This window comes from Zoogloea dura (genome assembly GCF_012927165.1).
In the GTDB taxonomy this organism is placed as follows: Bacteria; Pseudomonadota; Gammaproteobacteria; order Burkholderiales; family Rhodocyclaceae; genus Zoogloea; species Zoogloea dura.
Genome location: NZ_JABBGA010000009.1, coordinates 113376 through 170415, shown reverse-complemented (window position 1 = coordinate 170415; position 57040 = coordinate 113376). Strand labels below are relative to the sequence as shown.

Annotated in this window: 50 protein-coding genes (2 of these 50 only partly in view); 40 read left to right on the top strand and 10 right to left on the bottom strand. The window is 67.0% G+C overall.

Annotated features, from left to right (window positions below):
• Nucleotides 1–809: the 3' portion of a 4-oxalomesaconate tautomerase gene (locus HHL15_RS13255; protein ID WP_169146254.1), read on the top strand. The gene continues 274 nt to the left of window position 1, outside the view; 809 of the gene's 1083 nt are visible here — the last part of the coding sequence; the start codon falls outside the window, past its left edge; it ends in the stop codon at nt 807–809.
• 99 nt (nt 810–908) lie between these two features.
• Nucleotides 909–2282 (top strand): MFS transporter, encoded by a 1374-nt coding sequence (locus HHL15_RS13250; RefSeq protein ID WP_169146253.1) that lies wholly within the window; start codon nt 909–911, stop codon nt 2280–2282.
• Nucleotides 2283–2357: 75 nt separating this feature from the next.
• Here HHL15_RS13250 and HHL15_RS13245 read toward each other — a convergent pair whose 3' ends face one another.
• From HHL15_RS13245 to HHL15_RS13235, 3 genes are all read right to left on the bottom strand, one after another.
• A complete protein-coding gene (locus tag HHL15_RS13245) occupies nt 2358–2915 on the bottom strand; it encodes an antibiotic biosynthesis monooxygenase (protein WP_169146252.1) in 558 nt (185 codons plus the stop codon).
• Between the two features lie 64 nt (nt 2916–2979).
• Nucleotides 2980–3864, bottom strand: a complete 885-nt coding sequence (locus HHL15_RS13240; RefSeq protein ID WP_169146251.1) for a helix-turn-helix domain-containing protein — start codon at nt 3862–3864, stop codon at nt 2980–2982.
• 129 nt (nt 3865–3993) lie between these two features.
• On the bottom strand, nt 3994–5190 hold the full coding sequence (locus HHL15_RS13235) for a 4-hydroxybenzoate 3-monooxygenase (protein ID WP_169146250.1): 1197 nt from the start codon (nt 5188–5190) through the stop codon (nt 3994–3996).
• 285 nt (nt 5191–5475) lie between these two features.
• Between HHL15_RS13235 and HHL15_RS13230 the strand changes: the two genes are divergently transcribed.
• From HHL15_RS13230 to HHL15_RS13190, 9 genes are all read left to right on the top strand, one after another.
• Nucleotides 5476–6504: an amidohydrolase family protein gene (locus HHL15_RS13230; RefSeq protein ID WP_169146249.1), complete on the top strand. Its 1029-nt coding sequence runs from the start codon at nt 5476–5478 to the stop codon at nt 6502–6504.
• 41 nt (nt 6505–6545) lie between these two features.
• Entirely contained in the window at nt 6546–7241 is a 696-nt protein-coding gene (gene ligK, locus HHL15_RS13225; protein ID WP_169146248.1) for a 4-carboxy-4-hydroxy-2-oxoadipate aldolase/oxaloacetate decarboxylase, read from the top strand.
• Between the two features lie 12 nt (nt 7242–7253).
• Nucleotides 7254–8171 carry an amidohydrolase family protein gene (locus HHL15_RS13220; RefSeq protein WP_169146247.1) on the top strand — a complete coding sequence of 306 codons (918 nt, stop codon included), beginning with the start codon at nt 7254–7256 and terminating at the stop codon, nt 8169–8171.
• Between the two features lie 53 nt (nt 8172–8224).
• Nucleotides 8225–8656 (top strand): protocatechuate 4,5-dioxygenase subunit alpha, encoded by a 432-nt coding sequence (gene ligA, locus HHL15_RS13215; protein WP_169146246.1) that lies wholly within the window; start codon nt 8225–8227, stop codon nt 8654–8656.
• Between the two features lie 2 nt (nt 8657–8658).
• Entirely contained in the window at nt 8659–9513 is an 855-nt protein-coding gene (locus tag HHL15_RS13210; protein ID WP_169146245.1) for a class III extradiol dioxygenase subunit beta, read from the top strand.
• Nucleotides 9514–10485: a Gfo/Idh/MocA family oxidoreductase gene (locus tag HHL15_RS13205; protein WP_169146244.1), complete on the top strand. Its 972-nt coding sequence runs from the start codon at nt 9514–9516 to the stop codon at nt 10483–10485.
• Nucleotides 10486–10624: 139 nt separating this feature from the next.
• A complete protein-coding gene (locus HHL15_RS13200) occupies nt 10625–11611 on the top strand; it encodes an aldo/keto reductase (protein ID WP_169146243.1) in 987 nt (328 codons plus the stop codon).
• Nucleotides 11612–11636: 25 nt separating this feature from the next.
• Nucleotides 11637–12593: an AEC family transporter gene (locus HHL15_RS13195; RefSeq protein ID WP_169146242.1), complete on the top strand. Its 957-nt coding sequence runs from the start codon at nt 11637–11639 to the stop codon at nt 12591–12593.
• Between the two features lie 22 nt (nt 12594–12615).
• Complete coding sequence (locus tag HHL15_RS13190) at nt 12616–13935, top strand: MFS transporter (RefSeq protein ID WP_169146241.1); 1320 nt, start codon at nt 12616–12618, stop codon at nt 13933–13935.
• An 8-nt stretch (nt 13936–13943) separates the two neighbouring features.
• On the opposite strand, the gene HHL15_RS13185 is transcribed toward HHL15_RS13190, so the two are convergent.
• Complete coding sequence (locus HHL15_RS13185) at nt 13944–14861, bottom strand: LysR family transcriptional regulator (protein WP_169146240.1); 918 nt, start codon at nt 14859–14861, stop codon at nt 13944–13946.
• A gap of 147 nt (nt 14862–15008) precedes the next feature.
• On the opposite strand from HHL15_RS13185, the gene HHL15_RS13180 reads away from it, so the two are divergent.
• The 3 genes from HHL15_RS13180 (at nt 15009) to HHL15_RS13170 (ending at nt 17266) form a co-directional block, all read left to right on the top strand.
• Nucleotides 15009–15362, top strand: a complete 354-nt coding sequence (locus HHL15_RS13180) for a protocatechuate 4,5-dioxygenase subunit alpha (RefSeq protein WP_169146239.1) — start codon at nt 15009–15011, stop codon at nt 15360–15362.
• Nucleotides 15363–15365: 3 nt separating this feature from the next.
• Nucleotides 15366–16217 carry a class III extradiol dioxygenase family protein gene (locus tag HHL15_RS13175; protein WP_169146238.1) on the top strand — a complete coding sequence of 284 codons (852 nt, stop codon included), beginning with the start codon at nt 15366–15368 and terminating at the stop codon, nt 16215–16217.
• 188 nt (nt 16218–16405) lie between these two features.
• Nucleotides 16406–17266 (top strand): VOC family protein, encoded by an 861-nt coding sequence (locus HHL15_RS13170; RefSeq protein ID WP_169146237.1) that lies wholly within the window; start codon nt 16406–16408, stop codon nt 17264–17266.
• 1025 nt (nt 17267–18291) lie between these two features.
• Here HHL15_RS13170 and HHL15_RS13165 read toward each other — a convergent pair.
• Nucleotides 18292–19470, bottom strand: a complete 1179-nt coding sequence (locus HHL15_RS13165) for a porin (protein ID WP_169146236.1) — start codon at nt 19468–19470, stop codon at nt 18292–18294.
• A 566-nt stretch (nt 19471–20036) separates the two neighbouring features.
• Between HHL15_RS13165 and HHL15_RS13160 the strand changes: the two genes are divergently transcribed.
• The 8 genes from HHL15_RS13160 to aroQ all read left to right on the top strand — a co-directional run bounded on the left by HHL15_RS13160 (nt 20037) and on the right by aroQ (nt 26108).
• Entirely contained in the window at nt 20037–20609 is a 573-nt protein-coding gene (locus tag HHL15_RS13160) for a TRAP transporter small permease (protein ID WP_169146235.1), read from the top strand.
• 18 nt (nt 20610–20627) lie between these two features.
• Nucleotides 20628–21905, top strand: a complete 1278-nt coding sequence (locus HHL15_RS13155; RefSeq protein WP_169146234.1) for a TRAP transporter large permease subunit — start codon at nt 20628–20630, stop codon at nt 21903–21905.
• Between the two features lie 81 nt (nt 21906–21986).
• Nucleotides 21987–22997, top strand: coding sequence for a TRAP transporter substrate-binding protein (locus tag HHL15_RS13150; RefSeq protein ID WP_169146233.1), 1011 nt, complete (start codon nt 21987–21989; stop codon nt 22995–22997).
• 43 nt (nt 22998–23040) lie between these two features.
• Nucleotides 23041–23781, top strand: a complete 741-nt coding sequence (locus HHL15_RS13145; RefSeq protein ID WP_169146232.1) for a TerC family protein — start codon at nt 23041–23043, stop codon at nt 23779–23781.
• 13 nt (nt 23782–23794) lie between these two features.
• A complete protein-coding gene (locus HHL15_RS13140; protein WP_169146231.1) occupies nt 23795–24223 on the top strand; it encodes a universal stress protein in 429 nt (142 codons plus the stop codon).
• Nucleotides 24224–24366: 143 nt separating this feature from the next.
• Complete coding sequence (locus HHL15_RS13135; protein ID WP_169146230.1) at nt 24367–24789, top strand: universal stress protein; 423 nt, start codon at nt 24367–24369, stop codon at nt 24787–24789.
• A 38-nt stretch (nt 24790–24827) separates the two neighbouring features.
• Complete coding sequence (locus HHL15_RS13130; RefSeq protein ID WP_169146229.1) at nt 24828–25661, top strand: shikimate dehydrogenase family protein; 834 nt, start codon at nt 24828–24830, stop codon at nt 25659–25661.
• Between the two features lie 12 nt (nt 25662–25673).
• The gene (gene aroQ, locus HHL15_RS13125; RefSeq protein ID WP_169146228.1) at nt 25674–26108 is read left to right on the top strand and encodes a type II 3-dehydroquinate dehydratase; all 435 of its coding nucleotides are present in this window, start codon (nt 25674–25676) and stop codon (nt 26106–26108) included.
• A 254-nt stretch (nt 26109–26362) separates the two neighbouring features.
• Here aroQ and HHL15_RS13120 read toward each other — a convergent pair whose 3' ends face one another.
• Nucleotides 26363–27133: an IclR family transcriptional regulator domain-containing protein gene (locus HHL15_RS13120; RefSeq protein ID WP_169146227.1), complete on the bottom strand. Its 771-nt coding sequence runs from the start codon at nt 27131–27133 to the stop codon at nt 26363–26365.
• A gap of 204 nt (nt 27134–27337) precedes the next feature.
• On the opposite strand from HHL15_RS13120, the gene HHL15_RS13115 reads away from it, so the two are divergent.
• From HHL15_RS13115 to HHL15_RS13080, 8 genes are all read left to right on the top strand, one after another.
• Complete coding sequence (locus tag HHL15_RS13115; protein WP_169146226.1) at nt 27338–29239, top strand: bifunctional sugar phosphate isomerase/epimerase/4-hydroxyphenylpyruvate dioxygenase family protein; 1902 nt, start codon at nt 27338–27340, stop codon at nt 29237–29239.
• Nucleotides 29240–29312: 73 nt separating this feature from the next.
• Nucleotides 29313–30536 carry an MFS transporter gene (locus HHL15_RS13110; protein ID WP_235943383.1) on the top strand — a complete coding sequence of 408 codons (1224 nt, stop codon included), beginning with the start codon at nt 29313–29315 and terminating at the stop codon, nt 30534–30536.
• Nucleotides 30537–30864: 328 nt separating this feature from the next.
• Entirely contained in the window at nt 30865–31896 is a 1032-nt protein-coding gene (locus tag HHL15_RS13105) for a DctP family TRAP transporter solute-binding subunit (RefSeq protein WP_169146225.1), read from the top strand.
• Between the two features lie 181 nt (nt 31897–32077).
• Nucleotides 32078–32587 (top strand): hypothetical protein, encoded by a 510-nt coding sequence (locus tag HHL15_RS13100; protein ID WP_169146224.1) that lies wholly within the window; start codon nt 32078–32080, stop codon nt 32585–32587.
• Nucleotides 32580–33248, top strand: a complete 669-nt coding sequence (locus tag HHL15_RS13095) for a PspA/IM30 family protein (RefSeq protein WP_169146223.1) — start codon at nt 32580–32582, stop codon at nt 33246–33248. Before HHL15_RS13100 ends, HHL15_RS13095 begins: the two co-directional genes overlap by 8 nt.
• Nucleotides 33245–33874, top strand: coding sequence for a YqiJ family protein (locus HHL15_RS13090; RefSeq protein ID WP_169146222.1), 630 nt, complete (start codon nt 33245–33247; stop codon nt 33872–33874). Before HHL15_RS13095 ends, HHL15_RS13090 begins: the two co-directional genes overlap by 4 nt.
• Before the next feature lie 55 nt (nt 33875–33929).
• On the top strand, nt 33930–35651 hold the full coding sequence (locus HHL15_RS13085) for a flotillin family protein (protein WP_169146221.1): 1722 nt from the start codon (nt 33930–33932) through the stop codon (nt 35649–35651).
• A 332-nt stretch (nt 35652–35983) separates the two neighbouring features.
• Nucleotides 35984–37012, top strand: a complete 1029-nt coding sequence (locus tag HHL15_RS13080; RefSeq protein ID WP_169146220.1) for a type I glyceraldehyde-3-phosphate dehydrogenase — start codon at nt 35984–35986, stop codon at nt 37010–37012.
• Between the two features lie 41 nt (nt 37013–37053).
• On the opposite strand, the gene HHL15_RS13075 is transcribed toward HHL15_RS13080, so the two are convergent.
• Together HHL15_RS13075 and HHL15_RS13070 are read right to left on the bottom strand one after the other, a co-directional pair.
• On the bottom strand, nt 37054–39084 hold the full coding sequence (locus tag HHL15_RS13075) for an NADPH-dependent 2,4-dienoyl-CoA reductase (RefSeq protein ID WP_169146219.1): 2031 nt from the start codon (nt 39082–39084) through the stop codon (nt 37054–37056).
• An 85-nt stretch (nt 39085–39169) separates the two neighbouring features.
• Nucleotides 39170–40576, bottom strand: a complete 1407-nt coding sequence (locus HHL15_RS13070; RefSeq protein WP_169146218.1) for an MFS transporter — start codon at nt 40574–40576, stop codon at nt 39170–39172.
• A 156-nt stretch (nt 40577–40732) separates the two neighbouring features.
• Here HHL15_RS13070 and HHL15_RS13065 point away from each other — a divergent pair, with 156 nt between their 5' ends.
• Nucleotides 40733–41674: a LysR family transcriptional regulator gene (locus tag HHL15_RS13065; RefSeq protein ID WP_169146217.1), complete on the top strand. Its 942-nt coding sequence runs from the start codon at nt 40733–40735 to the stop codon at nt 41672–41674.
• A gap of 14 nt (nt 41675–41688) precedes the next feature.
• Here HHL15_RS13065 and HHL15_RS13060 read toward each other — a convergent pair whose 3' ends face one another.
• Complete coding sequence (locus HHL15_RS13060; protein ID WP_169146216.1) at nt 41689–42852, bottom strand: Do family serine endopeptidase; 1164 nt, start codon at nt 42850–42852, stop codon at nt 41689–41691.
• 68 nt (nt 42853–42920) lie between these two features.
• On the opposite strand from HHL15_RS13060, the gene HHL15_RS13055 reads away from it, so the two are divergent.
• Nucleotides 42921–43667, top strand: coding sequence for a Nif3-like dinuclear metal center hexameric protein (locus HHL15_RS13055; protein ID WP_169146215.1), 747 nt, complete (start codon nt 42921–42923; stop codon nt 43665–43667).
• Nucleotides 43668–43680: 13 nt separating this feature from the next.
• Here HHL15_RS13055 and HHL15_RS13050 read toward each other — a convergent pair whose 3' ends face one another.
• Entirely contained in the window at nt 43681–45450 is a 1770-nt protein-coding gene (locus HHL15_RS13050) for a type IV pilus assembly protein FimV (RefSeq protein WP_169146214.1), read from the bottom strand.
• 351 nt (nt 45451–45801) lie between these two features.
• Between HHL15_RS13050 and HHL15_RS13045 the strand changes: the two genes are divergently transcribed.
• From HHL15_RS13045 to recC, 8 genes are all read left to right on the top strand, one after another.
• Nucleotides 45802–46353, top strand: coding sequence for a DUF2889 domain-containing protein (locus tag HHL15_RS13045; RefSeq protein WP_169146213.1), 552 nt, complete (start codon nt 45802–45804; stop codon nt 46351–46353).
• A 301-nt stretch (nt 46354–46654) separates the two neighbouring features.
• Complete coding sequence (gene sucC, locus HHL15_RS13040) at nt 46655–47815, top strand: ADP-forming succinate--CoA ligase subunit beta (protein ID WP_169146212.1); 1161 nt, start codon at nt 46655–46657, stop codon at nt 47813–47815.
• A gap of 11 nt (nt 47816–47826) precedes the next feature.
• On the top strand, nt 47827–48720 hold the full coding sequence (gene sucD, locus HHL15_RS13035) for a succinate--CoA ligase subunit alpha (protein WP_169146211.1): 894 nt from the start codon (nt 47827–47829) through the stop codon (nt 48718–48720).
• 262 nt (nt 48721–48982) lie between these two features.
• On the top strand, nt 48983–49723 hold the full coding sequence (locus tag HHL15_RS13030; protein WP_169146210.1) for a PP2C family protein-serine/threonine phosphatase: 741 nt from the start codon (nt 48983–48985) through the stop codon (nt 49721–49723).
• Nucleotides 49724–49747: 24 nt separating this feature from the next.
• Nucleotides 49748–50425 carry an FHA domain-containing protein gene (locus HHL15_RS13025; protein ID WP_169146209.1) on the top strand — a complete coding sequence of 226 codons (678 nt, stop codon included), beginning with the start codon at nt 49748–49750 and terminating at the stop codon, nt 50423–50425.
• Between the two features lie 148 nt (nt 50426–50573).
• Complete coding sequence (locus HHL15_RS13020; RefSeq protein ID WP_169146208.1) at nt 50574–51344, top strand: 3',5'-cyclic-nucleotide phosphodiesterase; 771 nt, start codon at nt 50574–50576, stop codon at nt 51342–51344.
• Between the two features lie 91 nt (nt 51345–51435).
• Nucleotides 51436–53796, top strand: a complete 2361-nt coding sequence (locus HHL15_RS13015; RefSeq protein ID WP_169146207.1) for a GspE/PulE family protein — start codon at nt 51436–51438, stop codon at nt 53794–53796.
• Between the two features lie 113 nt (nt 53797–53909).
• Nucleotides 53910–57040, top strand: partial view of an exodeoxyribonuclease V subunit gamma gene (recC, locus tag HHL15_RS13010; RefSeq protein WP_328825037.1) — the 5' portion only. It continues 385 nt past the right edge of the window; only the first 3131 of its 3516 coding nucleotides appear in the window; its start codon is at nt 53910–53912; the stop codon falls past the right edge of the window.

Genomic DNA, 57040 nt, shown 5'->3' with positions numbered 1-57040 from the left:
CCAACTGCGGCAACATGCTGGCCGCGGTGGTGCCCTTTGCCCTGGAGTCCGGCCTGCTCGAGGCCCGTGGCGAGACCAGCACCTTCCGCGTGCTGACCCTCAATACCGACATGCAGTGCGACATCACCGTGGCCACCCCCGGCGGCCGGGTGGAGTACGAGGGGGAGGCGCGCATCGACGGCGTGCCCGGGAGTTCATCGCCGATCACCATCAACTTCCTGGATACCGCCGGGTCGGTGTGTTCCGGCCTGCTGCCCACCGGCAAGGTCCGTGACCTGATCGACGGGCTGGAGGTGAGCTGCATCGACAACGGCATGCCGCTGGTCATCCTGCGGGCCGCCGATGTGGGCCGCACGGGCTACGAGAGCGTGGCCGAGATGAACGCCGACACCGAACTGAAGGATCGCCTGGAGCGCCTGCGCATCGCCTGCGGCCACGCCATGGGCCTGGGCGACGTGACCCAGCGCAACTATCCCAAGATGACCCTGGTGGCACCGCCCCGCGATGGCGGCAGCCTCACCACCCGCAGCTTCATTCCCCATGTCTGCCACGACGCCATCGGCGTGCTGGCAGCGGTCACCGTGGCCACCGCCTGCGTGCTGGATGGCTCGGTGACGGAAGGCATCGCCCGCGTTCCGGGCGGTGCCGTCAGATCCGTTTCCGTCGAACACCCCACCGGGGAGTTTTCGGTGGAGCTGGAACTCGACTCCGCCAACCCGCAAAACGTCACCCGCGCAGCCTTGCTGCGCACGGCCCGCCTGATCATGCGGGGCGAGGTCATGGTGCCGTCGGCGGTGTGGAAGGGTTGAGCAGGCAAAAAAAGCCTGAACGCCGCAAGGCGCAACAATAAAACCCATAAATAATCCGCGAATGGCTGCGCCCCTGCGGGCGTGGCAAGGAGACAAACAATGACCCGCAACCAGGACGTGGACGTCCAGCAGTTCCTCGACCAGCACCCGTTTTCCGGCTTCCAGTGGCTGGTCTTCGGGCTGTGTTTCTTCATCGTGCTGCTGGACGGTTTCGACACCGCCGCCATCGGCTACATCGCGCCCTCGCTGATCAAGGAGTGGGGTGTGTCCAAGCCGGCCCTGGCGCCGGTGCTCAGCGCGGCGCTGTTCGGCCTGGCCGCCGGCGCCCTGTCGGCCGGTCCGCTGGCCGACCGCTTCGGCCGCAAGCGCCTGCTGGTCGCCTCGGTGCTGCTGTTCGGTGTGGCCTGCCTGGCCTCGTCCTTCGCCTCAAGCCTGACCGAGCTGACCGTGCTGCGCTTCATCACCGGCATCGGCCTGGGCGCGGCGATGCCCAACGCGGTGACGCTGATGAGCGAGTACTGCCCCGGTGCGCGGCGCGCCACCCTCACCAACGCCATGTTCTGCGGCTTTCCGCTGGGGGCCTCCCTGGGCGGCTTCCTGGCGGCCTGGATGATCCCCCAGTGGGGCTGGCGCAGCGTGCTGCTGCTGGGCGGCATCGCCCCGCTGGTGCTCACCGTGGCGCTGCTCTTCCTGCTGCCGGAGTCGGTGCGCTACATGGTGGCCAAGGGCTTCCCGGTGGAGCGCATCCGGGCGGTGCTGGCGCGTATCGGTGCCTCGGCGGCCAATGCCGGGCGCTTCGTGCTGAGCGAGCAGTCGGCCGCCGGGTCGGCCGGCAGCGGCGTGGGGGTGGTGCTGTCGCGGGCCTACGTGGTCGGCTCGGTGTCCCTGTGGGTGGCCTATTTCATGGGCCTGGTGATCTTCTATGCGCTGATCAACTGGATGCCGGTGCTGTTCAAGGATGCCGGCCTGGCGCCCCGCGATGCGACCCTGATCTCGGCCCTGTTCCCGCTGGGCGGCGTCGGCGCCATCCTGTTCGGCTGGCTGATGGACCGCTTCAACGCCAACCGGGTGATCGCCATCGGTTACGCCCTCACCGCGCTGGCGATCTTCGCCATCGGCCAGGTGGTCGGCAACGTGGGCCTGCTGGTGGCCGTGGTGTTCGGCGCAGGGGCGATCATGAACACCGCCCAGTCGTCGATGCCGGCCCTGGCGGCGGCCTTCTACCCGACCCGCGGACGGGCCACCGGGGTGGCCTGGATGCTCGGCATCGGCCGCTTCGGCGGGATCGCCGGTTCTTTCCTGGTGGCCCAGCTGTCGGCCATGCAGATGCGCTTCGACCAGATCTTCACGGTGGTCGCCATCCCGGCCTTCATCGCCGTGGCGGCCCTGCTGGTCAAGCAGGCGGTGCACCCGGAGAAGGCTGGCAATGGAGGCAATGGACGCGGCAAGGCCACGGAGGTGGCGGCCCACTGAGGCGGTGACAGGCTTGATCGGAGCTGCCTGACAAAGAGCCCGGAGAGATCCGGGCTCTTTGTCATTGAATCATCATCAAGTACGTGTGAGCCAGCCCTTGAACCGGCCGACCAGGCGGGGCATGACCAGCCAGGTCATCATCAGCACGGCAAGCCCGGTGATGATCGCGGTGCGGACCAGGAAGGGCAGGGCGCCCAGCAGCGGCGCGACAAAGAAGAGCAGCAGTGACACCGTCGGGAAGATCCCCAGCCAGGTCAGCGCGGCCATCTTCCAGCGCACCGGAGGCTGGTTGCCGGGTGCCGCAGGCAGCGCAAACCAGGCTTCCAGGCCGGTCAACAAGCGGTAGTCGGGGTCGCCGTCGGCCACCGTGCTGAGGCGCTCGTGCCATTGCTGGCGGGCTTCGGAGGCGTCCCAGCGGTCGAGGTCGGCCTGGGAGGCGAAGCGCATGACGACCTGGTAGACCTCATCGGGCCCCTGGGGCGGGATCAGGTCGGCGCCGAGAAAGCCGGGGAACTTGCCGGTCTCGGCGAACATGCCGCGCACCACGGCCTCGTAGGCGGATTCGCAGCCGGGCTTGGCCTTGCGTTTGGCGATGCGGCTGATGGGGGAGGCGGCAGTCGGGCTTGCGCTCATGTGGGGTGTCTCGGTAAGGGCAGCGGCCGCATTGTCGCCCAATCGGCGGCCGCTGGGCAGGGCCTCACTCCCCCTGGCTGTGCCGGTACAGGGACGGGCTGAGCCCGGTGCGGCGCTTGATGAAGCGGCAGAAGTAGGCCGGGTCGTCGAAGCCCAGGCCGGCGGCTACCGCGGTGACCGGCTCGGTGGTGTACAGGAGCTGGCGGCAGGCCTCGCGGGTGACCCGCTCGTGGATCATGTCGAGGGCGGTGAGCCCGCACTGTTCCCGGGTCAGGCGGTTCAGGCGCGGGCTGCTCATGCCCAGCTGGGCAGCGTAGCGGGCCACCGGCCAGTGCTCGGTATGGTGGGCCTCGACCAGCAGGGCGAAGCGGGTGAACAGCGCCTGGTGGCCGGATGCCCGCGGGTTGGCGGCCTCGTCGCGGACCAGGGCCTGGGACAGGTGCCACAGGATCGCCTGGCTGAGCCAGTGCAGGACGGGGGAGCCGCCGAGGCCGGGGGTCAGGAAGCTGGCGGTGAGCTCCTCGAAGAGCGTCCCGAGGCGGGTTGCCGTGCTGTCGTCCCGGGCCAGGGGCAGCACCACCGGGGCGCTGAAGAGCGTCCGCAGGGCATCCCCGGTGCGGGCCAGGTCGCCGTCGAGCAGGCCGTGGCCGCCCAGGGTCAGGACCCAGCCGCGGGTCTCCGGGGAGAAGCTGAAGCCATGCACGGTGCCGGGCGGAATGGCCACCGCGACGGGGCCGTCGGCCTCGCGCCGGCCGGTGTCGAGGGTGATGCGGGCGTGGCCGTCGGCGATCCACACGATCTGGTAGATCCCTTTGTGGATGTGCGGCTGGATCTCCCAGTCGAGGCCGCGGCTGCGCGACGAGATGTCCTCGATGTGGAACAGCTCCGGCGCGCTCTGCGCCGGGTCGCCGTAGAGGCTGAAGTTGGGAATGGACATCGACATGGACATTGCGGCACTCCGGCTGGCCGGCCACGGCGGAGAGCCGCGCGGCAAGGCAGTGTGCCTCTCGCCGCGCGGCGCCGGAAGCGCCCAGGTCACATAGCTGCTAGCGCATTCCTGTATGGCTCGGCTGCTGGATCAGACCGACTCGATGCCCTCGAAGGGCAGGCCCACGTAGTTTTCGGCCAGGGACATGGCGGCGGCGCGGGAGCTCACCACGTAGTCCAGCTGGGCGCGGCGGAAGCGGCGGGTGATGCTGTCCTCGCCCTCGAAGTCGTGGAGCATCTGGGTCATCCACCAGGAGAAGTGCTCGCCACGCCAGATCCGCTTGAGGGCCTGAGTGGCGTAGGCGTCGAGGCCGGCTTCGCTGTCCTGCCGGTAGTAGGTGGTGATGGCGCGGCTCAGCAGCACCACGTCGCCGGCCGCCAGGTTGAGGCCCTTGGCGCCGGTGGGGGGCACGATGTGGGCCGAGTCGCCGGCCAGGAACAGGCGGCCGTGGCGCAGGGTCTCGCAGATGAAGCTGCGCATGGCGATGATGCCCTTCTGGAAGATCCGTCCTTCCTTCACCTGCCAGCCGTCGCCGTTGGCCAGGCGGGCCTGGAATTCGGCCCAGATCCGGTCGTCGGACCAGTTGTCCACGTGGTCGTTGGGGTCGCACTGGAAGTACATGCGCTGCACCGTCTGGCTGCGCGTGCTGAGCAGCACAAAGCCGCGTTCGCTCTGGGCGTAGATCAGCTCGTCGCTGGACGGCGGCGCTTCGCACAGGATGCCGAACCAGCCGCAGGGGTAGGCCTTGAGGTGCTCCTGGCGCAGGGCCTGCGGGATGGCCTGGCGGGACGGGCCGTGAAAGCCGTCGCAGCCGCCGATGAAGTCGCAGCGCAGCTCGTGGGCGGCGCCATCCTTCTCGTAGCGGATCGACGGCGTGGCGCTGGTCACGTCATGCAGGCTGACTGCAGTCACGCCGAACTCGATGCTGATGCCAGCCGCCAGCACCGCCGCCACCAGATCCTTGATGACCTCGTGCTGCGGATACACCGTGATGGTCTTGCCGCCGGTCAGCTCCGGCAGGTCGATGCGGTGGCGGCGGCCGCCGAAGGCCAGCTCGATGCCTTCGTGGACAAAGCCCTCCCGGTCCATCCGTGCGCCCACGCCCAGCTGGCGCAGCAGTTCGGCGGTGGGGTGCTCCAGCACGCCGGCCTTGATGGTGGCTTCGATGTCTTCGCGGCTGCGCTGCTCCAGCACCGCGCTGGCGATGCCCTTGCGCTGCAGCAGCAGGGCCAGCAGCAGGCCGGCCGGGCCAGCGCCGATGATGCCCACCTGGGTTGTCGTCTTCATGATCGTGTCTCCGTGTCTTATTGGGGGATCGGTTCCGGGCCCCATTCCGGGCGCCGCCGGAACCGTGTGGCAAGACTAAGGACAGGGCGGAGCAGCGTGAATGGACGAAAAGGCAGGCGGACTTGGACTTTTTGAACGTCTTGCCGGAAGAGGGCCTGGCGGTGTCCGTTATCGCAAGTTGCGATATCTGCTAGTGCGCCAGCTTGCTATTGAATGAACCGGGGCGCACCGACAATGGCACCCATACCTCAACGCATACCCACCCCGCCCCAGGAGAGCCAGACCATGATCATCGACATCCACGGCCACTACACGACGGCACCGAAGGCGCTGGAGGCGTGGCGCAACCGCCAGATCGCCGGCATCAAGGACCCGTCGGCGATGCCGAAGGTCTCGGAGCTGAAGATCAGCGACGACGAGCTGCGCGAGACCATCGAGAGCAACCAGCTGCGCCTGATGAAGGAGCGGGGCTCCGACCTCACCATCTTCTCGCCACGGGCCAGCTTCATGGCCCACCACATCGGCGACTTCAATGTCAGCGCCACCTGGGCGGCCATCTGCAATGAGCTGTGCTACCGGGTCAGCCAGCTCTTCCCCGACAACTTCATCGGCGCCGCCATGTTGCCGCAGAGCCCGGGCGTCGATCCGGCCAGCTGCATCCCCGAGCTGGTCAAGTGCGTCGAGGAATACGGCAACGTCGGCATCAACCTCAACCCGGACCCGTCCGGCGGCCACTGGACCAGCCCACCGCTGTCCGACCGCCACTGGTACCCCCTCTACGAGAAGATGGTGGAGTACGACATCCCGGCCATGGTGCACGTGTCCACCAGCTGCAACTGCGCCTTCCACACCACCGGCGCCCACTACCTGAATGCGGACACCACCGCCTTCATGCAGTGCCTCACCTCCGACCTGTTCAAGGACTTCCCGACCCTCAGGTTCGTGATCCCCCACGGTGGCGGTGCGGTGCCCTACCACTGGGGCCGCTTCCGCGGGCTGGCCCAGGAGCTGAAGAAACCGCTGCTCACGGAGCATCTGCTGGGCAACATCTTCTTCGACACCTGCGTCTATCACCAGCCCGGCATCGACCTGCTGACCAAGGTGATCCCGGTGGACAACATCCTGTTCGCCTCGGAAATGATCGGCGCCGTGCGCGGCATCGACCCGGAGACGGGCCACTACTACGACGACACCAAGCGCTACATCGAAGGCACCCTGAACCTCTCCGCCGAGGAGCGCTTCAAGGTGTACGAAGGCAATGCCCGCCGCGTCTATCCGCGCCTCGACAGTGCGCTGAAGGCCAAGGGCCTCTGATTGCCCCGCATCGATTCACACAGAAAACCAGGAGACTCCAGATGACCCTCCCCATGAACACCCTCGGCGTCGTCAAGCGCCACATCGAGCGCGCCGACCCGGCTGCCGTTGCAAAGCTGTCGCGCTTCGGCGTGGCCACCATCCACGAAGCGATGGGCCGCGTCGGCCTGATGAAGCCGAACATCCGCCCGATCCACACCGGCGCCCACCTGTGTGGCCCCGCCGTCACCGTGCTGATGCAGCCGGGCGACAACTGGATGCTGCACGTGGCCGCCGAGCAGATCCAGCCGGGCGACGTGGTGGTGGCGGCGTGCACCGCCGACAGCACCGACGGCTTCTTCGGCGACCTGCTGGCCACCTCCTACCAGTCCCGCGGTGCCCGGGGCCTGGTCATCGACGGCGGCGTGCGCGACGTCAAGGACCTCACCGCCATGGGCTTTCCGGTGTTCAGCCGGGCCATCCATGCCAAGGGCTGCACCCGCGCCACCCTGGGCTCGGTGAATGTGCCGGTGGTGTGTGCCGGTGCGGTGGTCAACCCGGGTGATGTGGTGATCGCAGACGACGACGGCGTGGTGGTGGTGCCCGCCGCCATCGCCCAGCAGGTGGCCGATGCCGCCGAGGCCCGCGAGAACAACGAGACCGCCAAGCGCGCCCGCTTCGCCGCCGGCGAGCTGGGCCTGGACATGTACTCGCTGCGCGAGCCCCTCGCGAAAGCGGGCCTGAAGTACATCGACTAAGGCGGGACAGACATGGAATTCACCAAGACCCCCGGCTGGCTCGACTGGTTCTCCGGCCCGTCCAAGCCCCGCTTCCAGCTGCCCGCCGGCGCTGTCGATGCCCACTGCCACGTGTTCGGCCCGGGGGCAGAGTTTCCCTTCGCCCCGGAGCGCAAATACACCCCGTGCGATGCCTCCAAGCACCAGCTCTTCGCCCTGCGCGACCACCTGGGTTTCGAGCGCAACGTGATCGTGCAGGCCACCTGCCACGGCGCTGACAACCGGGCCCTGGTGGATGCGCTGCAGAGCTCCGGCGGCAAGGCCCGCGGCGTGGCCACGGTGAAGCGCAGCATCACCAACCAGGAACTGCACGACCTCCATGCCGCCGGCGTGCGCGGGGTGCGCTTCAACTTCGTCAAGCGCCTGGTGGACTTCACCCCCAAGGATGAGCTGATGGAGATCGCCGCCCGCATCGCCCCCCTGGGCTGGCACGTGGTGATCTACTTCGAGGCGGTGGACCTGCCGGAGCTGTGGGACTTCTTCACCGCGCTGCCGACCACCGTGGTGGTGGACCACATGGGCCGCCCGGACGTGAGCAAGCCCGTCGATGGGCCGGAGTTCGAGCTCTTCCTCAAGTTCATGCGCGAGCACGGCAACGTGTGGAGCAAGGTGAGCTGCCCCGAGCGCCTGTCCGTCACCGGCCCCCGGGCCCTCGATGGGGAACGGAGCGCCTACCGGGACGTGGTGCCCTTCGCCCGCCGCGTTGTCGAGGCGTTCCCCGACCGCGTGCTGTGGGGCACCGACTGGCCGCACCCCAACCTCAAGGACCACATGCCCGACGACGGCCTGCTGGTGGATTTCATCCCCCACGTGGCGCCCACCGCCGAGCTGCAGCAGAAGCTGCTTGTGGACAACCCCAAGCGACTTTACTGGCCCGAAGAATCACAATGACCGTCCCACCGGGGGCCCCACGCAGGGCCCGCGGGGAAGGCAGGAGACACAACATGGCGCTCGACAAGCCCTACAAGGACGTACCCGGCACGACCATCTTCGACGCGGATCAGTCGCGCAAGGGTTACCACCTCAACCAGTTCTGCATGTCGCTGATGAAGGCCGACAACCGCGCCCGCTTCAAGGCGGACGAGCGGGCCTACCTGGACGAATGGCTGATGACCGAGGATCAGAAGCAGGCCGTGCTGGCCCGTGACCTGAACCGCTGCATCGCCCTGGGCGGCAACATCTATTTCCTGGCCAAGATCGGCGCCACCGACGGCAAGAGCTTCCAGCAGATGGCCGGCAGCATGACCGGCATGAGCGAAGAGCAATACCGCGACATGATGATCAAGGGGGGCCGCTCCGTCGAAGGCAACCGCTACATCGGCGAGGACGGCGACGCCCAGGCCCATCATCAACCGCAAGGCGGCAAGAAGGACTGACCATGGCCAAGATCACCGCATCCGTTTACACCTCCCACGTGCCGGCCATCGGCGCCGCCATCGACACCGGCAAGACCACCGACCCCTACTGGGTGCCGCTCTTCAAGGGCTACGAGCCGTCCAGGAGCTGGATGGAAGCCAGCAAGCCGGACGTCATCTTCCTGGTCTACAACGACCACGCCACGGCCTTCAGCCTGGAGATGATCCCGACCTTCGCGATCGGCTGCGCGGCCGAGTTCAAGCCCGCCGACGAAGGCTACGGCCCGCGCCCGGTGCCCACCGTCATCGGCCACCCGGAACTGGCCTCGCACATTGCCCAGTCGGTGATCCAGGACGACTTCGACCTGACCATCGTCAACAAGATGGACGTGGACCACGGCCTCACCGTGCCCCTCAACCTGCTGTGCGGCAGCCCCGACGCCTGGCCCTGCCCGGTGATCCCCTTCGCGGTCAACGTGGTCCAGTACCCGGTGCCCTCGGGCCGGCGCTGCTACAACCTGGGCAAGGCCATCCGCAAGGCCATCGAATCCTATGACGAAGCCCTCAAGGTGCAGATCTGGGGCACCGGCGGCATGAGCCACCAGCTGCAGGGCCCGCGCGCCGGCCTGATCAACCGCGAATGGGACAACGCCTGGCTCGACACCCTGATCGCCGATCCGGAAGCCGCGGCGGCCGTGCCGCACATCGACTACGTGCGCGAAGCCGGCTCCGAAGGCATCGAGCTGGTCATGTGGCTGATCGCCCGCGGCGCCATGGACGACGTGGCCGGCGGCCCGGCTCCCAAGCTCGCCCATCGTTTCTACCATGTGCCCGCCTCCAACACCGGCGTGGGCCACCTGATCCTGGAGAACCAATAAATGAACGCCAACACCAAGACCATCAAGGTCGCCCTGGCCGGCGCCGGCGCCTTCGGCATCAAGCATCTGGACGGCATCAAGAACATCGACGGTGTCGAGGTCGTGTCCCTGATCAGCCAGGACCTCGATGCCACCCGTGAAGTGGCCGCGAAGTACGGCATTCCCCACGTCACCGCCGAGCTGGACGAAGCCCTGGCCCTGCCCGAAGTGGATGCGGTGATCCTGTGCACCCCCACCCCCATCCACGCCGCCCAGGCCATCGCCTGCCTGAAGGCCGGCAAGCACGTGCAGGTGGAGATCCCGATGTGCGACATCCTCGCCGAGGGCGAGGAGGTGGTGCGCCTGCAGCAGGAGACCGGCCTGGTCGCCATGTGCGGCCACACCCGCCGCTTCAACCCCAGCCACCAGTACGTGCACAACAAGATCGCCGGCGGCGAGTTCAACATCCAGCAGATGGATGTGCAGACCTACTTCTTCCGCCGCAGCAACATGAACGCCCTGGGCCAGCCGCGCAGCTGGACCGACCACCTGCTGTGGCACCACGCCGCCCACACGGTGGACCTGTTCGCTTACCAGACCGGCAGCCCCATCGTGCAGGCCAACGCCATCCAGGGCCCGCCGCACCCGACCCTGGGCATCGCCATGGACATGTCGATCCAGCTGAAGGCGGCCAACGGGTCCATCTGCACCCTCAGCCTGTCCTTCAACAACGACGGCCCGCTGGGCACCTTCTTCCGCTACATCGGCGACACCGCCACCTACATCGCCCGCTACGACGACCTGTTCAATGGCAAGGAAGAGCAGATCGACGTGTCGAAGGTGGATGTGTCGATGAACGGCATCGAACTGCAGGACCGCGAGTTCTTCGCCGCCATCCGCGAAGGCCGCCAGCCCAACGCCAGCGTTGCCAGTGTGCTGCCGTGCTACAAGGTATTGCACCAGCTCGAACAGCAACTGGCGGCAGGCGCATAAGGCTACTGCGCACCCCGATCCCGCGATTCCGGTACTCGACGTACGCATGTACGTCTCCGTTCCTCGTCACGGCCTCGGGGCGCTCGCTACGCTTTCTGCGCCTGCCGCAGCTCAACAATCCAACCCAAGGAATTCGCCCATGAAACGCAAGCTCGGTCCCTTCCAGGTGTCGCCCATCGGTCTCGGCTGCATGAACCTCAGCCACGCCTACGGGGTGCCGCCAGCGCCGGAGGAGGCGGCCGGGCTGTTGCTGCGGGCGCTGGAGCTGGGCGTCGATTTCTTCGATACGGCGGCGCTGTATGGTTTTGGCGCCAACGAGCGGCTGCTTGGCAAGGTGCTGGCGCCGCACCGCTCGCGCTTTGTGCTGGCGACCAAGTGCGGCATGCACGGGGTGGACGGCAAGCGTGTCATCGACGGCCGGCCGGAGACCATCCGGGCCAGCGTCGAGGCCAGCCTGAAGCATCTGCAGACCGAGGTGATCGATCTGCTCTACCTCCACCGCCGGGATTTTTCGGTGCCCATCGAGGACAGTGTCGGCGCCATGGCGGGCCTGGTGGAGGCCGGCAAGGTGCGTACCCTGGGCCTGTCGGAGGTGTCCGCCGCCACCCTGCGCCGGGCCCATGCCGTGCACCCCATCACGGCGCTGCAGACCGAGTATTCCCTGTGGACCCGCAATCCCGAGATCGCGGTGCTTGATGCGTGCCGCGAGCTGGGGGTGGCCTTCGTCGCCTTCAGCCCGGTGGCGCGCGGCTTCCTGTGCGCGCCGATGGACGTGAACGCCTTCGACGCCAAGGACATCCGCCGCGCCATGCCGCGCTTCCAGCTGGACAACTACGCCGCCAACCTGCGCTTGTTCGAGGCCTATCGCGGCGTCGCCGACGAGTTTGGGTGCACGCCGGCCCAGCTGGCCCTGGCCTGGCTGCTGGCCAAGGGCGAGGACATCGTGCCGATCCCCGGCACAACCTCGGTGGCGCACCTGGAGGAGGACCTCGGGGCGTTGCAGGTCAGCCTCAGCGCCGCGCAGGTGGCCCGCCTGGATGCGCTGATCAACCAGCAGACGGTGGTGGGCACCCGCTACAACGCACCGACCCAGACCGAGATCGATACCGAGGAATTTCCGGCCTGATCCCGCCCGGACCCAGGCCCCGCCCATGCTCGAAATCCTGTCCATCACCGCGCCCATCTTCATCCTGATCGCCGTGGGCTACGTCGCCGTGAGGGTGCAGTTCTTCCCCCGGGCCGGCCTGGCGGCGCTGGGGGCCTTCGTGGTGCGCATCGCCTTGCCGGTGCTGGTCTTCAAGTCGATCTCCCGGCGCACCTTTGCCGAGGTGATGAACTTCCCCTACCTGGGCGCCTACCTGTTCGGTTCCCTGGTCGTGCTCGGCATCGGCCTGTGCTGGGCGCGCCTGGTGCGCGGCAAGGGCATGGAGCAGGCCAGCCTGCTGGGCATGGGCATGTGTTGCGCCAACAGTGCCTACGTGGGTTACCCGGTGGCGGCGCAGGTGATCGGGCCGACGGCCTCGATGGCCCTGGCCCTGAGCATGATCGTCGAGAACATGCTGATCCTGCCGATCTGCCTGGCTCTGGCGGAGAGCGGCGGGGCCCGCCACGAGCCCTTCCTGCGGGTCTTCGGGCGCGCGGTGTTCGGCCTGCGCAAGAACGCCCTGGTGATCGCGATCTTTGCCGCCTTCGTGTTTTCGCTGTTCTCGATCGGCCTGCCGGCGCCGGTGGATCGGGTGGTGGACCTGCTGGCCGGGGCTTCGGCACCGGTGGCCCTGATCTTCATCGGCGGCACCCTGGTGGGCCTGCCCCTGCGCAATGCGCTGGTGGACATGGGGGCGGTCAGCTTCGGCAAGCTGGTCCTGCACCCGCTGGCGGTGCTCGGCGGCCTGTGGCTGTTCGGGCCGGTCGACCCGGTGCTGGCGGCCGGGGCCGTGCTGCTGGCCAGCGCGCCGATGCTCAGCATCTACCCCATCTTCGGCCAGAAGCATGGTGAGGAAGGCTTCTGTGCGGCGACCCTGATGGTGGCCACCCTCTCGTCCTTTGTCACCGTGGCGGGGGTTATCTGGCTGCTGCACAGCGGTGGCCTGATCGCGGCCGTGCCCTGACGCCGGCGTGGAGGAGCAAGGCATGAGTCCGAGCGCGTCTGCATCTCCGGCCGGCCTGGCGGCCCGCCTGCGCGGCGCCCTGGCGGTGGGCCGGGTGCGCTGGGGCATGCTGGCCCTGGTGTTCTTTGCCACGACTCTCAACTACATCGACCGGGCGGCCCTGGGGGTGATGCAGCCGGTGCTGGCCAAGGCCATGGCGTGGACGGCCCAGGACTACGCCAACATCAACTTCTGGTTCCAGCTCGGCTACGCCATCGGCTTTGCGGTGCAGGGCCGCTTCATCGACCTGGTGGGGGTGCGACGGGCCTTTGCCCTGGCGGTGCTGCTGTGGAGCCTGGCAGCGGCGGCCCATGGGCTGGCCGCGTCGGCTGCCGGTTTCATGGTGTGTCGCTTCTTCCTGGGGCTGACCGAGGCGGCCAACTACCCGGCCTGCGTGAAGACCACCCGGCTGTGGTTTCCGGCCGGGGAGCGGGCGCTGGCCACCGGCATCTTCAACGCCGGGACCAATGTGGGGGCCATGCTCACGCCGCTGCTGCTGCCGCTGATCCTCAGCGTATGGGGCTGGCAGGCGGCCTTCTTCGTGATCGGGGCGCTGGGCGGGGTGTGGTTGCTGTTGTGGCTGGGGAGCTACCACAACCCGGAGACCCATCCGCGGCTCGGCCCGGCGGAGCGGGCCTGGATCCAGGCCGACCCGGAGCCGCCGCCGCGCCGCGTGCCCTACGCACGGATCCTGCGCCTGAGGGGCACCTGGGCCTTTGCCCTGGCCTTCGCCATGACCGCGCCGGTGTTCTGGTTCTACCTTTACTGGCTGCCGCCCTTCCTCAACCAGCAGTACGGGCTGGGTATCAGCGTGACCCAGATGGGGATTCCGCTGATTGTCATCTACCTGACCGCCGATGTCGGCAGCGTCGGCGGCGGAGCCCTGTCGTCGCTGATGATAGGCCGCGGCATGGCGCCGGTGCGGGCGCGCCTGCTATCCATGCTGATCTGCGCGGCCTGCATCACCGCCATCGTGTTTGCCGGCGGGGCGGGCAGCCTGTGGCTGGCGGTGGCGGCGATCTCCCTGGCCATCGGCGCCCACCAGGCGTGGACGGCCAACATCTGGAGCCTGGTGATGGACTACACGCCGCGCCACATGGTGGGCTCGGTGTTTGGTTTCGGCGGCATGCTGGGCTCGGTCGGTGGCATGTTCATGACCCAGCTGGTCGGCCATGTGCTGACCGTGAGCAACAACAATTACGAGCTGCTGTTCAGCCTGATCCCGTGCTGCTATTTCGTGGCCCTGGGCTGGCTCTACCTGATGGCGCCGCGGCAGCTGATGGCCGTGCCGGAGAGCGATTGAACGGTGTGTCAGCCCGCCGCGCTGCCGGCGAGGGCGGCCGGCACCAGGGCCTCCAGCTCGGCCCGCAGCCAGCAATGGGCCGGGTCGTGACGGTGGCGCAGGTGCCAGATCAGGTACATGGGCATGGGCGGGCAGGGCACCGGCAGGGGGCTGCTGGCGAACTCGCGCAGCAGGCCGCTGCCGAGCAGCCCCGGCGCGGTGGCCAGGCGCGCGCTGCCGCGCAGGAAGGAGGGAATGCCGGCAAAGCCGGGCACCGTGGCGACGAAGCGGCGCTGGATGCCGCGGGCGGCCAGCACGGTGTCGATGTCCAGGCTGCGGCGCGGCTCGTAGAGCACCGTGACATGCTCGGCCGCCAGGTAGTCGTCGAGGCCGGCGGGGGCCGCGCGCCGGGCCGGGTCGTGGAAGACCCGGTAGGTGTCGTCGAACAACCGCTTCTGCAGGATGTCGCCGGCCTCCGGCGGGCGGGGCGAGATGGCCAGCTGGCAGTGTTCGTCGCGCAGCATCTCGGCGCTGGGCACGTCGGAGGGGATGACCCGCAGGGTCACGCCCGGCGCGGCGTCGCGCAGACGGTCGAGCAGGCGGGGCAACAGCAGGTCGCGTTGGAGGTCGTTGGCGGCGATGGTGAGGGTGCTGACCAGCCGCGCCGGGTCGAACTCGGCCGCGGTGGCGAAGCGGCGCAACTCGTCGAGCAGCACGCGGGCGTGCACGGCCAGCTCCTCGGCGCGGGCGGTGGCCACGATGCCGCGCCCGGACTTGACGAAGAGCGGGTCGCCGACGATGCCGCGCAGCTTGTCCAGGAGGTGGCTGACCGCCGACTGGGTGACGCCCAGGCGTTCCGCGGCGCGGGTGATGGAGCCTTCGTCGATGACGGCGACGAGGAGCTGGAGGAGGCGGCCGTCAAGGCTCAAATGATCGAATTGGCTCATGGGAGGATTCAAGGATGACGGATTTATCCATGTTATGGGAAGGGGCACCATTCATTCCGTCGTCACGCCCGGATACGTACCCGAATACATGCCCGTATTCATATCCGGATCGATATCCGAATCCCTACCCATACCAAGGAGACATTGATGGCTACAGCGAAGGTGCGCCGGGTCATTCCGGGAACGCCCCTGTTCGACGGGGAGGCGGCCCGCAAGGGTTACGCCCTCAACAAGATGTGCTACTCGTTCAATCTGGCCGACAACCGGGCCGAGTTCGTGCGCGACGAGGCCGCCTATTGCCGCAAGTATGGCCTCGATCCGCAGCAGCGGGCGGCGGTGGAGAAGCGCAATGTGCTCGACCTGATCGCGGCGGGCGGCAATGCCTATTACCTGGCCAAGTTCGCCGGCATCTTCGGCCTGGACATGCAGGACATCGGAGCCCAGCAGACGGGCATGAGCAAGGAGGCCTTCCAGGCCCGTTTGATCGAGGCGGGGAAATAAGCCATGGCAAGGATCGTAGGCGGTATCGTGACCTCCCATGTTCCGGCGATCGGCCGGGCCATTGCCGGCGGGCTGCAGCAGGAAGCTTACTGGAAGCCCTTCTTCGACGGCTTCGCGCCGGTCCAGCAGTGGCTGGCCGAGGTCAAGCCCGACGTGGCGGTGGTGATCTACAACGATCACGGCCTCAACTTCTTCCTCGACAAGATGCCCACCTTCGCGGTCGGCGCCGCGCCGCAGTACAGCAACGCCGACGAGGGCTGGGGCATCCCGACCCTGCCGGCCTTCCCCGGCGACCAGGACCTGTCCTGGCACCTGATCGAAGAGCTGGTGGCCAAGGAGTTCGACCTGACCACCTGCCAGGAAATGCTGGTGGATCATGCCTTCACCCTGCCCATGAAGCTGCTCTGGCCGAATGCCGGCGAGGCCTGGCCGGTGCGCACGGTGCCGGTGTGCATCAACACCGTGCAGCACCCGCTGCCCTCGGCCGGGCGCTGCTTCAAGCTCGGCCAGGCGATCGGCGAGGCGGTGGCGTCCTGGGATGCCGACGCCCGCGTGGTGGTGATCGGCACCGGCGGCCTGTCGCACCAGCTGGACGGGGAGCGGGCCGGCTTCATCAACAAGTCCTTCGACCTGGAGTTCATGGACAGCCTGGTGAACGATCCGGCCTGGGCCACCCGCTACTCGGTGGAGGAGCTGATCGAGCTGACCGGCACCCAGGGCATCGAGCTGCTGATGTGGGTGGCCGCCCGCGCCGCCCTGGGGGGCGTGGACCAGGTGCGCAAGCTGCACGCCAACTACCACATCCCGATCTCGAACACGGCCGCCGGCCTGATGCTGTTCGAGAGCAAGGACTGAAACCGGGCTACCCCGCCATGTGCGGGGTGGGCTCGCCGACGGTGAAAGGCACCGCTGGACCCTTCCTGGGTCTGGCGGTGCCTTTTGCGCATGGACACGCCGCTCCGCTCCTCGGAACGGGGGTACAACCATGCCATTATTGAATCGGCCGGCCTTTTGCGATGCCGGCCCGACAGGGAGGAGACAGCATGGAAAATGACAAGCCCACCACCGGCCAGCCGGTGATCGAAGGCATCGAGTTCGTCGAATACGCCACCCGCCAGCCCGAGGCCTTCGGGGCGGTGCTGGAGGCCATGGGCTTCCGTCCGGTGGCCCGCCACCGCTCGCGCAACGTCCTGCTCTACCGCCAGGGCGATGTGAACGTGATCATCAACTCGGACGCCAGGGCCCTGGCCCGCGAGCCGGGGGCCCGCGCCGACGTGGTGCTCAAGGCCCTGGCCTTGCGGGTGGGCGACGCCGGCGAGGCCTACCGCCATGCCCTGGAATGCGGTGCCCACCCGCTGACCTCGCGGGCCGGCCCGATGGAGCTGAACATCCCCGGCATCCACGGCCCCGGCGGCGCCGTGCTGTTCCTGCTCGACCGGCGCGCCGGCGTGCCCTTCTACTGGGTTGATTTCCTGCCCCTGCAGGATGCAGACTTCAACGTGCCGCCGGTGGCCGGCGTGCATTTCTTCGGTGTCGTGCAGTACATCCTGCAGGGCGAGACGGATAAATGGTGCGACTTCTACGGGCAGATGCTGGGCTTCACGCGGCTGGCCGAGGGCGTGCATTTCGGCGTGCTGCCGCGCGGGGCGATCATGAAGAGCGCCTGCGGAGGTGTCTTCATGCAGTTCGTGGAGCCGCCGGCCGGGTCTGACTTCGTGCATTGGCAGGAGGGCTTCGTGCGCGTCGGCCTTGGCGTGCCGGACGTCGAAAGGGCCGTGGCCGAGCTGGAGGCGCGGGGCATCCGCTTTGTCGATGCGTCCCTGCTGGGCAACCGGGAAATGGGCGCGCTGACCTGCACCCTGGTGGGCGGCACCCAGTTCGAGCTGGTGCATCACGAGGTCTGAGAAACAGGTCGAAGCCCCGTCGACGGGGCTCGCCACCCCGTGAATCCGGCTTTCGGCCCCGTGCATTGACTTGCGCGGGGCATGGATATGGCTCGCAGGCCTGGATAAATGCCTGGCCGGCCTGGATTAATGGCTGGCAGGTCCGGATATGTGGCTTGGAGCTACTTTCATGGGGCTGGCAGCCCCGTGCGTGGGCCTGGCAGGGGTGGGGGCAGGGGGGGATTAATTGGCCTGTTGAGCCTTTTCTGGTCGGCTTTCCGTTGTTTTGAGTTGGATTGGCCGGGATTTCGCCCCGGCGGGCGCCCCCTTTCTTTGCGTCGCCAAAGAAAGGGGGAAAGAAAGGCGACCCGGCTTCCCCGGTCGTTCGCGTTGCGAACGACTCCCCTGCGCTGCTCGCATCGGGCGGCCGGCGCGGAACTCGTCGGCTGCGCCTCCTCAGACAGCCGCGCCGGAAGGCCCCGCCCGCTGCTGCGCTGCTCGGCGGGTCAGAACGGGCTCTTACCGGGCACCGAGCCTCTGCGGAAAGGCCGGTGGATGCGGGACGTTGGGGTTTGCTTTTCCCCTGAAAGCCAACCCGTGCTTCAGCAAACGCGCGGTGTTTGCGAAAAGCCCGTTCCGACCCGCCGAGCAGCGGAACGGCAGGCGGGGAAGTCCGGCGCGGCTGTTTGAGCCCGAAGGGCGAGTTCCGCGCCGGCCGCCTGCCGTGAGCAGCGCAGGGCAGTCATTCGCGTAAGCGAATGACCGGGGAGGCGGGTCGCCTTCTTTGCCTCCTTTCTTGGCGAAGCAAGAAAGGAGGTCGCCCGCCGGGGCGAATTCCCGGCCAATTCAACGTGGAAAAAAGAAAGCCGACCAGCCAAGGCTCCACGCACAAATACGCCGGGTCAAAGTAGCACGCAGTTCTTCCAGACCCGCCCACCCGCCACGCGCGAAAAAAAACGGGCATCCACCGGATGCCCGCATAACGCGAGGAGAACAACTCGTTGCTGCAAGAGAACCCGCCGCCCGGGGCTGCGGGGTGATGCCGATCAGAACCTGTACACGAAGCCCAGCTGCACGCCGCGGATGCTCTCGCCATTCACGTCGGCGGCGGCGCTGTAGTTCTTGGGCAGGCCGGCGGAGCCCGCCGGGCGGAAGCCGGCGTTCTTGTCGTTGTCGATGACATCCACCAGGGCGTACACCATGGTGTCCTTGAAGATGTCGTAGTAACCGCCGATGGCCCAGCCGGCGGCGTTCTTGCCGGTGTTGGAGGTGTCGTCGATGCGGCCGTAGAGGGCGCCGACGCGCAGCTTCGGGGTCAGCTTGTAGTCGGCCGACAGTTGGTACACGTTGTAGTAGGTGTTGGCGCCGGTGTTGGTGCCGGTGACCAGGGAGCCGGTGTTGCCAAGGGGCGAGCCGCCGTTGTTGAGCAGGCTGGCGGAGGGGCAGGGCGCGGTGCTGCTGGAGCAGGCGGTGGCGTTGTTGTTGCTGCGGATGTAAGCCGCGTAGATCTTGCCCTTGCCGTAGTCGTAGTTGGCGTAGAAGTTGTTGTACATCACGGTGCGGTCCACCGTGGCGCCATTGGGGGCCTTGCCGCCGATGCCGGCGTAGCCGACCCGGAAGGGGCCGTTTTCGTAGTCGGCGGCGAGCTGGTAGACGCCCTGGTTGGCGGTCTCGTTCTCCTTGGCGCCCTGGAAGGAGTAGTGGGCTTCCAGCAACAGGCCGCTCATGCGGTTGGAGATCCACGCCAGGTCGCTGTCGTAGCGCGAGGGGACGCCGAAGATGTTGACCACCGAGCCCATGGTGCGGGCAGTGAAGTCGATGTAGCTGCCGCGATAGAACACCGCGGTGTTCTGGCGGCCGGCGCGGAATTCGCCGTACTGGGTCTTCAGGCCCACCCAGGCCTGGCGGTCGAACAGGCGGGTGGTGTCGGCCTGGGAGCCGTTGGTGATGTTGAGGCCCTGCTCCAGCTGGAACTTGACCGACATGCCGTCTTCCACCGGCTTTTCGCCGCGCACGCCGACCCGGGTGCGCAGGTAGCCGCCTTCTTCCAGTGCATTGAGGCTCTTGCCCGAGCTGCTGCGCATGAAGTTGAGGTACTGGTCGATGTTGCCGTACAGGTTGAAGGTGGCACCGCCGACTTCGATCGGGGGCAGCTCGGCATGGGCGCTGGCGGCGCTCAGGGCGGCCAGGCTGGCCAGGACGGTGCTGATGGTCTTTGCGTTCATTTGCCTACTCCTCTGTTGTTGTGTCATCCGCCAGCCGGGCCGTTTCGGGGCCGCTGCTGCGCGATGTGTCTCCGGTCATACCGACCAGCTCGGGTCAGCACGGGGCGGACTTTACAGAGGACGATCCGGGCGATAACCCGGTCAAGAGCAGAGTTTGCGCGCTGATCGCGCGTGCTTGCGCGATTGCCGCTCAGCTTCGATTTCAGGCGGAGGCATGTGGAGAGCAGGGGGCCGGGAGTCGGTTTTCCAGGCCTCATGGAAACCTTTTGGCGGTACGAACGCAGCGATTTCCCTGAATTTCGATCTATTGCGCCGCAGCATTGAAGCTGAGCGGCTATCGCGCACCTGTGCGCGTTGTTCGCGCAACACCGCTTTTCACCTGATTCTTCCGCCCGCCCCGCGTCGATAAGCTGCGTCCCATGCTGAATCGCCCAGGGTGTCTTGGAAATTCTTGGGAATGCGAGCCCTGGAGCGAAGCCCGGCAGCCGGTCATCAAGAGCCGGCCCCGGTGCCCGCCGTTCCGCCGGGACGCGATGGGCGACAGCCTGTTCCCTAAGGAGGAGTCAATGAAAAAGATCGTCGATGGATATTTCCATCTGCTGAAAATGCTGATCGCCCTGTGCCTGGCCGTGATGGTGGTGCTGGTCTTCGGCAACGTGGTGTTGCGTTACGCCTTCAACAGCGGCATTCCGGTTTCCGAGGAGTTGTCCCGCTGGCTCTTTGTGTGGCTGACCTTCCTGGGGGCTCTGGTGGGCATGAAGGAACACGGCCACCTGGGGGTCGATTCCCTGGTGTCCCGTCTGTCCCCGTTCGGCAAGAAAGTCTGCCTGGTGGCCAGCCAGCTGCTGATCCTCGGTGTGTTGTGGTTCCTCTTCTCCGGCAGCCTGGCCCAGACCCAGATCAACCTGGACGTGCAGGCCCCGGCATCCGGCCTGTCGATGGCCTGGTTCTACGGCATCGGCCTGGTGTTCAGCGTGACTGCGGCCGGCATCGTGCTCAATGACCTGTACCGGGTGCTGGCCGGCAAGTTGCAGGACCACGAGCTGGTGATGGTGACCGAGTCGGAGGAACTGGCCGAAGTGGCCCACCACCACGGCCAGGTGTCCGCACCGTCCTCCATCGCCAGCACCGCCAAGTAAGACCCCGGGAGACTGATCATGACGATTACCGTATTTCTCGGCTCCCTGCTTGGCGCGATGGCGCTGGGGATGCCCATTGCCTTTGCCCTGCTCGTCTGCGGCCTGGCCCTGATGTACCACCTGGACATGATGGATGCCCAGATCATCGCCCAGAACCTGACCAATGGCGCCGACAGCTTTCCGCTGATGGCCGTGCCCTTCTTCATGCTGGCCGGCGAGATCATGAATACCGGCGGCCTGTCGAAGCGCATCGTCAATGTGGCCATGGCACTGGTCGGTCATGTCCGGGGCGGCCTCGGTTATGTGGCCATCCTGGCGTCCTGCCTGCTGGCGGCCCTGTCGGGGTCGGCCGTGGCGGACGCGGCGGCGTTGTCGGCTCTGCTGGTGCCGATGATGGTCGGCGCCGGGCACGATCGGGCCAAGTCCTGTGGCTTGATCGCGGCGGGCGGCATCATCGGCCCGATCATCCCGCCTTCCATCGGTTTCATCGTCTTCGGTGTGGCGGCCAACCTGTCGATCTCCAAGCTGTTCCTGGCTGGCATCTTTCCCGGCCTGCTCATCGGCCTGTCCCTGGTGGCGGCCTGGTGGTGGGTGGCCCGTGACGAGAATCTGGCTCCTCCTCCGCGCAAGAGCGCCGGCGAAGTGCTGAAGACCCTGGCCGATGGTTTCTGGGCCCTGATGCTGCCGCTGATCATCATCTTCGGGCTCAAGTTCGGCATCTTCACGCCGACCGAGGCGGCCGTTGTGTGCGCCGTGTATTCGCTGTTCGTGGCCGTGGTGATCTACCGCGAGCTGAAAGTCAGCCAGATCTACGGGGTGCTGGTGGCCGCGGCCAAGACTACGGCGATCGTGATGTTCCTTGTCGCCGCGGCGCTCGTCTCCGCCTGGCTGATCACGGTGGCCGACCTGCCGGGCCAGATCGTCGAGCTGCTCGAGCCCTTCATGGGCAACAAGATCCTGCTGATGTTCGCAATGATGATGGTGGTGGTGATCGTTGGTACGGCCATGGACATGACGCCGACCATCCTGATCCTGACCCCGGTACTCATGCCCATCGTCCTGAAGGCCGGCATCGACCCGATCTACTTCGGCGTGCTCTTCATCATCAACAACGCCATCGGCCTGATCACCCCGCCGGTGGGCACCGTGCTCAACGTGGTGGCCGGGGTCGGCAAGGTGAGCATGGACGATCTGATGAAAGGCGTCTGGCCCTTCATGCTGGCCGAACTGCTGGCCCTGCTGCTGATGATCCTCTTCCCGCCGCTGGTGATGGTGCCGGCCAGCTGGTTCAACTGAGTTCGGCTCCCTGACATAACGGGCGCGGTCGCCGGGCTGACCGCAACAGGCAAGTCCATACAAATAGACAGGAGACACCCCATGATCCGTTTTACCCGTCGCGCCTTCGTGCTGGCCCTGGCCGCACTGCTCCCGATGACCGCCGCCCAGGCTGCGGACATCAAGGAGCGGACCCTCAAGTTCGCCTTCCAGAACAACAAGGGCCACCCCCAGGAAATGGGCGCCCAGAAGTTCGCCGAACTCGTCGCAGCCAGGTCCGGCGGCAAGATCAAGGTCAAGCTCTTCCCGGGCGGCCAGCTCGGCGGCGATGTGCAGACCATTTCGGCAGTGCAGGGCGGCACCATCGAGATCAGCGTGCTCAACTCGGGCATCCTGCAGAGCCTCAGCAAGGAGTTTGCGGTATTCGATTTCCCCTTCCTGTTCGCCAATCCGCAGGAGGCTGATGCCGTGACCGACGGCGCCTTCGGCCAGGGTCTGCACGCCAAGCTGGCGCCCAGGGGCCTGGTCGGCCTGGGCTACTGGGACCTCGGCTTCCGCAACATCACCAACAGCAAGCACCCGATCACCCGGGTGGAAGACATCGCCGGCCTCAAGCTGCGGGTGATCCAGTCGCCGATCTACGTGGACATCTTCACCGCCCTGGGCGCCAACCCCACGCCGCTGGCCTGGCCGGAGGTGTATAGCGCCCTCGAGCAGAAGGCGGTGGATGGTCAGGAGAACCCCAACACCACCATCCGCACGGCCAAGCTGAACGAGGTGCAGAAGCACCTGGCCCAGACCCGTCACATCTACAACCCGCAGTCCCTCATCTTCAGCAAGAAGCTCTGGGATACCCTGAGCGCCGATGAGCGGAAAATCATCACTGACGCCGCCACCGAGGCCACTGCCTACCAGCGCCAGGTGTCCCGCCAGCAGGCCAATGAGGCGCTGGAGGACCTGAAGAAGGCCGGCATGCAGGTGACCGAGATCGCGCCGGCCGAGCTGCAGCGCATGCGTGACAAGGTCAAGCCGGTGGTGGAAAAGTACAGCGCATCGGTCGGTGCAGAGACGGTCAAGACCCTCTACGCCGAGATCGCCAAGGTTCGCAAGTAAATCAGCACGGGGCGTACCGCGCCCCTCAGGAAGGAAGGACGCAATGCAAGAGTTCGTTTTCGACCATGCCTTCTGGATCGCCCTGATCCAGATCATCGGCATCGACATCGTGCTGTCGGGCGACAACGCGGTGGTGATCGCCCTGGCGGCCCGCTCGTTGCCGGAGGCCGATCGCCGGCGGGCGGTGATGTGGGGCAGCAGCGCGGCGGTGGTGATGCGGGTGACCCTCACCATCGTGGCCGCCGAGCTGCTCCGCCTGCCGCTGCTGAAGGTGGCCGGGGCCGGGCTCCTGCTGTGGATCGCCGTGCAGCTGCTGCTGCCGGAGGACGAAGGCGAAGGCGAGGGCCAGATGGTCAAGGGCGGTTTCATCGCCGCCATCAAGACCATCATGATCGCCGACCTGGTGATGAGCATGGACAACGTGGTGGCCATCGCCGGGGCATCCAAGGGCAGCCTGCTGCTGCTCATCTTCGGCCTGGGGCTGAGCATTCCGCTGGTGGTGTTCTCGAGCACCTTCCTGATGAAGGTGATGGAGCGCTTCCCGGTGGTGGTCACCGGCGGTGCCGCGCTGCTGGGCTTCGTGGCCGGCGAGATGGTGGTCAGCGACCTCTTCCTGGGGCCGTGGATCGATGCCAACGCGGCCTGGCTGCACCGGGCCCTGCCGCTTGCCGGCGCGGTCTTCGTGGTCTCGGTCGGCAAGCTGCTGGCCGCCCGCAAGGCGCGCAAGGCGGCCCTCGAACTGTCCCTGGGGGAGGCTTCCCCCGAATCCGGCACACCCCGTTGAAGGAGGCGCATTCATGAGCAAGATCCTGATTCCCGTTGATGGCTCCGAAGCGTCCGCTGCGGTGCTCAAGGCGCTTCCCGCCTGGCTTGCCCGTCTGGCCGGACCGGCGGAGATCCACCTGATCAACGTGCAGCACCCGGTTGGCCAGGACGTGGGCCAGTTCGTCGGTCACGACAAGCTCCAGGACTTCCACCGGGAGGAGGGCCTCAAGGCCCTGGCCGCGGTGCATGCGGGGCTGGCCGCCGCCGGCATCGAGGCCAGCCGCCATGTGCTGGTGGGCGAGGACGCGGCGGTGGTGATCAGCGGCTTTGCCCGCGAAAAGGGCTGTGACGAGATCTTCATGACCACCCACGGGCGCGGTGCGCTGGCCAAGCTCTTCCTGGGCTCGATCGCCGCCGAGGTGGTGCGCCTCGCCGACGTGCCGGTCACCTTGGTGAAGTGATGCCGGCCGGGGTGCGCTGAAGCCCGGCCACCCCCCAACCCGATCCTGATTGATGACGCCGAACCTCCGGTTTCCACCGGAGGGAGGGCCCCTGCGCGCCGATTTCCTTGAAACCGGGCCTGCGCCCCACGAAAGGACATGCCATGTACACCCACATCCTGTTGCCGACCGATGGCTCGGAGCTGTCCCACAAGGCCGTGCTGCACGGCATCCAGTTGGCCCGGGCGACCGGCGCCCGCGTCACCGGCCTGTGCGTCGTCCTGCACGCCATGACCCCCCGGGGCTTGGGCGACACCATGGTGGGCGACGCCCAGCTCAACGCCAATGCCGAAATGTTCCTGGCCTTTGTCGCCGACGAAGCGAAGAAGGCCGGCGTGCCCTGCGACTGCTTCTTCGTCAGCGGTGACTCGGTGGCCGAGGAGATCGTCCGGGCTGCCGACAGCACCGGCTGCGACCTGATCTGCATGGCCTCCCACGGCCGGCTCGGCTTGCGCAGCCTGCTGATGGGCAGTGAAACCACCAAGGTTCTTCATTACAGCAAGGTGCCGGTGTTGATCAGCCGCTGAGGCGCCGACACCCCACCGCAATAAAGGAAACACAGACCATGATCAGCGGAAAGACGACCGTCATCGCGCATCTGGGCTATCCCACCGAGAGCTTCAAGGCGCCGATGATCTACAACCCGTGGTTCGAATCCCGGGGCATCGACGCCGTCGTGATGCCCATGGGCGTCAAGCCCGAGGACTACCCGGCCGCCGTCGAGTCCCTGCGCCGGATGACCAACTTCCGGGGCGCCCTCGTCACCATGCCCCACAAGGTCACCACCCTGTCCCTGGTGGACGAGGTGACCCCCACAGCCCGCATCGCGGGTGCCTGCAACGCCATCCTGCTGCGCCCGGACGGCAGCCTGCTGGGCGACCAGTTCGACGGTGCCGGCTTCGTGCGCGGCGTGCTGCGCAAGGGCCAGGCCCTGCAGGGCCGGCGCGTGCTGGTGTCGGGCAGCGGCGGTGTCGGTTGCGCCATTGCGGCTTCGCTGGCTGCCGCCGGGGTGGCCGAGATGGCCTTGTACGACGCCTGGCCCGAATCCGCTGCGGCGCTGGCCGAGCGCCTGCGCAGCCATTACCCCGCCCTGAAGGTCCGCGTCGGCTCCAATGATCCGGCCGGCTTCGACCTGATCGTCAATGCCACGCCCCTCGGCATGAAGGACAGCGACCCGCTGCCCTTCGACATGGCGCGGGTCGACCCGCACACCTTCGTCGGCGAGGTCGTCATGAAGCAGGCCATCACCCCGCTGCTGGCTGCGGCCCAGGCCAAGGGCTGCCCGATCCAGGTGGGCACCGACATGCTCTTCGAGATGATCCCGGCCTACCTGGAGTTCTTCGGCTTCGGCACTGCCACCCCGGACGAACTGCGCGCCGTCTCGCAGATCCAGTACTGAAAGGACCCGGTCATGAAGAAGATCCTGATGCTCCACGGCATCAACCACAACATGTTCGGCAAGCGCGACCCGGTGCAGTACGGCACGGTGACCCTGGCCGACATCGACGCCCGCCTGCAGGCCCTGGGCCACGAACTCGGCGTCGTCGTGGACAGCTACCAGACCAACCACGAAGGTGACATGTGCCTGCGCATCCACCAGGCCTTCACCGACGGGGTGGATGCGGTGCTCATCAATGCCGGGGCCTGGACCCATTACAGCTACGGCATCCGCGACGCGCTGGCCATCCTCACCTGTCCGGTCGTGGAGCTGCACATGTCCAACATCCATGCCCGTGAGCCCTTCCGCCACGTGTCGGTGTTCGCCGATATCGTGCGCGGGCAGATCTGCGGCTTCGGCGCCGACAGCTACCTGCTCGCCCTGCGGGCGGCGGTGGCGGCGTTGTAGGGGAAGGGTTCGCAGGCCTGTGAGAAGGATTCGCAGGGCTGTTGGATCGATTCACAAGCCTGAGAGAAGGATTTCAGGCGCTGTGAGGACGATTCACAGGGCTGTGGGAAGGATTCACAGCGCTGTTATATCGATCCACAGGCCTGAGAGAAGGATTACAGGCGCTGTGAGGACGATTCACAAGGCTGCGAGAAGGATTTCAGGGGCTGCGAGAACGACTGACAGGACTGTTGCAGGGGTGGCTCCGGCCACCCCTACAGCAGCGCCAGCAGTGCATGTTCCGCCTCCCGCAGCACCGGCAGGGTGCGCGACAGGGCCTGCTGGGTGGTTTCGTTGCCGATGGAGAGGCTCACGCTGATGGCCCCCACCACTTCGCCGGCGCGGGTGCGCACGGGTACGGCGATGCCCCGGCGGCCCTGTTCCAGCTGCTGTTCGAGGATGCAGTAGCCGTTGCCGCGGGCGGCCTGGATCACGGCGCGGACGTCGTCCACATTGGTCATGCTGTGCGGGGTGTAAGGGACGAACTTGCGCCCTTCCAGCCAGCGGCCCACTTCCTCGGGCGGGCGACAGGCCAGCAGCACGATGCCCGCCGATGCGAGGTTGGCGGCGATGCGCGCGCCCAGCACAAAGCCGAGGCTCTGCACCCGGCCGTTGCCGTTGCGGGCCACGAAGACCACCTCGTCCTCGTCCAGTACCGCGAAGAAGGCCGAGCCGCCCAGCTCCATGCTGATGCGCTGCAGGAAGGGCTGCACGGCGCGCGGCACCTTGGCCGAATCGAAATACGACCAGCCCAGGCGCAGGATGCGCGGGGTCAGCCAGAAGTGGGTGCCGTCGGTCTGCACATAGCCCAGGTGCTCCAGGGTGAGCAGGTAGCGGCGTGCTGCGGTGCGGGTGATGCCGGTGCGGCGGGCCGCGGTGGAGGGGGTCAGGCGGGGGTGGGCATCGTTGAAGGCCTCGATCACCTTGAGGCCTTTCTCCAGCCCGGCAATCCAGTCCCGCCGGTCGAGCTGCTGCTCTTCGGTCATGGGATGTCTCCGTTATCGTTATTGGAATTCGCGCGATTATTGGTGCGCGCTGCGCGATTGTCGCGCAATCGAACCCCTGGGGCAATGTTCGTGGCGGTGGGTGCTCCCTAAGATTCTCCTGCCGGAGAGAGCGGCCGATTGCCCTGCGGAGCGGCTGCCGTGACACCACGAGATCCCACAAGACCCACCAGGCGGAGACCCGAAATGCGCCGATCCATCGCCACCGTATGCATCAGTGGCACCCTCGAAGAAAAGCTCGAATCCATCGCCCGCGCCCGCTTCGACGCCGTCGAGATCTTCGAGAACGACCTCATCGCCAGCCGCCTGTCACCGCGGGAGATCCGCCAGCGCTGCGCCGACCTGGGCCTGGGCATCGACCTGTACCAGCCCTTCCGCGACATGGACGGGGTGGATGAGGCCCGCTTCCGGCGCAACCTGGACCGGGCCCAGCGCAAGTTCGACCTGATGGTGGAGCTCGGCGCGCCCATGCTGCTGGTGTGCTCCAACGTGCAGCCGGACATGATCTGCGACGACGAACTGCTCGCATCCCAGCTCCACGCCATGGCCGAGAAGGCCGCCGAGCGCGGGCTGCGGGTGGCCTACGAGGCGCTGGCCTGGGGCCACCACGTCAATCGCTACCTGCACTCCTGGGAGATCGTGAAGAAGGCCGACCACCCGCACCTGGGCCTGTGCCTGGACAGCTTCCACATCCTGTCGCGGGGGGACGATCCGGCGGGCATCGAGACGATCCCGGCGGACAAGCTGTTCTTCCTGCAGCTGGCCGACGCGCCGATGCTGGCCATGGACGTGTTGCAGTGGAGCCGCCATTTCCGCTGCTTCCCGGGGCAGGGCACCTTCGACCTGGCCCGCTTTGTCGAACACGTGCTGATGGCAGGCTACCCGGGGCCCCTGTCGCTGGAGGTGTTCAACGACGTCTTCCGCGCGGCACCCAACCGGCGTACCACGCTGGATGCCCATGAATCCCTGCTCTTCCTCGAAGAGCAGGTGCGCCAGCGCATTGCGGCGCGGGCGGTGGCGGATCCGGCGGCGGCGCAGCTGGCGGAGCGCATCGAGCTGTTCAACCCGCCGGCTCCGCCGACCCTGAAGGGGGTGTCCTTCATCGAGTTCGCGGTGGACGCGGCCTCCGGCCACGTGCTGGCCCGGGCCCTGGAGGGACTGGGCTTCGACCGCCTGGGGGCTCACCGCAGCAAGGATGTGACGCTGTATCAGCAGGGGGAGGTGCGCCTCATCCTCAACCAGGAGCCGGGCTCCTTTGCCGCGGATTTCTTCCAGCGCCGCGGGCCGTCGATCTGTGCGCTGGGCCTTGCCACCGATGACGGCCAGCGGGCGGTGAACCGGGGGGTGGCCTTCCAGCTGCCCCGTTACGCGGGGCGCGTGGGGCCCAACGAGACCATCATCCCGGCCCTGCGGGCGGTGGACGACAGCGTGATCTACTTCGTCTCCCAGGCCCTGGAAGAGCGGGGCTTCCTGGAGAGTGATTTCGTCATCGAGGCGGGCCGGCAGGGGCACAGCCGGGCGGGCATCCGCCAGGTGGACCACCTGGCTCATGCCTACCCCCTGGAGCAGTTCGACACCGGGGTGCTGTTCAACCGGGTGGTGCTGGGGCTCGCCCCCCAGCCCAGCCTGGAGCTGGCCGACCCCCACGGCCTGGTGCGCAGCTGCGCCATGGTGAACGACGACCAGTCCCTGCGCATCGCCCTGAATGTGTCGCAGAGCCGCACAACGGCCACCGGGCGCACCGCCGAGACCCTGCAGGGCGGCGGCATCCACCATATCGCCCTGGCCTGCGACGACATCTTCGCCTGCGCCACCCGGGTGCGGGCCGGCGGCATCGCGCTGTTGCCGGTGCCCGACAACTACTACGATGATCTGGCGGCCCGGCTGGATCTGGAGCCGGGGCTGGTCGAGCGCATGCGCCAGTTCGGCGTGCTCTACGACGAGAACGCCGATGGGGCCTTCTTTCACTTCTACGTGCGGTCTTTCGTGGGCAGCTTCTTCTTCGAGATCGTCCAGCGCGTCGGCCGCTATGCAGGATTCGGCGCAGCCAATGCGGCGGTGCGGATGACGGCCCAGAGTGCGCAGTAAAGTGGAGGCTTGAAGACACTTCGGAGCTTCCGTGTTGCCTGATTCACCCAAGTCACCCAAGTCACCTGAGCCATTGGAGTCACGTATCCCGGAATTCGCGCGCTCCCTGCGGGCGCGGGATTTCCGGTTGTATTTTTCGGGGCAGGCCATCTCCCTGCTCGGGTCGTGGATCCAGCAGGTGGCGCTGGTCTGGCTGGTGTACCGCATCACCGGGTCGGCGGCCCTGCTGGGGGTGACCACCTTCGTGGCGCTGGTGCCCCAGCTGCTGGTGGGGCCGCTGGCCGGGGCCTGGATCGACCGGCAGGACAAGCGGCGCTGGCTGATCGGCGTGCAGAGCCTGCTCGGGCTGCAGGCCCTGACCCTGGCCGGGCTGAGCGCGGCGGGCTGGATCGGCCCGGCCCTGATCGTCGCCATGTCGGCCTTGCTGGGGGTGCTCAACAGCTTCGATGCACCGCTGCGCCACGCGCTGATCAGCGCCTACGTGCGTGACAAGGACGACCTCCCGAACGCCCTGGCCCTGAACTCCATGCTGGTCAATGGGGGGCGCTTCATCGGGCCGCCGATCGCCGGCCTGCTGCTCGGGCTGACCTCGGAGGCCACCTGTTTCGCCCTCAACGCCCTGAGCTTCCTGTCCCTGATCGTGGCGGTGCTGCGCGCCGAGGGGCGTCCGCTGCAGCGGGCAGGGGGCTCGGTGGGGCGGGTCTTCAAGGAGGGAGCCCGCTACGTGTGGTCGACCTGGTCGGTGCGGGTGCTGATCGCCGCACTGGCCGTGGTGAACCTCACCGCCTCGAGCTACGCCACCCTGCTGCCCATCCTGGCCAAGGATGTCTTCCTCGGCGATGCCCGCACCCTGGGCCTGCTGTGGGGCGCGGCCGGCGGCGGGGCCTTTGTCGGCACCTCCACGCTGGCAGGGGTGAAGTCCTTGCCGCGCCTGAGCTTCGGCGTGATCGGCGCGGTGGCCCTGTGCGCCGCCGGACTGGCGGTGACCGGGGTGGGCGGGCTGGTGGCGCTGGCCTGCCTGGGCCTGGCGATGATCGGCTTCGGGGTGGCCGTGAGCAATGCCGGCATCAACATGCTGCTGCAGTCCAGTGCGCCGGATGCCCTGCGCGGACGCGTGGTGTCCTTCTTCATGGCGGCCCGCTTTGGCGCCGACGCCATCGGCGGCCTGCTGGCCGGGCTGCTGGCCGCCTGGCTGGGGGTGCGCCATACCCTGTGGGTGGAGGGCGTGGTGCTGGCCGTCTGCCTGGTCTTCCTGTTCAAGCGGCGCAAGCGCCTCAGGGAGGCCTTCGGGCCCTGATCTTTGGGCCCGATCTTTGGGCCCTGATTCCCACGGACGCAGCCGCCCGGCGGCAGTGTCCATACCGGCGGGTTCTTCCCTCCCATTTCGTCCCCGCCGGTCATTTGGCCCATCGGACCCCTGGTTCGGTGGGCTTTCTTTTTCCCCGACGTATAAGTCCCGGGCCGCGCGATCTGTTGTGCGCGTTGATCGCGCATTTCGGACGCATGTCGCGCAGATGCGCTCGGCAGGCCGCGAATACAGGGTGAGGCCATTGCTAGCATCTGCCCCACGAATCCGGGTCTGGCAGTGCCGCGGCCCGGTCGATCACGACAACAACGGAGACATCATGAAAGTCCAATCCCTGTACCGCAGCTTCGCCTTCGGCAGCCTGTTGAGCACCGCTTTCCTGGCCGCAGCACCCGTGTCCGTATGGGCGGCCGACATCCAGGAGCGCAATTTCAAGGTCGCCATCGCCGTCAATGCCGGCACGGCCCATTACGACGGCGGCGTGAAGTTCTGCGAGCTGCTCGAGAAGAAGAGCGGCGGCAAGATGAAGGCCAAGATGTACGGCGGCGGCGCCCTCGGCAAGGACACCGCGGTGGTGTCCTTGATGCAGGGTGGCGTGATCGAGATGGCCATCATGAACGCCAACCTGCTCACCGGCCTGGTGAAGGATTTCGGCGTGCTGGATTTCCCCTTTGCCTTCTCCAGCGAGAAGATCGCCTACAAGGTGCTGGACGGCGAGTGGGGCAGCAAGCTCGCGGCCAAGCTGCAGGACAAGGGCCTGGTCGGGCTGGGCTGGTGGGAGATGGGCTACCTGAACTACCACACCGGCAAGAAGCCGATCCAGAAGGTCGAGGACATCGCCGGCCTGAAGATCCGCGTCACCGAGACCCCGCTGCAGATCGACTTCCAGACCGCCCTGGGCGCCAACCCGGTGCCGCTGCCCTTCGTCGAGGTGTACACCGCGCTGGAGCAGAAGACCGTCGATGGCGGCAACCAGACCCTGATCAACCTGCAGCAGAGCAAGTTCTACGAGGTGCAGAAGTACGTGACGATCACCAATCACATGTACAACCCGCAGATGCTGCTGATGAGCAAGAAGACCTACGACAAGCTGTCGGCTGACGAGAAGAAGATCCTCAACGAGGCGGCTGTCGAGGCACGTGACCATCAGCGTCAGCTGTCCCAGAAGTACGGTGCCGAGGCGATGGCCTTCCTGAAGACCAAGATGAGCATCAACACCCTGCCGCCGGAAGAGGTGGCGAAGATGAAGGAGAAGACCCGGCCGCTGATCGACAAGTACGCGAAACAGTACGGCGAACAGACCGCCCGGGAGATGTTCGCGGAGATCGAAAAGGCCGGCCGCGGCAACTGATCCGGAGCGTTTCCGGCATCACCGGACAGCCCGGGCACTTCGGTGTCCGGGCTTTTTCATTAGGCTGAAGTCCGGTCGGCTTCATGTTCGGTGTATATGCCGAAAGGAAATATTCGCATTGACTTTCGAATTCGAATGAATACAATTGAATTCAATCCAATCCGGGTATGAAAGGGTGCGAATGAGTCAGGCAACCAGCATGGAGCCACTTTCGGCGCGTATTCCGGGTGACTTGTATCTCTGGCTGGCCCAGCTGCGTGTCGAGGGTGCCACGACCAACAGTGACAAGTTGCGTGTGCTGCTCGGGCAACTGAAGCGGCAGCACGATGGCGCGTTCGACTACGCGGCAGCCCATGCCTGGGCACGCGATCTCACCGGCCAGTTGCGGGAGTCCCTGGTAGTGATGGAGGGCCAGGGCGGCGCGCACTCGGAGGTGCTTGGCGCGATCCTGGACCACACGACAGCTGCGCTGGCATTGATCGTCAGCCACGCGCCGAAGGATTCCGGTCAGGCTGCGCTGCTCGAAGACGCACTCGTGCGGCGCAGTTTCACCCTCTGCGAGGCGCTTCTGCGGCAGGCCATCACCGCGTCGGCTGCTGCATACGATCCCGAGGTCATACGCCGCCACGTCGCCAATACGATCGAACTGGCCTCCAATCTTCCCCTCAAGAAAGGCTCCTCAAATGGCTGATTCCCTGAAGACCCGTGTGGCCCGCGTCATCACCGGTGGCATGCATGCCTTGCTCGATCGCCTGGAAGACCAGGCCCCGGAGGCTGCGATGGAGCAAGCTATGCGCGAGGCAGACCGCGTGATCGACGATGTGCGCCATGAACTCGGAACCGTTGCTGCAAACCGCCACCTGTCCCAGCAGCAGCACGCCAGCCTGAATGGCCAGCATGCGCGGCTGGCCGAACAGATCGATCAGGCCATGGCCCAGGGGCGCGACGAACTCATGCGGGCGGCCGTAGCCCGGCAGCTCGACATCGAGGCGCAACTGCCCGTGCTTGAAAGCAGATTGTCCGAGCTCACCCTCCAGGAGCGCGAGTTGCAGGGCTTCGCCTCCGCTTTGCTGGCCAAAAAGCGTGAGATGGCGGAGGCACTTTCGGCGTTTCGCCGGAGCCGTGCCGCCTCCGTGCAGACAAGCGGTCCGGCCGCCGGAGTGGGTGTGGAGCAGCGTATCGAGGCGGTGACCGAGGCTTTTGACCGGATCCATGAACGCCACACCGGGCTGACCGGTACGGCCGGCGGAGGCGGCCTGCGCCAGGCAGCACAGCTGAAGGAGCTTGACGACCTCGTCCGTGACAACAAGATCGCCGAGCGTATCGCCCAGCTCAAGGCAGGTCGGATGTGAGCCTCTTTACTGCAGATCAGAACCTGCCGTTTGGCATTGCCTTTGCACTGATCATCGGGATCGGCCTCCTCGAGGGGGTCGGCATGCTGATCTCTCTCAGCCCGAGCAACCTGCTGGACGACCTCATCCCCGACATCGACGGCGATGGTGGGCTGGATCGTGTGCTGGGCTGGCTGCATCTGGGCAAGGTTCCCGCGCTGGTCTTGCTGCTGCTGTTCCTGCTCGGCTACGCGCTCTTTGGCTACGGCCTGCAGATGGTGGCCCGGGGGCTGTTCGGCGGCTATCTGCCCGCCTGGCTGGCGGGGATGCTGGCCGTGCCATCGGGGCTGGCCACCGTACGCGGACTGGGTTCGCTCATCGCGCACATCATCCCCCGGGACGAGACGAGCAGCGTCAGCGAGCAGACCCTGATCGGGCGGGTCGGCGTGATCGTCGGTGGCACGGCCAGACGCGGGCTGGCCGCCCAGGCACGTGTCCGGGACAGCCTCGGGCGGTCCCACTACCTGATGGTGGAGCCGGACCTGGACGACGAAGTGCTCGAAGAAAACATGCAGGTGCTCATCGTCAGCAAGGCGGGGGCGTTCTACCGCTGCATCGTCAATCCTCATCCCGCCCTGATGCCCTGATCCAGGTGATGCATCCGGCACTGTCTTCAACCCACTCTCTCAGGAACGACTCTAAATGACCAACTTAATCGAAATGCTTGGATTGGCAGGCGTTGCGCTGCTCGCGCTGCTGGCGATCGGCATTGTCTTTGCGCGCTTGTACAAGCGCTCGACGAAGGAGACCGCGTTCGTGCGAACCGGTCTGGGCGGACAGAAGGTCATCATGGACGGTGGCGCCATCGTGCTGCCGGTGTTCCACGAGCGCGTGCTGGTGAACATGAACACCTTGAAGCTGGAAGTGCTGCGCCGGGAGCGCGAAAGCCTGATCACCAAGGACCGCATGCGGGTGGACGTCACCGCGGCCTTCTTTGTGAGGGTCAAGCAGACCGAGGAATCCATCAGCATCGCCGCGCAGACCCTGGGCGCGCGGACAATGAGTCCGGACGAGCTGAAGACCCTGGTCGAAGACAAGTTTGTCGATTCGCTGCGGGCCACTGCGGCAACGATGACCATCCAGGAGCTGCAGGACAAGCGTCGGGATTTTGTACAGGCCGTCCAGAATGCGGTGGCGGAAGACCTTGAGAAGAACGGCCTCGAGCTGGAGTCGGTTTCGCTGACCAGCCTCGATCAGACGGACAAGCAGTTCTTCAACCCCAACAACGCCTTCGACGCCGAGGGCCTGACCCGCCTTACCGAGCAGACTGAGGCCCGGCGCAAGCAGCGCAATGATGTGGAGCAGGACACCGAAGTCCTGGTCCGTACCAAGAATCTCGAGGCGACGCGGCTGAAGCTGACCATCGAGAAGGACGAGGAATTCGCATCCCTCTCGCAAAGGCGGGAGATCGAGAACAGCCGTGCCGAGCAGGCTGCCCTGATCGCCACCCAGCAGGCCGAGCGCAACCGGGAAGCGGAGGCGGCCAAGATCAATGCGGAGTTGCAGGTCAGCCAGAAGCGTATCGAGTCGGAGCGCGAGATCAGGGCGGCGGAGATCGACAAGAATCTGGCCATCCAGACCCGGGAAATCGACAAGAACCTGGCCGTTCAGACGCGCGAAATCGAGCTGGAGAGAATGACTGAAGTGCAGAGGGCCGAGCAGCGCAAGCAGGTCGAGATCGCCCGCCAGGACACGCAGATCGCCATCGCCACCAAATCGCGGGAGCAATCCGATGCCGATGCGACGGCGAATCTGGCTCTCGCTGAGGCGGTCAAGGCCGAGGAGCTCGTCACCACCGCCCGGCAAGTGGCCGTGGCGGAGCGCGAGAAGAGCATTCAACTGATCGAGGCCTCCAAGGAGGCCGAACAGAGTGCCATCGCCATCAAGGTGTCCGCTGCAGCCGAGAAGGAAGCTGCCCTCGATCGGGCCGACGCCATTACCATTGAAGCCACCGCGCGCCAGGCCGCCGCGCTGGCGGAAGCCGCTGGCAAGCGCGCCATCAATGAAGCGCTCAACACCTTGTCCGCCGCGCAGGTGGATCTCCAGGTACGTAGCCTGTTGCTGCAGCAGTTGCCCAACATCCTGGAGCAGGCGGTAAGGCCGATGGAGAAGATCGATTCGATCCGCATTTTCCAGGTCAGCGGTGTGCCGGGTGCCGCGGCATCCGGACCGGGGACGGCTGCTGTTGCAGGCGCAGGCGGTGCGACGTTTCCGGAGCAGGTGATGAACTCCGCCCTGCAGTATCAGTTGGCCAAGCCCATCGTCGATGCGGTCATGAAGGATGCCGGACTCTCCAACGACGGCATCACCGGGATTGCCCAGGCCTTGGGCGGCATGCTCGGGACGCCGGAAAGCGCGGGCTGATCGAAGCAGACCTGCTCTGCGCCGGGCGGTCGGGCTCACGGCCGGGAGCGGTCGGAGGGCTCGGCTGCAGGATAAAAAAACACCGCCGGACAAGAGGAGGGGGCTGTCCGGCGGGTCAAGGAGCCCGTCTTTCAGGGCTGTGGAGGAGACACTCCGCTAACGGCGGAACTGTACGCTTCTTTAATCATTTTTCATTATTTTTCTTACCCGGATTGGGTTGATTGACCGGCGGCGGCGGAGCGGGGCTGGCAGCGCTTGGGCAGGTGGCGCGTCAAGGCGTTAGACTGACGGGCTTTGATGATCCAGCTTTGGATGGAAAGGATGTCGGCAGCATGACTTTGCGGATCGCGATCAACGGCTATGGGCGGATCGGCCGCTGTTTCCTGCGGGCCCTCCACGCCTCGCCGGTGCGGGGGCGTTTCCAGGTGGTGGCCATCAACGAGCCGGCGGACCTGGAGAGCATGGCCTACCTGACCCGCTATGACTCGACCCATGGCTGTTTCCCGGGCCAGGTCGAGGCCGGCGAGGGTTGCCTGAAGATCGACGGCACGGTCATCCCGGTGTTTCACGCCGAGACCCCCGAGGGGGTCGATTGGGCGGCCATCGGCGTGGACGTGCTGGTGGAAGCCTCCGGGCGCTACAGTCACCGGCATGAGCTGGAGCGTTTCCTGGCGGCGGGCTGCCGGCGCCTGCTGCTGTCCCATCCCGGGCACACGGCCAGCGATGTGGACCGCACCGTGGTGTTCGGCATGAACCACGACCTCCTCAGCGGGGATGAGCGCATCGTCTCGGCGGCGTCCTGCACCACCAACGCGATCGCCCCGGTGCTGGCCCTGCTGGACCGCAGCTTCGGCATCGAGCAGGCCATGCTGACCACCCTGCATTCGGTGATGAACGACCAGCCCCTGATCGACGGCTATCACCATACCGATCTGCACCGGACCCGCTCGGCGATGCAGTCGATGATCCCGGTATCCACCGGCCTGGCCCGTGGCGTGCAGCGCATGCTGCCGGAACTGGCAGGTCGCATCGAGTCCAAGGCGATCCGGGTGCCGGTGGTCAACGTATCGGCCATCGACCTGGTGGCGACCCTGCGCTGCGACACCACGGCCGCCGAGGTGAAGGCCCTGCTGCGGGCTGCCGTGGCCGGCAGCGAATCGGGCCGCATGGATTACACCGAGCATCCCCATGCCTCCATCGACTTCAACCACAGCCCCCATTCGGCCATCATCGATGGCGGCCAGACCCGCATGAGCGGCGCGCGCCTGCTCAACCTGCTGGTGTGGTTCGACAACGAGTGGGGCTTTGCCAACCGGATGATCGACGTGGCGGCCTGCTGGGGGGCCCGGATGGGCCGCTGAGTGCAGGTCGGGGCCGCCGCCTGCGCGGCCCCGTGGTCTTGTCAGAAGCGCCGGGCGAACTCTGTGGCTTCCAGGATCGCCCGCTTGGCGTCCAGCTCGGCTGCCACGTGGGCGCCGCCCACCAGGGTGTGCGGAATGCCGGCCGCCTCGAGCGCGGGCTGCAGCTCGCGTCGGGGCTCCTGGCCGGCGCAGATCACCACCGTATCCACCTCCAGGCAGCGCATCTGCCCGTCCACCTGGATGTGCAGCCCGGCATCATCGATGCCGATGTACTCCACCCCGCCGAGCATGTGCACGCCGCGCTTCTTCAGCAGCAGGTTGCGGGCCCAGCCGGTGGTCTTGGCCAGCCCGGCACCCAGCTTGCCGGCCTTGCGCTGGAGCAGCCACACCTCCCGCGGCGGCGCCGGCATGCCCGGTGCGGCGAGGCCGCCCCGGTTGCCGGTATAGCCTGGGTCGATACCCCATTCCTGCTGGTAGGCGTGGACCGGGTCGCCGTGTTCTCCGCCGTGGGTGAGCAGCTCGGCCACGTCGAAGCCGATGCCGCCGGCACCGATGACGGCAACCTTGCGGCCTGCCGGGCGGCGCCCCTCGATCACGTCGATGTAACTCGCCACCCGGGGATGATCCAGGCCGGGGATGGCGGGGCGGCGCGGGGTGATGCCGGTGGCCAGCACCACGTGGTCGAAGCCGGCGAGGTCCGGGGCGTCCACCTTGCGTCCCAGCTGCGTGGGGACTTGCAGCTCGGTCAGGCGGGTCCGGAAGTAGCGCAGGGTCTCGCCGAAATCCTCCTTGCCGGGGATCTTGCGGGCGTAGTTGAACTGCCCGCCGACTTCAGCCGCGGCGTCGAACAGGCTGACCTGGTGGCCCCGTTCTGCCAGCGTGGTGGCGGCGGCAAGGCCGGCCGGGCCGGCGCCCACCACAGCGACCTTGCGTGGCTGCGCGGCGGGGGCCGGCGGAGCCTCGAACTCCCGGCAGGCATCCGGATTGACCAGGCAGGAGGCCGGCTTGCCGACGAAGATGTGGTCGAGGCAGGCCTGGTTGCAGGCGATGCAGGTGTTGATGGCGTCGGCCCGGCCGGCAGCGGCCTTGGCCACGAAGTCGGCGTCGGCCAGGAAGGGGCGGGCCATGGATACCAGGTCTGCATCGCCGCGGGCCAGGATGTCCTCGGCGAGCTGCGGATCGTTGATGCGGTTGCTGGCGATCACCGGCAGCTTCACCGCCCTGCGCAGGCGCCCGGCGAGGCTGCTGAAGGCGCCCCGCGGCACGCTGCTCATGATGGTGGGGATGCGTGCCTCGTGCCAGCCGATGCCGGTGTTGAGGATGGTGACGCCGGTGGCCTCGGCGGCCTGGGCGAAGGCGATCATCTCGTCCCAGGTGCTGCCGCCTTCCACCAGGTCGAGCAGGGACAGGCGGAAGATCAGGATGAAGTCGGGGCCGGCGGCGGCGCGCACTGCGCGCAGCACTTCCAGGCCGAAGCGGCAGCGGTTCTCGAAGCTGCCACCCCAGCGGTCATCGCGCAGATTGGTGCCGGGGGCCAGGAACTGGTTGATCAGGTAGCCCTCGGAGCCCATCACCTCGACACCGTCGTAGCCGGCCTGGCGCGCAAGCGCGGCGGCCCGGCCGTAGTCGGCGATGGTGCGCAGGATCTCCTCGTCGCTGAGGGCGCGGGGTGTGGCCGGATTGATCGGCGCCTTGAGTGCCGACGGGGCGACGGGCGCCTTGCCATAGGCGTAGCGGCCGGTGTGCAGGAGCTGCAGGCAGATGCGCCCGCCGGCCGCATGCACCGCATCGGTGACGACCCGGTGGCGGAGCGCCTCGGCCTCGTTGTCGAAGCAGGCGCCGCCCTGGTGGATGCCGCCCTCCCGGTTGGGCGCGAAGCCGCCGGTGACGATCAGGCCGGCGCCGCCACGGGCGCGGGCCGCGTAGAAGGCGGCGAGGCGTTCGAAGGGATGGTCCATCTCCTCGAGCCCGGTGTGCATGGAGCCCATCAAGACCCGGTTGGGCAGGGTGGTGAAGCCCAGGTCGAGGGGCGCGAGGAGGTGAGGGTAGGGGATATTGCGGGAAGAATTCATGGGCCGGCTGTCTCCATCATTATGTTTGTCCGCTCATTTCAGGGACAGGCCGGCGTGCTGTCAATGTGCCCTAGGGGAAGATGCCCTAGCGGAATACCCGCTGCACGGCCACCACGCCCATCAGGATCAGCACGCCTGCGGCGCACAGATTGAAGACGTCGCCACTGGCCAGGGCCAGCGCTTCGGCATGGGCCGGAAGGCCGGGCTGGCCGTGGAGCAGGCGGGCGGCCCAGTCCATGCCGGGGTGTTGCGGATCCAGGTGCCGGGCGTAGCGCCATTGCAGCAGCAGGGTACCGGCGGTCACCGCGAGGGACAGGCCGAGCTGGCGGATGATGTTCTTCACCTGGTAGGCGTGGGAGAACACCGCGGGGGCGATATGCACGAAGGTGCCCATCGCCACCGGCCCGACAAAGAAGGGAATCGACAGGCCCACCAGCAGGCTCGGGGCCAGCAGCAGGTGCCAGTCGCCGGCGCCTGCCCAGCGTCCGAAGCCCAGGCAGGACAGAGCCACCAGGGCCAGGCCGGTGAGCATGAAGACCCGCGGGCGCGAATGCTGGCGGGCCATGGCGGCATGGCTGAGGGCGCCGATCAGGCTGCAGGCCATGGACGCGCTGAGGATGGCCGCGCCGTGCAGCATGTCGAGCTGCAGGCCGTGCAGGAACAGGATGGGCAGCAGGAAGCCGCTGAGGCCCATCAGGAAGTAGCCGCAGAAGTAGAACAGCAGGCCGGCCATGTAGCGGGGTTCGAACAGGCCGCGATAGTTGATCAGCGGGCGCTCCCGCTTCCACTGGCGGACGGCGAAGACGGTGAGCGCGGCGACCGATGCAGCCCCGGCCGCAAAGACCCGGCCGGGCGCGTCGAAGAGCGCGAACTGGGCGGCCTGCAGGGCGTATTGCAGGGCAAACAAGGCCACTGCCAGGCCGAGCAGCCAGCCCCAGTGTTCTTCGCTGCGGGCGCCCGCCGGGGTGGTCTCGCGGGACAATCGGGGAGCGGCGACGAAGGCCACCAGGGCGCAAAGGGGCAGCACAGCCCAGAACAGGGCGCGCCAGCCGGCCAGGTGGATCAGGCCGGCGGCGGCGAGGGGGGACAGGGCCACCGCACCGAGCAGGGTGCCGACGAAGACCAGCAGGCCGCCGAAGCGGGCTGATTCCGGCAGGCGGTTCATCTGCATCCGCCCGGCGGTGAAGAAGGTGGCGCCGCCGGCGCCCTGCAGGGCTCGCCCGGTGGCGAACTGGCCGAGCCCGTCGGCTGTGGCGCAGAGCACGGCGCCCAGGGCGAACAGCGCCAGGGAGCCGAGGATGAAGTTGCGGTAGCCCAGCCGTTCGACCATCCACTGGTGCTTGTAGAGCATGAAGATGGCGGCCACGCCATACAGGGTGAAGGCAAAGGCGAAGGCTTCGGCACCCAGGCCGAGCCCGCCCATGATCGAGGCCGCGGCGAAGGTGACCATGCCGGTTTCCAGAAACTCCACGCAGGTGACCGCGGAAATCATGGCGAGGAGTCCCCGGACATGCCGGGACGGCTGCGTGGAAAGTGGGATGGTCAAGGTGGAGGGCACGCTCACAGGACGTCCTGATGGATGGGATGGTTCAGTCTAGTGGGCGGGGTAAAATGCTTCAAATCGATTGATGTAATCCAGGGTATCGAAATGAATGATATCGATCACGCCGCCTTCCGCCGCATCGACTTGAATCTGCTGGTGGCCTTCGACGCCCTGGTGCGAGAGGTCAGCGTGAGCCGCGCGGCTGCCCGTCTGTGCATCGGCCAGCCAGCCATGAGCCACGCGCTGGCCCGCCTGCGCAGCCTTTTTGGCGATGACATCCTGTACCGGGACGGCGGCGCCATGCGGGCCACGCCGAAGGCCGTGGCCCTTGCCGAGCCGGTACGGCGGATCCTCGAGGATGTGCGCCGGGTGGCCGGTGGCGAGGAAGACTTCGACCCGGCGCGGGCGCGGGGCAAGGTGCGCATCGCCCTCAACGACCCCCTCGAGGCGCTGCTGATGCCGGGCCTGGTGGCGCGCCTGCGCAGCCGAGCACCCGGCCTTGCCCTGTCGGTGCAGTCCCTGCCGGGCTCACACCAGCTGGAAGCCCTGGATGCGGGGGAGATCAGCCTGGCGGTGGGGTATTTCCCGGTGGTGAGGGAGGTGCACGAGGCGGTCGCGCTGTACGTATCGGGGTTTTCCTGCGCCTTCAATCCGGAGCTGGTAAGCATGCCCTCCCGGCCGGGGCTGGCAGAGCTGGCGCGCTTTCCGCACATCCACACCACCTACACCGGCGAGTCTTCGGGCGTGGTGGATGGGATCTTCGAGGCCCATGGGCTGGAGCGGCAGGTGGTGGCGCGCAGCGCGATGCCCCTGTCGATCCCCTTCGTGCTCAAGCGCAGCCCGCTGGTGGCGGTGCTGCCCGACATGCTGGTGCGGATGTTCGCGGCGCATGCAGACCTGCGCTTCGAGCCGCTCGAGGTGGAGGGCTTGAGCCTGCCGGTGAGCCTGCTGACCCATCGCCGCGACCGGCGTGATCCATTGGTCGCCTTCGTGGCCGGCCTGCTCGTGGAGAGCATGGAGGAGTGGATCAGCAGCGGGGCCGGCTGAGCCCCGGGCATGGCTCAGTCGCCGCGGGAGAGGGCCGGGCGGCGGCCGATCTCGACCTTCAGCTCGATCTTCTCCTTGCTGCGGCGCAATTCGAAGCCGGCCTTGCGGCCCGGCGCCAGTGCGGCAATGGCCTCGAGCATGGCCTGCGGGTCGTTCACCTTGCGGCCGTCCACGGCCAGCAGCACGTCGCCGGGGCGGATGCCGGCGCGGTCGGCCGGGCTGCCGCGCATGACGCCGGAGATCAGGGTGCCGTCGCCGGAAGGCATGCCGAAGGACTCGGCCAGCTCCGCGGTGACGGCCTGGACTTCCACCCCGATCCAGCCCCGGGTCACCGAGCCGTTCTGGATGATCTGCTCCATCACGCTGCGGGCCAGGGACACGGGAATGGCGAAGCCGATGCCCAGTGAGCCTCCCGAGCGGGAATAGATGGCGGCATTGATGCCCACCAGGTTGCCTGCTGAATCCACCAGCGCGCCACCGGAATTGCCGGGGTTGATGGCCGCGTCGGTCTGGATGAAGTCCTCGAAGGTGTTGATACCCAGGTGGGAGCGGCCGAGCGCCGAGACGATGCCCATGGTAACCGTCTGGCCGACGCCGAAGGGGTTGCCGATGGCCAGCACCACGTCACCCACGTGGAGTTGCTCGGTGCGGCCGAAGGTGATGGCCTTGAGCTTGTCGCTGGCATGGATCTGCAGCACGGCGAGATCGGACTCCGGGTCCCGGCCGACGATCCGCGCGCTCAGCTTGCGGCCGTCATTGAGGGCGACCTCGATCTCGTCGGCGGCCTCGATGACGTGGTTGTTGGTGAGGACATAGCCCTCGGGCGAGACGATCACGCCCGAGCCCAGGCCGGATGCCCGCTGCTGGGGACGGTTGTCGAGGCGGTCACCGAAGAAGTGGCGGAACAGGGGGTCGTCGGCAAACGGATGGCGCTGAGCCTTGACCTCCTTGCTGGTGAAGATGTGCACCACCGCGGGCAGCGCCACCCGGGCCGCATCCGCATAGGACGCAACCGGTCGCCCGCCGGACGTCGGCACGGCCGGGAGGGTCTCCTGAATGGTGATGGACGGCAGGACCGGACGGTCGCCGACCCACTCGGGTTTCAGGGTGCTGACCACGAACAGTACGGCAAGGGACACCGTAACTGCCTGGGCAAAGATCATCCACAAGCGATGCATCGTAAAATCGCGGGCTGGAGCCCCGCTGGAAGGGGGGCTGAAATGAACGGGTTCAGGGAGGAACGGCCATGCAGAGAGCCGAACTGCAGCAATATCTCGACAACCTGCTGGAAGTCGGGCGATTCAGGGATTATTGCCCAAACGGGTTGCAGGTGGAAGGACGCGAGTCAATTAGCCGGGTGATCTGCGGCGTGACGGCCAGCCAGGCCCTGCTCGACGAAGCGGTGGCCCGGCAGGCGGATGCGGTGCTGGTTCATCACGGCTATTTCTGGCGGGGTGAGGACGGCCGGGTAACCGGGATGCGGCGCAAGCGTCTGGCGACCCTGTTACAGCACGACATCAACCTCTTCGCCTACCATCTGCCGCTGGATGCACACCCGGAGCTGGGCAATAACGCCCAGCTGGCGCGGCTGATGGGGTGGCTGCCGGAGGGCCGCTTCGGCGAACAGGACATCGGCTGGACAGGCAGCCTGGGCCAGCCCCAGAGCCTCGAGTTACTGGCTCGCCATGCCGCGGCGCGCCTCGGTCGTGAGCCGCTGGTGCTGGGTGACCCGATGCGGACGGTGGGAAAGATCGCCTGGTGTACCGGCGGAGCCCAGGGGTATTTCGAACAGGCGATTGCCTGCGGCGTGGATTGCTTTGTATCCGGCGAGGCCTCGGAGCCGACCACCCATCTGGCCCGCGAGTCGGGGGTGGCCTACCTGGGCATCGGCCACCACGCCAGCGAGCGCTACGGGGTGCACGCCCTTGGCGCCCACCTGGCGGAGCGCTTCGGCATCGAGGCGGTGTTCGTGGACGTGGATAACCCGGTCTGAAGCCTGCGCGGCCTCAGGCCGCTGCCGCTTTCTCGGCACTGGCCGGAGGCTCCATCTCCAGCAGGCTCAGTTCTGTGGGCGGCTTGTAGGTGCCCAGCTGGTCATCCAGCACGGCCAGCATCAGCAGCAACTCTTCCACCACCGCCAGAGGGAAACCCTGGCGGGTTCCGTTGCGGTTGTCCCGCAGGATCCCGTGGATGTAAACCTGGGCTTCCTGCGTACCCCACAGCTCCTGCAGGCGGCTGACGAGGTGGGGCATCTGCTCGATGGTGTCGGGCGTGCTGAGAGCGACCTTGAAGTCGCTCCAGCCGATCATCTTGACGTTGAAGGTCTTGTTGAGCTGGCGTGTGAGGGCCTCGAACTCGGCTCGCATGCCGGCCACGTGATAGACCTCGAGGAGCTTGAGCCAGGGCTTCACGGCTTGCCGCGGATTGCTCCGGATATAGTCGGCGAGGGTTTCGGCGGCGCCCTGGGTGCGGCCGAAGGACATCATGATCTCGGCCAGTTCGAGGGCTGAGTCGTGCTCGTCGACGGTCTCGTCGAAGGGGATGGGGTGTGCCGGCGCAAAGGTCGGCTCGACCCATTCGTCGCCATGCTCCTGCTGTGCAGGCACCTGCCCGGAAGTGGCGTTCCCGGCCACGCTTGTGTGGGCCTGTGCCTGTGCCTGTGCTGGGGCCTGCGCCGGGGGCGCCGCTGCCGCTACGGGCGATGCCGCAGGCGGGGCCTCGCTGCTGCCCGTTGTCTCGGTATGGGTGGGGAGGGAGAGATCCTCGCCGCCCTCGCGTCCGCGGCGCAGGCGGATCAGGGCAGCGCCGCCGGCCAGTACCGCCAGCAGGCCGGCCAGGGGGGCTGCCCAGGCGGGGAGCCCGGCGAGGAAGCCCAGATCTTCCGCGGGCGCCGCACTGACCGGCGCGGGCACCGCCTGGGGGGAGGCCGCCTGAGGGGGAGGCGGCGCGGCCGGCTGGGCTGAGGGGGCTGCTCCCGGCATATCCAGTTGGGCGACCTTCTCCTTCAGCATCGCCTGGTATTCCTCCAGGCGCTTGATCTTCTCGTCCAGCTCCAGCTGGGCGGCGATGCGGTCGTCGATCTCGGCAACCGTGCGTTGCTCGATGCTCAACGCCGGGCGCTCGGCCTTGGTGTTGTCGCTGCGTGGCGGGTTGGCCAGCAGGGGGGACATGCGGAGCGGGACGAGCCTGGCTTCGTCGCCGGCGCCGATCAGCAGCCTGTCACCGTCGCCACCGAGCACCGGGGGCTGGGTGGGTGCCGCCAGCCGCGGGGCGGTGGCGGCCGGGTTCCGGGTGGCCGGGCGACGCTCGACGGGGCTGTCCGGGGACACGCCGGCCTTGCGCGCCGCGGCCGGCCGGGTGCTGGCCGGTGCCGGCGTGCCGGTGGCTTCGCCGCGGACGGCGGGCTCCCGGCGCGGGGTGCGGGCCCGTGGGGCGGCCTGCACCGCTGCAGCCTCGGCCGTATCGTCGACGGGGGCAAGCGTGGGCGGGGTGACGCTGCGGATCGCCGGTGGGGCGAGCATCAGGGTGAAATCCCGGCGCAGCTCGGAGCCGCAGCCGATACGCACGCCGATCATGGCGATGGGGTGGTTGACGGGTTCGCGGGTGCTCAGCAGCAGGTGCTCACCCGACACCCGTACTCGCGCCGAACCGATCCAGGGGATATCCTCGCTTGCTCCGGACACCACCTTCACGCAGCCCGCATCGAGTGTCTCCCCGGGGGTGCGGACAATCCTGACCTCAGCCCGCAGTGGTTCTCCCAGGGATGAATGAGTCACGAGTTCGCCCATTCCGACGGCGCTTGCGAGGGGGCCGTAGGGAAGGAGGAGCGCCGCGAGGAGGAGGGGAAGGGGCTTACGCGCGCTTTTCATCAATTGGGAGCGTTGCGGATACGGACAATGTCACGGCAAGTTCGGGCCTGGGCAAGGACGGCATCTTGGGTGCCGTAGCGTCACGGTGCGTCACGGTTGAAGCTACAGTATTCTAAAGAAGTTTGCAGCGTATCGCGCCGACTTGTCCTGCTGGTTTGTTGTGAAGTGTGGAATGTCACGCAAAGTCAGCAGCGATTTATGTGTTTTTACCTGCTTTTACCCGTTTTTGATGGCCTCTCCGGCCTGAGCCCCACAGCCATGCCCTTATCCCCACCCGCTCCCCGGCGTCGCCACGTCCATACCCGCCGCATCGAAGTTCAGGGCTTCCTGCGCGATGATGGCCTGTACGACCTCGATGCCCGCCTGACCGACACCAAGGCGATGGACTACCCGATTGCGTCCGGCCTGCGTCGTGCCGGTGATCCGGTCCATGACCTGCTGCTGCGGGTCACCATCGATCCCGGATTCAACGTGATCGACGTGGAGGCGGTCTCCGACTGGGTGCCCTATCCCGGCGGCTGCGACACCATCGGTCCGGCCTACCGGCAACTGATCGGCCTCAACCTGGTGCGCGGTTTCCGGCGTACGGTGGGCGAGATGTTTGCCGATGTGCGCGGCTGCTCCCATATCACCGAGTTGCTGTTGTCCTTGCCCACGGTGGCGATCCAGACCTTCGCAACCTTCCGCAAGGAAAACGAGGACACCGGTGAGAAGCCTTTCCAGCTCGACCGCTGTCATGCCCTGGAGACGACCTCCGAAACCGTGATGCGCTATTACAAGCCCTGGTATCGGGGCAAGGACCCGGCCTGATGCCGGCTGGGAGGGCGCTTGGTGTGCACTGCAGCGTGAAAGCGGCCGCGCCCCCACTTTCGTCGTATATAATCATTTGATCCGCAATCCGGAGCCAGCCGGCCGAGCCGGTCTGTCGAGGGGGCAGGATCGTTCGTTCCGTTGCCGTCCAATGTCGGTCGGTTGCGGGCAGGGCGAGCGGTATGTGTACTGGACGAGGGAGAACGGTGCATGTATCGCGGGGCGCAGCGCGGCCCCGAAGAGTCCCATCAACCAAGCGTAAGCGGCCCTGTTGGGCCAAGACTTCGATCGAAGGGCAACCATGAAAATTCACGAATATCAGGGCAAACAAATCCTGAAGAAGTTCGGCGTTACGGTTCCGCGCGGTATTCACTGCACGACCGTTGACGACGCGGTCAAGGCAGCTGAGACCCTGGGCGGCAAGGTTTGGGTCGTCAAGGCCCAGATTCACGCCGGCGGGCGCGGCAAGGGCGGTGGCGTCAAGGTCGCCAAGTCCCTGGACGAAGTGCGCCAGTACTCCAGCCAGATCCTCGGCATGCAGCTGATCACCCACCAGACCGGCCCGGAAGGCCAGAAGGTGCGTAATCTGCTGATCGAGGAAGGTGCCGACATCAAGCACGAATACTACGTCGCAGCGCTGACCGACCGCGCCACCCAGAAGGTTGCCATGATGGCCTCCTCCGAAGGCGGCATGGACATCGAAGAAGTCGCCCACAAGACCCCCGAGAAGATCATCAAGGTCTTCGTCGATCCGGCCACCGGCCTGACCGACGAGCAGGCCCTGACCCTCGTAAAGGGCATCGGCATTCCTGAAGGTTCCATCGCCCAGGCCGTGGATACCCTCAAGAAGCTCTACACCACCTACATGGAAACCGACGCTTCGCTGGCGGAGATCAACCCGCTGATCCACGAAGGCGACGGCACCATCAAGGCTCTGGACGCCAAGTTCAACTTTGACTCCAACGCCCTCTACCGTCATCCCGAGATCGTTGCCATGCGCGACCTGGATGAAGAGGATGCCGACGAGATCGAAGCCTCCAAGTTTGACCTGGCTTACATCTCCCTGGACGGCAACATCGGCTGTCTGGTGAACGGCGCCGGTCTGGCCATGGCCACCATGGACACCATCAAGCTGTTCGGTGCCGAGCCGGCCAACTTCCTCGACGTGGGCGGCGGTGCCACCACCGAGAAGGTGACCGAAGCCTTCAAGATCATGCTCAAGAACCCCAAGGTCAAGGGCATTCTCGTCAACATCTTCGGCGGCATCATGCGCTGCGACACCATCGCCACCGGCGTGGTCACCGCGGCCAAGGAAGTGCATCTGTCGGTTCCGCTGGTCGTCCGCATGAAGGGCACCAACGAAGAGATCGGCAAGCAGATCCTGCGCGATTCGGGCCTCCCGATCATCGCTGCCGACACCATGGCCGAAGCGGCCCAGAAGATCGTCGACGCGGTCAAGTAAGGAGTTAGCGAATGTCCATCCTGATCAATAAAGACACCAAGGTCATCACCCAGGGCATCACCGGCAAGACCGGCCAGTTCCACACTGAAAAGTGCCAGGAATATGCCAACGGCAAGGAATGCTTCGTTGCCGGCGTGAACCCCAAGAAGGCTGGCGAAAAGATTTTCGACATCCCCATCTTCGGTTCCGTCAAGGAAGCGGCCGCCGAAACCGGCGCCACCGTGTCCGTGATCTACGTGCCGCCCGCTGGCGCTGCTGCCGCCATCTGGGAAGCCGTTGAAGCCGACCTCGACCTGGCCATCTGCATCACCGAAGGCATCCCTGTCCGGGACATGCTGGAAGTGCGCAACAAGATGAAGGCCAAGGAAGCCGCCGGTGGCAAGAAGACCCTGCTGCTGGGTCCGAACTGCCCGGGCCTCATCACCCCCGATGAAATCAAGATCGGCATCATGCCGGGCCACATCCACCGCAAGGGTCGCATCGGCGTGGTTTCCCGCTCCGGCACCCTGACCTACGAAGCTGTTGCCCAGCTGACCGAAATCGGTCTGGGCCAGTCTTCCGCCGTCGGTATCGGTGGTGACCCGATCAACGGTCTGAAGCACATCGACGTGATGCGCATGTTCAACGACGATCCCGACACCGACGCCGTCATCATGATCGGCGAAATCGGCGGTCCGGACGAAGCCGAAGCTGCCGAATGGTGCAAGGCCAACATGAAGAAGCCGATCGTCGGCTTCATCGCCGGTGTGACTGCCCCCGCGGGCAAGCGCATGGGCCATGCTGGCGCGCTGATCTCCGGCGGTGCGGACACTGCTGATGCCAAGCTGGCCATCATGGAAGCTTGTGGTTTCACCGTGACCCGCAACCCGTCCGAAATGGCCAAGCTGCTGAAGGCCATGCTGTAAGAGGCTTTCCAGCCTGAAATGCACCGCGCCCGTGGTTAACGCCCGAGCGCGGTTTTTTTTTCGTCGCCGGGCTGCCCCACGGCGAAAGGCACCCACATGGGGGCTGCGATGCGCGCAGCGCCGAGCGTGGGGCGCTTTTCCGGCGTCACCTCGCCATGTCCGGGGGCTCCCGGAGCTGGCGGGAGCCTGACAGGGTCCGATCTTGGGCAATACACCGATCTCTCCGTCGCCGCCTGGCAGTCCGCCGTTCTGGAGGATGGCGATGGCGAGCCACGTCGGCCAGGTCCGCCTGCGCAACGAGGACCGGGTCGCCTGCGATGCCGGCCGCGGACTCGCCGTGCTGGCCGACGGCATGGGCGGGCATGCAGGTGGCGCCGAGGCGGCCCTCATGGCGGTGGCTGCCTGGATGGAACGGATGGAGCAGGGCGCGTCCACGGGTGTACTGCACGAGGAGGACCTGCGCGAGGCTTTCTCGTTGGCCAACTGCCGGGTCCGCAGTGCGGCTGCCGGGGATCCGGGGCTCAGGGGGATGGGGACCACCCTGGTGGGAGCCTGCTTCCGGGGCGACGGTACGCTGCTGTACGCCCACGTCGGGGATTCCCGCCTCTATCAGCTCAGGGATGGCGTCCTGCGCAGCCTCACCCGGGACCATAGTGTGTTGCGGGCGCAGTGGGACGCGGGCATGATTGATGCCGATTCGCCCGGAACCGCCTTGCTGCGCGGCCTGCTGACCCGGGCGGTGGGGGTCGATGAGCAGGTGGAGCCCGACGTGGCCGTCCTGGGCCTCGAGCCGGAGGACATCTACCTGCTTTGCTCGGACGGGCTCACGGACATGGTGACGGATTCCGGCATCGCCGAGGTCCTGGCCACCCTGGGGGTCAATCCCCCGCTTGCCGCAGAACACCTGATTGATCTGGCGAACGATCGGGGCGGCATGGATAATGTGTCGGTCATCGTTGTTTCGTCCTGTGCCGCAACGCGGCTCGGCACAGAACTCGGTTAAGTCTGGTTTCAGATAGGAAAAGCAATGCCCAGGTTGATTTTGAGCATGGATGGACTGGTGCTGAAGGAAATGCCCCTCGAAAGGGAGCGCACCACCATCGGCCGCAAGCCGCACAACGACATCCAGATCGACAATCTCGCCATCAGTGGCGAGCATGCGGCCATCGTCACGATCCTCAACGATGCCTTTCTCGAAGATCTCAACAGCACCAACGGGACTTACGTGAACGGCCAGCCCGTCAAGAAGCACGTGTTGCAGAACAATGACGTGGTCGAGCTGGGCAAGTACCGCATCAAGTTCGTGGCGGACCAGGCCGGTGCGCAGTCCGAGCAGGACGAGGCAGTGGTCTTCGGTTCCACCACGGCGGGGGTGTCGGGCGAGGCGCCGGCGCCTAGTGGCTTGCCTGCAGCCAATGCAGCGCCGGTGGGTTCCATCGGGATGATCCAGATCCTCAGCGGCACGCATGCCGGGCGAACCCTGGAACTGTCCAAGTCCCTGACCACCCTGGGCAAGCCGGGGACCCAGGTCGCGGTGATTACTCGCCGGCCCCATGGCTATTTCATCACCCACGTGGAAGGCACCGTCTTTCCGGTGGTCAACGGGCATCCCCTCGACGCCCAGGCCCATCGCCTCAATGATCACGACATCATCGAGATTGCCGGTGTGAAGATGGAGTTCTTCTCCCAGGCGCTCCAGGCCTGAGCGAGCCGGTGCGTCAGGAGGCAAGCGTGAATTTTCTGACGCATGGCGCCGGCTCCGGAACGTATCCTGTTGTACTGAAGTGCGGTCGCTCCCCGGCTCCCCGTGGCGTGCTTGCATATTCCCCCTGGCGGAGATTCATGGAATCAAGATGAAGTTGCGGGTCCTAGGATGCAGCGGTGGAATCGGCGGGCGCGATCAGCGCACCACGGCCCTGCTCGTCGATGATGATGTCCTGATCGACGCAGGGACCGGTGTGGGGGACCTGGAGTTCGAGGAGCTCGTGCGCATCGACCACATCTTCGTGACGCATGCGCACCTCGACCACATCGCGATGATCCCCCTGCTGGTGGACACGGTGGGCGAGGCCCGTTCCATGCCCATCGTCGTGCATGCCACCGCCGAGACCCTGCGCATCCTGCGTTCGCACATCTTCAACTGGCTGGTGTGGCCCGACTTCTCGTCGATTCCCGATCGTCACAATCCCTTCCTGTGCTTCCAGGAGATGCGCGTGGACGAGGTGGCCAAGCTGGGCAGGGGCCGTTTCATGAAGGCCCTGCCGGCCCTGCATACCGTTCCCGCCGTGGCCTACCAGCTGTCGGGGGAGGGCGGAAGCCTGGTCTTCTCCGGCGACACCGCATATTCCGAGCCGCTGATCGCTGCCATCAACGAGATCCCCGACCTGCGCTACCTGCTTGTCGAGACGGCTTTCCCCGATGCCCTGCACGACCTGGCGCTGGCCTCCCGGCACCTCTGTCCGAGCCTGCTGGCCCTGTTCCTGGAGCGGATCAAGTCGAATCCGGAGGTGTGGATCACCCACCTCAAGCCCAGCCGGGCCAGGACCACGCTCGAGGAGATCGCCGGCTATTGCGGGCGGTTTTCGCCCAAGGCTCTCTATAACGGCCTGGAGCTGACGTTATAGCCTGCTGTGTGAGCCGGTGGCCGTCCCTGCGTCACGGCCCAGCCCTTGCCCCGCGCTGTCGGGGCGCCCTTTTCCGGAATACGAGCGAACCATGAGCAGTGCTATCCAACGCGGCGGATCCAGCGATGTGGCCAGCCGGCTGGCTTTCTTCAAGGGCCTGCAGACGGTCACCAACCGCGTCCATGCCACCGAGAACATCGACGAGATCATCTTCGAGTTGTCGGCAGAGATCTGTGCCCTGTTTGCCGCGGACAGGCTGACCATCTACGTGGTCGACGAAAGCCGCAGCACCATCTCGTCACGGCTCAAGACCGGCCTGCATACCATCCGCACCATCCGCCTGCCCATCGCCGAGAACAGCGTATCCGGCTATGTCGCCCTCACCGGGCAGATGCTGAACATCCACGATGTTTACGACGAGCGCGAACTCAAGGCCATCTCCCCGCGCATGGAGTTCCGGCGAGAGGTGGATGAGCGCAGCGGCTACCGCTGCCACCAGATGCTGGTGGCGCCCATCGCGGCGCCTGACAGCGGCGATGTGATCGGGGTCATCCAGCTCATCAACAGCCGTAATGGCGAGCCCTTCTCGGCCATCGCCGAAGAGGGCATCCAGGGGCTCGGCCAGACCCTCGCCGTGGCCTTTGCCCAGCGTCGCCACTCCCTGGTCCAGCCCAAGTCCAAGTACGAGGGGCTGGTGCATGACGCCAAACTGACCGGTGCGGAGCTCGAGGCCGCCACCAGCCTGGCCCGGGAGCAGGGCGTGTCTCTCGAGGATCTGCTGCTGCGGGATTTCAAGCTCAAGCCGTCGGATATCGGGGTGGCCGTGTCGCGCTTCTTCGGCGTGCCCTACGAACCCTACCGGCCCGACCGGGTACGACCCCTCGACCTGCTCCGCAACCTCAAGCGCGACTACGTCCAGCAGGCCGAATGGCTGCCCCTCGAGGAGAATACCGAGGGTCTCCTGATCCTCGTCACCGACCCGGATCAGGCCATCGCCTCGCGGGTGGTGCAGAACGTCTTCCCCAAGGCCACCCCGGTCTTCTGCGTCACCACCCATCTCGAGTTCATGCAGACGGTGGCCCAGTTCTTCGGCGGCAGCGCCGCCGACGACGCCTCGGTGAGCGATCTGCTGTCGGACATGTCCGACGATGACGGGGAGGGCGCCAATACTGCTGAGGACGTCTCCGCTGCGGCCGACAACGAGTTGGTCAAGCTGGTCAACCGGATCATCATCGACGCCTACCGCCAGGGCGCCTCCGATATCCACATCGAGCCCCGCCCCGGCAAGGAAAAAACCCAGATCCGCTTCCGCAAGGACGGCACCCTGGTGCCCTACATCGAGATTCCCTCCAGCTACCGCAGCCCCATCGTCACGCGCATCAAGATCATGTGTGATCTGGACATCTCCGAGCGGCGCAAGCCCCAGGACGGCAAGATCAAGTTTCGCCGTTTCGGCCCGCTGGACATCGAGCTGCGGGTGGCCACCGTGCCCACCGCCGGCGGCATCGAGGACGTGGTGATGCGTCTGCTGGCCAACAGTGAGCCCCTGCCGCTGGAGAGGCTAGGTCTGCTCGACAATAACTTCCAGCGACTCACCACGACGATTGCCAAGCCCTACGGCATTTTCTTCGTTTGCGGCCCCACCGGCTCCGGCAAGACGACCACCCTGCATTCCATCCTCGGCCACATCAATACCCCTGAAACCAAGATCTGGACCGCTGAGGATCCGGTGGAGATCACCCAGAAGGGCCTGCGTCAGGTGCAGATCAACCGCAAGGCCGGCCTCGATTTCCCGACCGTGATGCGTTCCTTCCTGCGCGCCGATCCGGACGTGATCATGGTCGGCGAAATGCGCGACAAGGAGACCGTCTCCATCGGCCTGGAGGCCTCGCTCACCGGCCACCTGGTGTTCAGCACCCTGCACACCAACAGCGCCCCGGAGTCCATCGTGCGCCTGCTCGACATGGGCATGGACCCTTTCAACTTCGCCGATGCGTTGCTCGGCGTGCTGGCCCAGCGTCTGGCCAAGCGCCTGTGCACCAAGTGCCGCAAGGCCTACCACCCGGGCGAGGACGAAATCCGCCACCTGCTCGACGACTACTGCGAGGACCTGCGCCAGACCCCGGCCTTCCTGGCCGACGAGGAGGCCTCCCGCCAGGCTGTGCTGAACGGCTGGCGCCAGCGCTATGCCGACGACAAGGGGCGCTTCACCCTCTACGAACCCGTGGGCTGCGAGCATTGCACCGCCGGCTACAAGGGCCGCCTCGGCCTGCACGAGCTGATGGTGGGCACCGACCGGGTCAAGGCCCTCATCCAGGAACGGGCCCGTGTCGCCACCCTGCTGTCGGCAGCCCTCGACGAGGGCATGCGCACCCTGCGCCAGGACGGCATCGAAAAGGTCCTCGCTGGCCTCACCGACATCAAGCAGGTGCGCAAGGTCTGCATCCGCTGAGCGCCCTGGTCGCCTGCGCAGCCGCGGGCGGCCCTGCGGGCATCTTCTCCGCGCTGCCGGCGCACCGATAGGGCGCCGGCCATTCGCTGCCATTTCTTTCCCGGAGTCTCCCCGTGCGTCCCCAAGCGCTGCCCCCCGGTCTGATGCTGGTCCACGGCAATCACCCGGAAGCCCTGCGCGACCTGCTGGTCGCCTGGATCCACCGCTACCCCCTGGCCCCCCTCGAGACCGAGACCCTGCTGGTGCACAGCAACGGCATTGCCCAGTGGCTGCGCCTGGCCCTGGCGGAGGATGCCGACGGTCAGGGCGGAGGTGGCTGCGGCATCGCCGCGGGGCTCGACCTGTCCCTGCCTTCGCGCTTCCTGTGGCAGGCCTACCGTGCCGTGCTGGGGCCCGACGCGGTGCCCGAGACTTCGCCTTTCGACAAGCCCCTGCTGGTGTGGCGCCTGGTGCGCCTGCTGCCGGAGGTCATCGTCCGCGAGGCCTACGCGCCGCTGCAGCGCTTTCTCGCCTCCGACAGCGACCAGCGCAAGCGCTTCCAGCTGGCCGAGCGCCTGGCCGATCTGTTCGACCAGTACCAGGTCTATCGCGCCGACTGGCTGGCCGCCTGGGCCGCCGGCGAGGACGTGCTGATCCGTGCCGGCGGCGAGCGTCAGCCGCTGCCCGACGAGCAGCGCTGGCAGGCCTCCCTGTGGCGCGAGCTGCTGGCCGACGTGGCGGAGCAGGGGGCCGGAAGCGGCCCCGCCGGGCAGGGACGGGCAGCCGTGCACGATGCCTTCCTGCATGCCGCGGAAGCCTGGCCTGCCGACCAGCGGCCGCCGGGGCTGCCACGCCGGGTACTGGTCTTCGGCATCTCGGCGCTGCCGCGCCAGTCCCTCGAGGTGCTGGCCGTGCTGGCCCGCTGGAGCCAGGTGCTGATGTGCATCCACAACCCCTGCGAGCACCACTGGGCCGACATCGTCGCCGACAAGGACCTGCTGCGCGCCACCCGCAGCCGCCAGCGCCGCCGCGCCGGCATGCCGGCGGAGATCGCCGACGCCGACCTGCATCTCCACGCCCACCCCTTGCTGGCGGCCTGGGGCAAGCAGGGGCGCGACTTCATCGGCCTGCTCGACGAGCACGACAGCGACGTGGCCCGGGCCGGCTACCTGCAGCACTTCCTCGACATCCGCCAGCGCATCGACCTGTTTTCGCCCCACGGCCAGGAGCGCCTCCTCAACCAGCTCCAGGACGACATCCGCGATCTGCGCCCGCTGGCCGAAACCCGGGCCCGCTGGCCTGCCGTAGCGGCGGCTGACGACTCGATCCGCTTCCACGTGGCCCACAGCCCCCTGCGCGAGGTGGAGATCCTCCACGACCAGTTGCTGGCCGCCTTCAATGCCGACCCCGGCCTGCGCCCTCGCGACGTGATCGTCATGGTGCCCGACGTGGACGCTTATGCCCCCCACGTGCAGGCCGTGTTCGGGCTCACCGACGGTGACGATCCGCGCCACATCCCCTCCTGCATCGCCGACCAGGGCCGCCGCCACCAGGACCCGCTGCTCGGCGCCCTGGGCAAGCTGCTGGCCCTGCCCAGCTCACGGCTGGCGGTCAGCGATGTGCTCGACCTGCTGGAGGTGCCGGCCCTGCGCCGCCGCTTCGGCATCGGCGACGACGACCTGCCCCTGCTGCATCGCTGGATCCGCGGCGCAAAGGTCCGTTGGGGCCTGCATGCCCGCCACCGGGAAAGCCTCGGGCTGCCCCTGGCGCCGGACGGCAACACCTGGCAGTTCGGGCTGCGCCGCATGCTCCTCGGCTACGCCGTCGGCAGCACCGGCGGCGCGTGGCAGGACATCGAACCCTACGACGAGATCGGCGGCCTCGATGCGGCGCTGCTCGGCCCCCTGGCGGCGCTCCTCGATCGCCTGGAGGCGGCTTGGACGACCCTTGGCCAGGACGCCTCGCCGGCCGACTGGTGCCTGCGCCTGCGCGGCCTGATGGCCGACTTCTTCGATGCCGGAGACGACGACGCCTACACCCTGCAGCAGCTTGACCTGGCCCTCGAGCGCTGGCTGGCGGCGTGCACCGCGGCGCGCCTCGATGGCCTGCTGCCCCTCGCCGTGGTGGGAGACTACTGGCTCGCCCAGCTCGAGGAGGGCAGCTTGTCCCAGCGCTTCTTTGCCGGCGCGGTGACCTTCGCCACCCTGATGCCGATGCGCGCGATCCCCTTCCGGATGGTCTGCCTGCTGGGCCTCAATGACGGGGATTACCCGCGCAGCCGGGTGCCCATGGACTTCGACCTGATGGGCCGCGACTACCGGCCCGGCGACCGCTCGCGCCGCGAGGACGACCGCTACCTCTTCCTCGAAGCGCTGCTGTCGGCCCGTGAGCACCTGCACATCTCCTGGGTCGGGCGCAGCGTCAATGACAATACCCCGCGCCCGCCTTCGGTGCTGGTGGGGCAACTGCGCGACCACCTTGCGGCCGGCTGGCGGCTGGCTGGCGAGCCGGACTCCAGTAAGGCCCTGCTCGAAGCGCTGACCGTAGAGCACCGCCTGCAGCCCTTCAACCCGGACTACTTTCCGGTCGAGCCCGGCGCCGGCCGCCTGTTCACCTACGCCGCCGAATGGCGCATCGCCGACGACCGTCCCGCCCTCCGGCAGATGATCCTCGACCCGCTGTCCGATCCGGAGCCCCTGCGCATCGCAGAACTGGCTGCCTTCCTCAAGGATCCGGTGCGCAGCTTCTTCCGGCAGCGCCTGCGGGTGGATTTCGAGCTCGACGATCCGGCCGGGGAGGACCAGGAGCCCTTCGACCTCGACGGGCTGCAACGCTGGGCCCTGTGGGACGAGTTGATCGCCCTGCAGGCCCGTGCGCTGCAGGACGGGCAGCCGCGCGAGGCCGCCCTCGAGGCTGGCCTGCAGCGTATCCGCCGACGCGGCGAGCTGGCCGCCGGTGCCTTTGCCGACCTGGCCGCGGAGGCTCTGGCCGGCCCCATGGCCGACATGTTCGAGCGCTACGACGCTGCGCTCGCCCGTTGGCCGCAGCCCCAGCCCCGGGACGTGGCGCTGCGCCACGCAGGTAGCGGCGCGGCGGCCGGCCTGGCCCTCGAGGACTGGCTGCGCGGCTTGCGTACCGACCAGGACGGCGGCCGTGGCCGGGTGGTGCTGGAGACCAGCGACGCGGTGAAGAACGGCAAATACCAGCGCCACAACCTGATCAAGCACTGGGTTGCCCACCTGGCCGCCCACCTGGGCGGCGGGCC

Bases quoted from the DNA above. Each gene is read 5' to 3' on its own strand.
- HHL15_RS13250 (WP_169146253.1), top strand. From the start codon at position 909: ATGACCCGCAACCAGGACGTGGACGTCCAGCAGTTCCTCGACCAGCAC.
- HHL15_RS13245 (WP_169146252.1), bottom strand. From the start codon at position 2,915: ATGAGCGCAAGCCCGACTGCCGCCTCCCCCATCAGCCGCATCGCCAAA.
- HHL15_RS13240 (WP_169146251.1), bottom strand. From the start codon at position 3,864: ATGTCCATGTCGATGTCCATTCCCAACTTCAGCCTCTACGGCGACCCG.
- HHL15_RS13235 (WP_169146250.1), bottom strand. From the start codon at position 5,190: ATGAAGACGACAACCCAGGTGGGCATCATCGGCGCTGGCCCGGCCGGC.
- HHL15_RS13230 (WP_169146249.1), top strand. From the start codon at position 5,476: ATGATCATCGACATCCACGGCCACTACACGACGGCACCGAAGGCGCTG.
- ligK (WP_169146248.1), top strand. From the start codon at position 6,546: ATGACCCTCCCCATGAACACCCTCGGCGTCGTCAAGCGCCACATCGAG.
- HHL15_RS13220 (WP_169146247.1), top strand. From the start codon at position 7,254: ATGGAATTCACCAAGACCCCCGGCTGGCTCGACTGGTTCTCCGGCCCG.
- ligA (WP_169146246.1), top strand. From the start codon at position 8,225: ATGGCGCTCGACAAGCCCTACAAGGACGTACCCGGCACGACCATCTTC.
- HHL15_RS13210 (WP_169146245.1), top strand. From the start codon at position 8,659: ATGGCCAAGATCACCGCATCCGTTTACACCTCCCACGTGCCGGCCATC.
- HHL15_RS13205 (WP_169146244.1), top strand. From the start codon at position 9,514: ATGAACGCCAACACCAAGACCATCAAGGTCGCCCTGGCCGGCGCCGGC.
- HHL15_RS13200 (WP_169146243.1), top strand. From the start codon at position 10,625: ATGAAACGCAAGCTCGGTCCCTTCCAGGTGTCGCCCATCGGTCTCGGC.
- HHL15_RS13195 (WP_169146242.1), top strand. From the start codon at position 11,637: ATGCTCGAAATCCTGTCCATCACCGCGCCCATCTTCATCCTGATCGCC.
- HHL15_RS13190 (WP_169146241.1), top strand. From the start codon at position 12,616: ATGAGTCCGAGCGCGTCTGCATCTCCGGCCGGCCTGGCGGCCCGCCTG.
- HHL15_RS13185 (WP_169146240.1), bottom strand. From the start codon at position 14,861: ATGAGCCAATTCGATCATTTGAGCCTTGACGGCCGCCTCCTCCAGCTC.
- HHL15_RS13180 (WP_169146239.1), top strand. From the start codon at position 15,009: ATGGCTACAGCGAAGGTGCGCCGGGTCATTCCGGGAACGCCCCTGTTC.
- HHL15_RS13175 (WP_169146238.1), top strand. From the start codon at position 15,366: ATGGCAAGGATCGTAGGCGGTATCGTGACCTCCCATGTTCCGGCGATC.
- HHL15_RS13170 (WP_169146237.1), top strand. From the start codon at position 16,406: ATGGAAAATGACAAGCCCACCACCGGCCAGCCGGTGATCGAAGGCATC.
- HHL15_RS13165 (WP_169146236.1), bottom strand. From the start codon at position 19,470: ATGAACGCAAAGACCATCAGCACCGTCCTGGCCAGCCTGGCCGCCCTG.
- HHL15_RS13160 (WP_169146235.1), top strand. From the start codon at position 20,037: ATGAAAAAGATCGTCGATGGATATTTCCATCTGCTGAAAATGCTGATC.
- HHL15_RS13155 (WP_169146234.1), top strand. From the start codon at position 20,628: ATGACGATTACCGTATTTCTCGGCTCCCTGCTTGGCGCGATGGCGCTG.
- HHL15_RS13150 (WP_169146233.1), top strand. From the start codon at position 21,987: ATGATCCGTTTTACCCGTCGCGCCTTCGTGCTGGCCCTGGCCGCACTG.
- HHL15_RS13145 (WP_169146232.1), top strand. From the start codon at position 23,041: ATGCAAGAGTTCGTTTTCGACCATGCCTTCTGGATCGCCCTGATCCAG.
- HHL15_RS13140 (WP_169146231.1), top strand. From the start codon at position 23,795: ATGAGCAAGATCCTGATTCCCGTTGATGGCTCCGAAGCGTCCGCTGCG.
- HHL15_RS13135 (WP_169146230.1), top strand. From the start codon at position 24,367: ATGTACACCCACATCCTGTTGCCGACCGATGGCTCGGAGCTGTCCCAC.
- HHL15_RS13130 (WP_169146229.1), top strand. From the start codon at position 24,828: ATGATCAGCGGAAAGACGACCGTCATCGCGCATCTGGGCTATCCCACC.
- aroQ (WP_169146228.1), top strand. From the start codon at position 25,674: ATGAAGAAGATCCTGATGCTCCACGGCATCAACCACAACATGTTCGGC.
- HHL15_RS13120 (WP_169146227.1), bottom strand. From the start codon at position 27,133: ATGACCGAAGAGCAGCAGCTCGACCGGCGGGACTGGATTGCCGGGCTG.
- HHL15_RS13115 (WP_169146226.1), top strand. From the start codon at position 27,338: ATGCGCCGATCCATCGCCACCGTATGCATCAGTGGCACCCTCGAAGAA.
- HHL15_RS13105 (WP_169146225.1), top strand. From the start codon at position 30,865: ATGAAAGTCCAATCCCTGTACCGCAGCTTCGCCTTCGGCAGCCTGTTG.
- HHL15_RS13100 (WP_169146224.1), top strand. From the start codon at position 32,078: ATGAGTCAGGCAACCAGCATGGAGCCACTTTCGGCGCGTATTCCGGGT.
- HHL15_RS13095 (WP_169146223.1), top strand. From the start codon at position 32,580: ATGGCTGATTCCCTGAAGACCCGTGTGGCCCGCGTCATCACCGGTGGC.
- HHL15_RS13085 (WP_169146221.1), top strand. From the start codon at position 33,930: ATGACCAACTTAATCGAAATGCTTGGATTGGCAGGCGTTGCGCTGCTC.
- HHL15_RS13080 (WP_169146220.1), top strand. From the start codon at position 35,984: ATGACTTTGCGGATCGCGATCAACGGCTATGGGCGGATCGGCCGCTGT.
- HHL15_RS13075 (WP_169146219.1), bottom strand. From the start codon at position 39,084: ATGAATTCTTCCCGCAATATCCCCTACCCTCACCTCCTCGCGCCCCTC.
- HHL15_RS13070 (WP_169146218.1), bottom strand. From the start codon at position 40,576: ATGATTTCCGCGGTCACCTGCGTGGAGTTTCTGGAAACCGGCATGGTC.
- HHL15_RS13065 (WP_169146217.1), top strand. From the start codon at position 40,733: ATGAATGATATCGATCACGCCGCCTTCCGCCGCATCGACTTGAATCTG.
- HHL15_RS13060 (WP_169146216.1), bottom strand. From the start codon at position 42,852: ATGCATCGCTTGTGGATGATCTTTGCCCAGGCAGTTACGGTGTCCCTT.
- HHL15_RS13055 (WP_169146215.1), top strand. From the start codon at position 42,921: ATGCAGAGAGCCGAACTGCAGCAATATCTCGACAACCTGCTGGAAGTC.
- HHL15_RS13045 (WP_169146213.1), top strand. From the start codon at position 45,802: ATGCCCTTATCCCCACCCGCTCCCCGGCGTCGCCACGTCCATACCCGC.
- sucC (WP_169146212.1), top strand. From the start codon at position 46,655: ATGAAAATTCACGAATATCAGGGCAAACAAATCCTGAAGAAGTTCGGC.
- sucD (WP_169146211.1), top strand. From the start codon at position 47,827: ATGTCCATCCTGATCAATAAAGACACCAAGGTCATCACCCAGGGCATC.
- HHL15_RS13030 (WP_169146210.1), top strand. From the start codon at position 48,983: ATGGCGAGCCACGTCGGCCAGGTCCGCCTGCGCAACGAGGACCGGGTC.
- HHL15_RS13025 (WP_169146209.1), top strand. From the start codon at position 49,748: ATGCCCAGGTTGATTTTGAGCATGGATGGACTGGTGCTGAAGGAAATG.
- HHL15_RS13020 (WP_169146208.1), top strand. From the start codon at position 50,574: ATGAAGTTGCGGGTCCTAGGATGCAGCGGTGGAATCGGCGGGCGCGAT.
- HHL15_RS13015 (WP_169146207.1), top strand. From the start codon at position 51,436: ATGAGCAGTGCTATCCAACGCGGCGGATCCAGCGATGTGGCCAGCCGG.